This is a genomic window from Streptomyces sp. NPDC047043 (assembly GCF_040644055.1).
GTDB lineage: Bacteria > Actinomycetota > Actinomycetes > Streptomycetales > Streptomycetaceae > Streptomyces.
Window position 1 is genome coordinate 136194 of sequence record NZ_JBEYVO010000025.1, and the last position, 54578, is coordinate 190771.

Genomic DNA, 54578 nt, shown 5'->3' on the forward strand with positions numbered 1-54578 from the left:
CGCGGCTGCTCAGCCGAGGCGTCCTCCCTACCCCCTGCGGATACGTCCCGCCCCTCCTCCGCCACCGACTCCTGCTGCCCACCCACCGCCGAGACCGGCCGCTGCTCCTGAACCGGACCATCCCGCCGTTCCCCCGACGAGACGTCCTCCCCGCTCACCCTCGACGCATCCCCCGGCTCCTCCACCACCGCATCCTCCGCGCCCCCGACCACCGCACCCCGCTCGTCCCCCACGAGACCCCCCACCACCCGGTCCTCCCTAGCCCCCACCCGTCCCGCCGACGCCCCCCGCTGTCCCTGTCCCGCCCCGTCCCCCAGGGCGGCATCCCGTAGCTCGTCCATGGCGATCACTGTGCGTCAATACGACGACCGCATCGCGGCTTACGTCCGGTGCCGTAGACGGGGTTCACACCGATGGCCCCGGGTGCGACGCTGTGATCATGAGCCGTATCGAAGCGCCTCGCGACGAAGCGACCGGCAACCTCGTCGACCGTCTGCTGAGCGGTCTGCCCGTCGAGGCCGTCCTGACCGACCCGGACGTCACGGCCTCCTACGCCAACGACATGGCCAGCTTCTGCCCGGCCGGCGCCCCCGCCGTCGTGGCCCTTCCGCGTACCGTCGAGCAGGTCCAGCACGTCATGCGCATCGCCACCGAGCTGCGCGTCCCCGTCGTCCCGCAGGGCGCCCGCACCGGACTGTCCGGCGGCGCCAACGCCTCCGACGGCTGCATCGTGCTGTCACTGACGAAGATGGACCGGATTCTGGAGATCAATCCCGTCGACCGGGTGGCGGTGGTCGAGCCGGGTGTCATCAACGCCGTGCTCTCGCGTGCCGTCGGCGAACACGGGCTGTACTACCCTCCCGACCCCTCCAGCTGGGAGATGTGCACCATCGGCGGCAACATCGGCACCGCCTCAGGCGGCCTGTGCTGCGTGAAGTACGGGGTCACCGCCGAGTACGTCCTCGGACTGGACGTGGTGCTGGCCGACGGTCGGTTCATGTCCACCGGCCGCCGCACCGCGAAGGGCGTCGCCGGCTACGACCTCACCCGCCTCTTCGTCGGCTCCGAGGGCTCGCTCGGCATCGTCGTACGGGCGATCCTGGCCCTGCGTCCCCAGCCCCCGCAGCAGCTCGTGCTCGCCGCCGAGTTCGCCTCGGCGGCCGCCGCCTGCGACGCCGTGTGCCGGATCATGGCCGGCGGCCACGTGCCGTCGCTGCTCGAGCTCATGGACCGTACGACCGTCAAAGCCGTCAACGACCTTGCGCACATGGGGCTTCCGGAGACCACTGAAGCGCTGCTCCTCGCCGCCTTCGACACCCCCGACCCGGCCTCCGACCTCGCTGCCGTCGGTGCGCTCTGCGAGGCCGCCGGGGCCACCCAGGTCGTTCCCGCGGACGACTTCGCCGAGTCCGAGCTGCTGCTCCAGGCCCGGCGGCTCTCCCTCACCGCCCTCGAGGCGGTCAAGGGCACGACGATGATCGACGACGTGTGCGTGCCCCGGTCGCGGCTGGGCGACATGCTCGAAGGCGTCGATCGGATCGCCGAGAAGTACCAGTTGACCATCGGGGTCTGTGCGCACGCCGGGGACGGGAACACCCACCCCACCGTCTGCTTCGACGCCCAGGACCCCGACGAGTCCCGGCGCGCCCGCGAGTCCTTCGACGAGATCATGGCCCTCGGCCTGGAGCTCGGCGGCACCATCACCGGCGAGCACGGCGTCGGCGTACTGAAGAAGGAGTGGCTGGCGCGCGAGATCGGCCCGGTGGGGGTGGAGATGCAGCGGCAGATCAAGCAGGTCTTCGACCCGCTGGGCATCCTCAACCCCGGCAAGCTCTTCTGAGCCGCCGGCCGCCGAGGTCACTGGGCGAGCAGCTGGTCGAGCGCGTCGTCGATCCCCAGCTGCTCGCCCTCACTCCCCGGGGGCACCACCCGCAGTGTCCGCTCCAGCCAGGCTGACACCTGGGCGGCCGGTGCCTCCAGCAGCGCGTCGCCGTCGGGCGAACTCAGCGCCATCAGCACGACGCTGCGGCCCTCCGACTTCGTCGGCCACACCCGCACGTCCCCGTGCCCGCACGCCCGGAACACCCCCTCCACCAGCAGGTCGCGGGAGAACGTCCAGTACACGGGCTGCTCGGAGTTGATGTGGAAGGCGACGTGGACGGCGTACGGGTCGTCGGTGCGGTAGCTGAGCCGGGCCGGGACCGGGATGCTCCGCTCGGGGGACAGGATGAGCCTGAGCTCCAGCTCGCGCTCCACCACGGTGTAGTGCATGTCGTTCGGTTCCTCTCTCGGGCAGGTGTACGGGGCCCGGTGAGTGGGCCCGTACGAGTGGAGAGCGGAGAGGGGGCACGACCATTACGCGGGTTCGGGGAAGTTTTTTTCCGAAGGTGTGAAGCCGGTGCGCGAGGTTGCCCGGAAAGGGGTGGGTAGTAAGGGACTGGCGGTGGGGGTTGCGCACGTCTGATAGATGTGGAGACCCCTCTATTCACCCCCGAGCAGATACGGGACGACGGACATGAGCGCCCCAACCCCGGCCCCCGGTGACGACAGGCCCCGCGAAGGGTATTACCCGGACCCGTCCATTCCTGGATATGTCCGGTACTGGAACGGTGCCGCCTGGGTTCCGGGCACCAGCCGTCCGGCACCGACGGACGGCGAGCCGCTCGCCCCGCCGCCCGGCACGGGCCCGGCTCCGGTCGAGGAGACGGGACCGCACTTCTTCGACGAGGACCCCGAGCCGTCCCCGGCCCAGGCCCAGCACGGCAGCCGTCCCGAACCCGCCTCCGCCTGGGGCGCCGACCGCTCCCACCAGTCCGGCTTCGGCGGCGACCAGGACCGCCGTGTCTCATGGGGCTCCCCGCAGGCCGCGGACCCGAGGGTGCCGTCCGACACCCCCGCCCGCCCTGCCCAGCCGGACGGCCGCGTGGCCGGCACGGACGGTACGGCTACGATCCCGCCGGCGGACGGCGACTCGGCCGACGTGGTCTCCGGCGGCACGTTCGTCTTCCGCAGGCCCACGGCGAACCCCGGCGGAGCGCCCGCGGCGGGCGCGTCCACTCCCGGCGTCCCCGGTCCCGGCGGCCCCACCGCCGACGAGGGCACCATGACGTTCCGCGCGCTCTCCCCGCGCACGGGTCAGCAGGAGCAGCAGGGCGGGGCGCAGCCCGGGAGCACGGGGGCGCCCGGCTTCGGCGCGGGCAAGGCGGCCGCCGACCGCGCCGCCGCGGCACAGGCGCAGCCCTCCGCTGCGTCCCCGCTCTCCGGCCCCCAGCAGTCCTCCGCCTCTTCCCCCGCCCCGGCCCCGCTCGCCGGCCCCCAGCAGCCCTCGCCCACGGTCCCGCCACAGTCCGCCGGCCCCCAGGCCACGGCGGCGGGCCGGACGCCCGGAGGCCAGGTCCCCGCCGGACAGCCCCTCGCGTCCGCCACCCCCGTGACCAGCGGCCCCGGCGGCGGTCAGCCCTCCTGGGCGCAGCAGGTGCACCGGCTCGCGGGCGAGGAGCAGCCCGTCGCGCCCTGGAAGCCGCCCGTCGAGGACGTCTTCACGGCCGCCGCCCGGCGTCAGTCCGCCGCCCGCCCCGCGGGGCTCGGCAAGCGGCTGGCCGCACGGTTGCTGGACACGGTCGTTCTCGTCGGCGTCACCGGCGCGGCCGCCGTACCGCTCGGCACCAAGGCGATCGACCACGTCGACGAGAAGATCGATGCGGCCAAGCTCAGCGGCGAGACCGTCACCGTCTGGCTGCTGGACGGCACGACCTCGGTCTACCTGGGTATCGTCCTCGCCGTTCTGCTGGTCTTCGGTGTCCTCTACGAGGCGCTGCCCACCGCCAGGTGGGGCCGCACCCTCGGCAAGAAGCTGCTCGGTCTGGAGGTGCGGGACATCGAGGCCCACGAGCCCCCGACCTTCGGCGCGGCCCTGCGCCGCTGGCTCGTCTACAGCGTGCCCGGCCTGCTCGGCATCGGGGTCGTGGGTGTCCTGTGGTGCCTCTTCGACCGTCCCTGGCACCAGTGCTGGCACGACAAGGCGGCCCGTACGTTCGTCGCGGGATGACCGTGTACGTCGTGTGCACCAGCTGATTCGGTACTCCGGACGGCCGTTCGCCGGATGCGGAGTCCGGGGGTTCGCGGTCCACTCGGGCCATGAGCACCGAACCGCCCCCCGGCTCCGGCCGACCGCCGGAAGACGATCCGTTCAGGAAGCAGCCCCCGCCCGGAGAGCCAGGAGCGGGCTCGGGCTCCCCGTACGACACCCCGCCCCAGGGCGGTCAACAGCCGCCGTACGGTCAGCAACCGCCGCCCTACGGCGGCGGTGATCCCTACGGCGGGGGACCCGGCGACCCCCTCGCCGGCATGCCCCCGCTCGCCGACAGCGGCAGGCGCACGCTGGCCCGGATCATCGACATGATCCTCGTCGGCATCGTCGTATGGCTGCTCACGTGGGCCTTCAACGTGCACGAGTACGACGTGAACGCCGACAAGGTCTCCTACGGCAAGTCCTTCGGGCAGTCGCTGATCGCGGCCGTGCTCTACATCGGCTACGACACCTTCATGATCAGCAGGTCGGGACAGACGCTCGGCAAGAAGTGGCTGCACATGCGCGTGGCCAACCTCGACAACGGCGCCACGCCCTCCGTGCAGACGACGCTGGCGCGCTCGGCGGTGCTCTGGCTGCCGTTCGCGTTCTGCTGCGCCTGCATCTGGACCGCGATCTCGGGCGGCTGGAGCTTCTTCGACCGGCCCTACAAGCAGGGCCTGCACGACAAGGCGGCCAAGACGGTGGTGGTCAGCACCAACTGACGTACGCCACCGGCCGACTTGCGTCAGGCGGCCTTCGACGAGCCCGTGGCCGCGACCGGCACGGGCTCTTCGGCTTTCTCCGCCGCCGGCTGCTGCATCGCGACGACCCGTGCCTTCGGCAGCGGGACCGTCATGGCGACCAGGAGCCCGAGGGCGAGCGCCGCGACGGCGATGACCGCGATCCCCACGCCCGAACTCGTCTGTGACAGCAGCAGCATGGCGAGCGTTGAGAAGATCACGGTGCAGGAACCGTAAAGGAGCTGTGCGGCAGTCGGACGAGGCATGGCAATCGTGTCCTCGGAAGTGGGGGTCCACGGGGGTGTCGGCCTGGCTTTCCGCCGCTTTTCGGGCGTGCCGCCAACCGACTCTATTCGCGTGCATGCCCGAGTGGAACGAACGGTAAGCGTGACCTAACCAACAGTGCCGGTGCACAGGGGGCGCACGGAGTCATGGCGTCCATCACGTGGACGTTCGAACGCGCCGGTCAGAGCGTCCGCAATGCGAACTCCGTCTCCGCATAGTGCACTTGATGTGCTCAAGTCAAGATCTGTTTTTTCTTACCGACCTCTAGTCAAATTGCGTCACTTGACTTACCACCTTGACCAAGAGGAACTCAAGTGACCCCAAAACCCTGGACGTTCAGAGCGACCGCGATCGGTGTCGCGCTCGCGGCGGCCACCGCCTCGTTCTCGACGTTCGCAGTGGCGCAGGCCGCCGACAGCGCCAAGTCCGCCACAGTGCACCGCCACGACCCGGCGGCGGTCAAGAGCAATCAGGAGCACGACCTCGACGGTCCGCTCTCCAAGACCCAGGAGGCCCAGCGCCAGGAGGCGTTGAACCAGGTCATATCCGGCAAGGCCCAGGTCAAGGACCGTAACGGTTCGCAGGTCGTCCAGCTCAAGAGCAAGAAGGGCGACAGCAAGTACGTAGAACTGGGCCGGGAGAAGACCGACAAGATCTTCACGATCCTGGTCGAGTTCGGCGACAAGACAGACAGCACGTACGGCGGCACGGCCGGCCCCGCGCACAACCAGATAGCCAAGCCGGACCGCACGAAGGACAACTCGACGGCCTGGCAGGCGGACTACAACCAGAAGCACTTCCAGGACCTCTACTTCGGCACCGGCAAGAACGTCGAGTCGATGAAGAAGTTCTACGAGAAGCAGTCCTCGGGCCGTTACTCGGTGGACGGCGAGGTCGCCGACTGGGTCAAGGTCCCCTACAACGAGGCCCGTTACGGCAACAACGCCTGCGGCTCCACCAACTGCCCGAGCGTGTGGAACGTCGTCAGCGACGGCGTCACCGCCTGGGTCGCCCAGCAGAAGGCGGCCGGCAAGTCGGACGCCGCGATCAAGGCGGACCTGGCCAACTTCGACCAGTGGGACCGCTACGACTACGACGGCGACGGGAACTTCAACGAACCCGACGGCTACATCGACCACTTCCAGATCGTGCACGCCGGCGAGGACGAGTCCGCGGGCGGCGGCGTCCAGGGCACGGACGCGATCTGGGCGCACCGCTGGTACGCGTTCGGCACCGACGCGGGCGCCACGGGCCCCACGGGCAACAAGCTGGGCGGCGCGCAGATCGGCGACACCGGCATCTGGGTCGGCGACTACACCATCCAGCCGGAGAACGGCGGACTCGGCGTCTTCGCCCACGAGTACGGCCACGACCTCGGTCTGCCGGACCACTACGACACGACCGGGGCGGGCGAGAACTCCACCGGTTTCTGGACGTTGATGTCCTCCGGCTCCTGGCTCGGCCGCGGCAAGGACACCATCGGTGATCTGCCGGGCGACTTCAACGCCTGGGACAAGCTGCAGCTGGGCTGGCTGAACTACGACACGGCGAAGGCCGGCAAGCAGTCCACGCACAAGCTGGGCGTCGCCGAGTACAACACCTGGGACAAGCAGGCCCTCGTGGTCTCGCTGCCCGACAAGGCGGTCACCACCGAGGTCGTCACCCCGGCGCAGGGCTCCTCCCAGTGGTGGAGCGGCAGCGGCAACGACCTGAAGAACACGCTGACCCGCTCGGTGGACCTCACCGGCAAGCCCAAGGCCACCCTCACCCTCGACGGCTACTACGACATCGAGGCCAACTACGACTACCTCTACACCGAGGTGTCGACCGACGGAGGCGCCAACTGGACCGCTCTGGACGGCACGGTGGACGGCCAGGCCGTCCCGCGCGACGGCAGCGACAAGCCGGCGCTGACGGGCACGGTCGACGGCTACAAGAAGCTGTCGTACTCGCTGGACGCCTACGCGGGCAAGAAGATCGACCTGCGCTTCCGCTACCAGACCGACAGCGGTGTGGCCCAGAAGGGCTTCGCGGCCGACGAGATCACGGTGACCGCGGACGGCGCGGCGGTCTTCTCCGACAACGCCGAGGCCGCTGACGCCGGTTGGACCGCGGCCGGCTTCTCCCGCATCGGTGCGTCCTTCACCAAGGACTACAAGCAGTACTACATCGCCGAGAACCGCCAGTACGTGTCGTACGACAAGACGTTGAAGGTCGGCCCGTACAACTTCGGCTTCTCGACGACCCGTCCGGACTGGGTGGAGCACTACCCGTACCAGAACGGCCTGTTGATCTGGAAGTGGGACACCTCGCAGCAGGACAACAACACCAGCCAGCACCCCGGTGTCGGTCTGGTCCTGCCGGTCGACTCGCACCCGACGGCCCTCAAGTGGTCCAACGGCACGTTCATGCGCAGCCGCATCCAGGCGTACGACTCGCCGTTCAGCCTGTACCGCACGGACGGCATCACGCTGCACAACGCGGACGTCGCGACGATGATCCCGTCGTCGAAGGGCGTGCCGGTCTTCAACGACCACACGAGCACGTACTACGACGCGAACACGCCGTTCGCGGGGGTCAAGATCACTGACACCAACACCAAGATCAAGATCGCCAAGGAGGCCAAGAACGGCTCGACGATCAAGCTCGAGGTCGGTCCCGCAGTGAAGTAGTTCTTAAAACTGCAGGTCAGAAGCGTATCGGCGGCGACCCCCTGGCGGGTCGCCGCCGATCGTGTTTAGGTGCGTCCTGTGCCCTGCTTATTGACAGTCTCATTGACGCCGACTCGCACGGGGGTGTGACCTGCATGGCCGCAGGAGGTTTCTGCAAGCTGCCGACCGGCAGCGTGGTGGTGGCTCTGAACCTGCCCAGACCCACCGCCGACGGCACGGGCTGCGTCCGTGTCCTCGTCCATGCCCGCAACCGGGCGCGCGCCCTGACCAGGCTGCGCAACCTGGGAATGCGCGCGGTCTACCTGCGGGGCAACGCGGCCCCGCCGACCCCGGACGAGATCACCGCGGTCCTGCACCACCCCGACGGCCTGATATGGCGTACGGCACCTGACAACGGTGTCGTTCCGGGGCCGGAGCTCCCCCAGGAGCTGTGGCACCCCATCAGGGCGCTCCTGCGGCGCCCGGCGGCCCCGGCGTGAGCTTAGGGGGTGTCCGGCGGATCAGGTCGGCCTCGGGAGCCGCCGGACACCCCCTAGGCGACGACGGGCTTCCCGGAGAGTTCCACGCCCGCCTCGCGCAGCTCGTCCAGCGCCCGCTCGGTGGTCGCCTCGGCGACCCCGGCGGTCAGGTCGAGCAGCACCTGCGTACGGAAGCCCTCCCGCACCGAGTCCAGGGCGGTGGCGCGCACACAGTGGTCCGTGGCGATCCCGACCACGTCCACCTCGCCGACCTCCCGGGCGCGCAGCCAGTCGCCCAGCTTCACGCCGTTCTCGTCGGCCCCCTCGAACCCGCTGTACGCCGCCGCGTACGCCCCCTTGTCGAAGACGGCGTCGATCGCCCCGGAGGCGACGGCGGGCGCGAAGTTCGGGTGGAAGCCGACGCCCTCGGTGCCCGCGACGCAGTGCGCGGGCCAGGAGTGCTGGAAGTCGGGGTTGTCGGCGAAGTGGCCGCCGGGTGCGATGTGGTGGTCGCGGGTGGCCACCACGTGCTGGTAGCCGGAGCCGCCCGCCTGCCCGATCAGCTCGGTGATGGCGGCGGCCACGTCGGCACCCCCGGCCACGGCGAGGCTGCCCCCCTCGCAGAAGTCGTTCTGCACGTCTACGACGATCAAGGCGCGGCGCATGGTGGGTGTCCTTCTCGACTATGGGGTCGGGGGAGGGGTGCGGGCCCGGCCGTTGAACTTCCGAGCCTATTGACTTCGGGGGGCGCAGGGGAGGGGGCATTACAGGGCGTATCCACGAGCACGTCCGTGGGCCCCCGCTTTTGAGACGCTGACTAGCTACCCGAGCGCGCCTGTACGTACTCCGTCGGAATGACCGGTTCCCCGCGCGACAGCTGGGTGGCGGACAGCGGCAGGTTGGCCCGCGCGGCCGTGTGCCGATCGCGTACGGCGTCCAGCGGCTCGCGGGCCACGACGTCGCCGCCCTTGATCAGCTCCACGAGCAGCTGCTGGTCGGCGAGCTCGGCCGGAGCCGTACCCGTGCCGACGACCTCGGCCTCCGCGACCCCGTCCGCGTCCAGGCGCCGCGCGGCCCACTTGCGGCCGCCGATGGACGTCTTGCCGCCGCTGGACTTCTTCGCCACCGGCACCAGCGGCGCCTTCGGGTCGGCGGACTCGGCGCGGGCGACCAGCTTGTAGACCATCGAGCAGGTCGGGTGCCCGGACCCGGTCACCAGCTGCGTACCGACGCCGTACGCGTCCACGGGCGCCGCCGCCAGCGAGGCGATGGCGTACTCGTCGAGGTCCGAGGTCACGATGATCTTCGTCCTGGTCGCGCCCAGTTCGTCCAGCTGCTGCCGCACCCGGTGCGCGACCAGCAGCAGGTCACCGGAGTCGATGCGCACGGCGCCCAGCTCGGGCCCGGCCACCTCGACGGCCATCCGTACGGCCTCGGCGACGTCGTAGGTGTCCACGAGCAGGGTGGTGCCCCGGCCCAGCGAGTTCACTTGGGCCTGGAAGGCGTCCCGCTCGCGGTCGTGCAGAAGCGTGAAGGCGTGGGCGGAGGTGCCGACCGTCGGGATGTTGTAGCGGAAGCCGGCCGCCAGGTCGGAGGTGGAGGTGAAGCCGCCGACGTACGCGGCGCGGGAGGCGGCGACGGCCGCCAGCTCGTGCGTGCGGCGGGCGCCCATCTCGATCAGCGGACGCGTCCCGGCGGCGGAGGACATGCGGGAGGCGGCCGCGGCGATGGCGGAGTCGTGGTTGAGGATGGACAGGATCACGGTCTCCAGCAGCACGCACTCGGCGAAGGAGCCCTCGACCCGCATGATCGGCGAGCCCGGGAAGTACACCTCGCCCTCGGGGTAGCCCCAGACGTCGCCGCTGAAGCGGTAGGAGGAGAGCCACTCAAGGGTCGCCTCGTCGACGATGCCGCGCTCGCGCAGGAAGCCGAGGACGCCCGCGTCGAAGCGGAAGTTCTCCACGGCGTCCAGGACACGCCCGGTGCCCGCGACGACGCCGTAGCGCCGCCCCTCGGGCAGCCGCCGGGTGAAGACCTCGAAGACACTGCGCCGGTCGGCGGTACCGGCCCTGAGGGCGGCCTGCAGCATCGTGAGCTCGTACTGGTCCGTGAAGAGCGCCGTCGAGGGAACGTCCACCGGCAGCCCAAGGTCCGCTACATCCACGAAAGCTCTCCTAGCTATGACTCTCAGGGTGCCCCCAGGTCGGCCGGGGGTCCGGGGGTTGTCCCCCGGGGTATGCAGCATGGCAATGATGCTAACACCCCTTTGCGTCAGTGTGACGATTTGTGGGGCCCGTGGCAGCATGGGCTGTGTGACGTCACCCGCTCCCCTTGAGATCGAACGCACCGAATCGGCGGAGGAGGTCTTCGCCGTACCCGAGCCCGACGTCCCGTGGGTCACGATCGTGCACAACGACCCGGTCAACCTCATGAGCTATGTGACGTACGTCTTCCAGACGTACTTCGGCTACACCAAGGACAAGGCCACCAAGCTCATGCTCGACGTCCACCACAAGGGCCGGGCGGTCGTCTCCAGCGGCACTCGCGAGGAGATGGAACGCGACGTGCAGGCCATGCACGGCTACGGTCTGTGGGCCACCCTCCAGCAGGACCGGAAGTAGCTGAACTCACCTTCATGCCAGGACACTTCGAACCGCTCCCCGGCGGCGGCGCGGCCGTCGCCCTCGACGACGTCGAGATCTCCATCATCCGGTCGCTGGCCGTCCAGCTCCTGGAACTCGTCGGACCGGGCCCCGGCGAGGACGCCCCGGACGACCCACTGGCCGAGCTCTTCGCCGAGGGTCCGAGCGAGCCGCCCAAGGACCCGGTGCTCAGGCGCCTCTTCCCGGACGCCTACGTCGACCCGGAAGGGACTCCGGGACCCAAGGACGCCGAGGAACAGCAGGCCCACTCCGCCGAGTTCCGCCGCTACACGGAGAACGACCTGCGCGCCGGCAAGCGCGAGAACGCCCTCGCGGTGATCCGCTCCCTGGACGCGCTCGCGCCCGGCGGCGACGGCGGCGCGATCCTCAACCTGTCCGCCGAGGAGTCCCGCCAGTGGCTCGGCGCCCTCAACGACCTGCGCCTGGCGATCGGCTCCCGTCTGGACATCACCGACGAGGACGACACCGACCTCCTCTACCGCCTCCCCGACGAGGACCCGCGCAAGCCGATGGTGATGGCATACCTGTGGCTGGGCGGCCTCCAGGAGACGCTGGTCTCGACGCTGATGCCCTGACGGCCTCATGCCCTGACGGCCTCATGCCCTGACGGCCTCATCGCCTGACCGCCTCATGCCCTGAGCCGGGAAGCGGGCCCCGTCGACGGGTGCGACGGGGCCCGCTTCATGTCTCCGGTCGGCTCAGCTGCTGACGAGAGCCGTGATGCAGCTCGTCGCGCCCGCGCCCGCGCCCGCGCCCACGGCCTGCTTGGCGACCTTGCTCGCGAGGTCCTTGTTGATGCGGCCGACGATGAGCGAGATTGCGGCCGCAACGGAAGCGTTCACGAGGCAGTTCTTGGTCTTCTTGCTCATCTTGAGACCCCCGACGAGCAGTTCGCAGGACTCCTTGTCGCCGTAGTAGCACTTGCCGGCGGCGATGTCCTGCCAGGTGTCGATCTTCGGTGTGACGACCGTCTTCGTCGAGGACGCCACGGTCTCCTGCGTCTGTGCGACCGCCGGAGCGGCGCCCAGGGCCAGTGAACCGAGGACTGCGACGGAAACGAGCTTGAGCTTCATTGCTGGATTTCCCCTTGAGCGTTGAACTTGCTGTCGTGCTCTGTGCGAGCGCCCGCGGTGGTTGGTCGGTCCACCGCGCCGCGGCGCTCACGGGGAAGGACGCTAGGGATCTTGACCCTCCGCGGGCTATGGAATTGATCAAGATCTGAGCTTCTTCTTCGCAATAGCCAACGGCATGTTCCGTTCGATTCGCGTTCGCTCAGAGGACGCTCAAATCCGGATAACGATGAGGTCACCAGGGCCGCCTTCTATGCGCCCCTGGAGTGGTCTTTGTCCGGTTCTTCCTGTGGCGTGGGCCACATGTCGTACGGATGATCAATATTGCGGCCGTGATAAATCTTCACGACCGCCCGGCGAACACCACCCATGTTCGGCCGGGTGCGCCACCGAGCCGGCAACCGCCGGCCAGGCACGAGCGGACCCCGCTCAGCTCCATCAATCCGGGGGGATCGAGACCCGATCCGAGGCCGACAACGGCCCGGGTCGGCATGGAGAAAGGCGCACCAACATGACCTCGTCGCAGGTCGACCAGCAGCACGACAGCAGTGCGGCGCTGGATGGCGAGGCCCCAGCAGAGGGGTACCAGCGCGGGCTCAACGGCCGTCAGGTGCAGATGATCGCCATCGGCGGCGCCATCGGTACCGGCCTGTTCTACGGATCAAGCACCGGCATCGCGAACATCGGTCCCAGCCTGATCGCCTGCTACGCGATCGCGGGCGTCGTGATCTTCTTCATCATGCGGGCCCTGGGTGAACTGCTCACCTACCGCCCGACCTCGGGCAGCTTCGCCGACTACGCCCGGGAGTTCTTCGGCCCCTTCGCGGGCTTCGTCACCGGCTGGTCCTACTGGGCCCTGTGGGTCACCGCCTGCATGTCCGAGGTGACCGCGGCCGGCCACTACATCAACTACTGGTGGCCCTCCGTGCCGGTCTGGACGACCGCCGCGGTCGCCCTGATCGTCCTCTTCGCCGCGAACCTCGTCTCGGTCAAGATCTTCGGTGAGCTGGAGTTCTGGTTCTCCACGATCAAGGTCACCGCGATCATCGCGATGATCGTCATCGGAGTCGGCATCCTCACCTTCGGCTTCTCCTCCGTCGGCGACACCGCCTCCGTCACCCACCTGTGGGCCGACGGCGGCTTCGCGCCCAGCGGAGCCTGGCAGGCCATGCTGGCGATGCAGGGCGTCATCTTCGCCTATCTCGGTGTCGAGCTGGTCGGCATCACCGCGGGCGAGGCCGAGAACCCCAAGCAGACGCTGCGCAAGGCGATCAACACCCTCCCGGTCCGCATCGGCATCTTCTACGTCGGTTCGCTGATCGTGATCCTTTCCGTGTACAGCTGGACGAAGTACACCCCGGGCGTCAGCCCCTTCGTGCAGGTCTTCGCGGCCGTCGGCATCCCCGGTGCCGCCGGGATCATGAACTTCGTGGTGCTCACCGCCGCGCTGTCCTCCTGCAACTCGGGCATCTACTCCACCGGCCGGATGATGCGCGGCCTGGCCGTCAACGGCGAGGCCCCCAAGGCGGCCGCCAAGCTCAGCGGCCGTCAGCTCCCGCTGCCCGCGCTCATCGCGTCCGCGCTGTTCATGGGCATCGGCGTGATCGTCAACATCGTCTCGCCGGACAAGGCGTTCGTGTACATCACCTCGGTCGCCACCTGTGCCGGTCTGTGGACCTGGATCATGATCCTCGCCGCACACCTGCGCTACCGCTCCAAGGTCCGCGCCGGACTGCTGCCGGCCGCCGACTTCCGGATGCCCGGCGCCCCGGTCACCAACTGGATCGCCATCGCCGCGCTCGTCTCCGTGGTCGGCCTGATGGCCTCCGACGGCGACACCCGGCTCGGCCTGTACGTGTTCGCCGTCTGGTTCGCCGTGCTCGTCGTCGGCTTCCAGATCGCCAAGCGCACGGCCGCGGCGGACTCCGACCTGGCGCTCCAGCGCCGCTAGGCCTCGCGTCCGAGGCGTCGTACGTGAAGGGCCCGCTCCGCAACTGCCGGGGCGGGCCTTTCGTATCCTTGCGGCATGTCGCTCACCATCACCCAGGCCCTGTACGACCAGATCGTCGCGCACGCGCGCAAGGACCACCCCGACGAGGCGTGCGGCGTCGTCGCGGGCCCGGCGGGCTCGGACCGGCCCGAGCGCTTCGTCCCGATGCTGAACGCGGCCATGTCGCCGACGTTCTACGAGTTCGACTCCGGCGATCTGCTCAAGCTCTACCGCGAGATGGACGACCGCGACGAGGAGCCGGTGGTCATCTACCACTCCCACACGGCGACGGAGGGCTACCCGTCCCGCACCGACATCTCGTACGCCAACGAGCCGGGCGCGCACTACGTCCTGGTCTCCACCGCGGACACCGACGTCCTCGGCGATTTCCAGTTCCGCTCGTTCCGCATCGTGGAGGGCGAGGTCACGGAGGAAGAGGTCAAGGTCGTAGAGGCCTACTGATCTCGCAATCCGGTCAGAATCCGTCCAGCATGCGATATGCCACTCCGGGCGACCGGCCGGGAATCGATACGATGAGCCCATGGTTCTGAACGACGTGAGCGACAAGACGCCGGGCATCATGCTCGTGGCGCGGCTGCACGTCGACCTGTGCAGGCTGAACAGCGCCATCTGTTGACGCTGCCCTGCCGCCGTACGGCCGTGAGCCGCGGCGCCCCAAGCATCACCCGCTCTTTGCGCTGCCGCGCGCCCACAGACCCGACACCATCCGACAGGAGCCCGCAGACATGGCCATCGAGGTCCGCATCCCCACCATCCTCCGCACTTACACCGGCGGCCAGAAGGCGGTGGAGGGCAACGGGGACACCCTCGCCGAGCTCTTCGCCGACCTCGAGACCCGGCATGCGGGCATCCAGGCCCGCATCGTGGACGGCGGCGAGCTGCGCCGCTTCGTCAACGTCTACCTGAACGACGAGGACGTCCGCTTCCTGGAGGGCATCAACACCAAGCTCGCCGACGGCGACAACGTCACGATCCTGCCGGCCGTGGCCGGCGGTATGGCCTGATCCCGGATGCGTTACGACTCCCCGCTGGCCGCGGTGGGCAACACCCCGTTGGTGCGCCTGCCGCGGTTGTCGCCGTCCGAGGACGTCCGGATCTGGGCCAAGCTGGAGGACCGCAACCCCACCGGCTCGGTCAAGGACCGCCCGGCGCTGCACATGATCGAGCAGGCGGAGAAGGACGGCCGCCTCACCCCGGGCTGCACGATCCTGGAGCCGACCTCCGGCAACACCGGCATCTCGCTGGCCATGGCCGCGAAGCTCAAGGGCTACCGCATGGTGTGCGTGATGCCCGAGAACACCTCGCAGGAGCGCCGGGACCTGCTCGGCATGTGGGGTGCCGAGATCATCTCGTCCCCGGCCGCGGGCGGCTCCAACACCGCCGTACGGGTCGCCAAGGAGCTCTCCGCCGAGCATCCCGACTGGGTGATGCTCTACCAGTACGGCAACCCGGACAACGCGGGCGCGCACTACGCCACGACCGGCCCGGAGATCCTCGCCGACCTCCCGTCCGTCACCCACTTCGTGGCGGGCCTCGGCACCACCGGCACCCTCATGGGCGTCGGACGCTTCCTGCGCGAGAACAAGCCGGACGTCAGGATCGTCGCCGCCGAGCCGCGCTACGACGACCTGGTCTACGGCCTGCGCAACCTCGACGAGGGCTTCGTACCGGAGCTGTACGACGCCTCCGTCCTCACCACCCGTTTCTCGGTCGGCTCGGCGGACGCCGTGACCCGCACCCGCGAACTCCTCCAGCAGGAGGGCATCTTCGCGGGCGTCTCGACCGGGGCCGCCCTGCACGCGGCGATCGGCGTGGGCAACAAGGCCGTCAAGGCGGGCGAGAGCGCGGACATCGTGTTCGTCGTGGCCGACGGCGGCTGGAAATACCTCTCGACGGGCGTCTACACGGCGGCCACGACGGAGGAAGCGATCGAGACGCTGCACGGCCAGCTCTGGGCGTAAGCCCTGTCCGAAGGCTTCACGTAGCCAGGTGACGGACCTGGTCCCACAGGATCGGGTCCACCACCCCCACCCGCCGCCGGAACTCCCACACCGGCACCTCGCGCAGCTCGTCCGTCTCCAGGAAGCTCGCGCGCCCCTGAGCGTCGCCGACGGCACCCGGCGGCAGCGGGATCACCCCGGTCCGCTCGTCGTGGTACTTGCTGGTGATCTTGGCGACGGTCGCCCGCTCGCCGTGCACCACGAGCACAAGACAGGGCCGGTCCTTGGTGCCCGGCCCGTCCTCGAACGGCACGTTCGCCCACCAGATCTCCGCCGGTTTGGGCCGCCCGCCGCCGCTTCTTGCACCCGGCCGCCCCGGCGGACGCGTCCGGCGCCCCTCGGGTCGTCGTCCCCGTCCCCAGCCGTCGACGAGCGTGGCGACCAGCGCGAGCAGTACCACCGCCGCGAGCGCCAGCCACCAGGATGTGTCCATACGATGAAGTTACCGGCGCACGATCGGCGCCGCGCGCCTTTCTCCGAACCCGTGCTCCCCCTCGCGCCACACGCGCCCCGCTTCCAGCCGAACGCGTGACACCACAGGTGAGTTCGCCCACAACAGCCCCTGGTGGAGGAGCGACGGGGGGTTTTGCGCCTTACGCTCGACGAACCGCACGACCCCCGTCTCCCTTCCAGAAATGTTTTCCGCCAGCGGAGGTTTCTGCTTCATGAAGCTCACCGTCGTCGGTTGCTCGGGGTCGTTCCCGTCCGCGGAATCGGCCTGCTCGAGCTACCTCGTAGAGGCCGACGGCTTCCGGCTGCTCCTCGACATGGGCAACGGCGCCCTTGGCGAGCTGCAGCGCCACTGCGGTCTCTACGACCTCGACGCGATCTTCCTCAGCCATCTGCACGCCGACCACTGCATCGACATGTGCGCGTACTTCGTCGCGCGCTACTACCGCCACGACGGCGGCCGCTGCGACCCGATCCCCGTCTACGGACCCGAGGGCACGGAACAGCGGCTGACCACCGCCTACGCGGACACTCCCACCGCCTCCTCCATGAGCGAGGTCTTCGACTTCCACACGGTCAAGCCGTCCACGTTCGAGATCGGCCCGTTCACGGTGCACACGGAGCGCGTGGCCCATCCGGTGGAGGCGTACGGCATCCGAGTCGAGCACGGCGGGAAGTCCCTGACGTACTCCGGTGACACGGGCGTGAGCACCTCGCTGGACGAACTCGCCCAGGACACCGACCTGTTCCTGTGCGAGGCCGCGTTCACGCACGGCAAGGAGAACATCCCCGACCTGCACCTCAACGGCCGCGAGGCGGGCCAGGCCGCGGCCAGGGCGGGCGCCCGCCGCCTGGTCCTCACCCACATCCCGCCGTGGACCGACCCGCAGGTCAACCTGGCCGACGCCCGAGCGGTGTTCGACGGCCCGGTGGAGCTGGCGGCGCCGAGGGTGTCGTACGAGATCTAGCCGGTACGTACACGAAGGCCCCCGGAGCCGGTTGGCTCCGGGGGCCTTCGTGTACGGCGTCGCACTCACGCCTTGGTGAGGTCCTCCACCTCCTCCTCGGGCTCGCGGCCCGGGGTGGGGAGGTTCCACTTGGCTATGGCGAAGCGGAAGACGAAGTAGTAGATCGCGCCGAAGGCCAGGCCGATGGGGATGATCAGCCAGGGCTTGGTGGCGAGGTTCCAGTTCAGGCCGTAGTCGATCGCGCCCGCCGAGAAGGTGAAGCCCGCGTGCACACCGAGCGCCCAGGTGATCGCCATGGACAGGGCGGTGAGCACCGCGTGGATCGCGTACAGCACCGGGGCGATGAACATGAACGAGAACTCGATCGGCTCGGTCACACCGGTCACGAACGAGGTCAGCGCGAGCGAGATCATCATGCCCAGCACGGCCTTGCGGCGCTCGGGGCGGGCGGAGTGGGCGATCGCGATCGCGGCGGCCGGGAGGCCGAACATCATGATGGGGAAGAAGCCCGACATGAACTGTCCGGCGGTCGGGTCACCGGCGAAGAAGCGGGTGAGGTCACCGTGGACGACGTCACCGGCCGCGTTCTTGAAGTCGCCGATCTGGAACCAGGCCACGGAGTTGACGAACTGGTGCATGCCGACCGGGATCAGCGCGCGGTTGATCAGACCGAACAGAGCGGCGCCGAAGGCCCCGAGACCGGTGATCCACTCGCCGAAGTTCGAGATGCCCTCACCGATCGGCTTCCAGACCAGGCCGAAGAAGACACCCACGAGCGTGCCGACGAAGGCCATGATGATCGGCACCAGACGGCGGCCGTTGAAGAAGCCGAGCCAGTCCACCAGCTTGGTCCGATGGAAGCGCTGCCAGAGCACCGCCGACAGCAGACCCATGATGATGCCGCCGAGCACACCGGGGTTGTTGTAGGTCGCGGCTATGTCCGCGCCCTTCTGGATCTTCGCCTCGGTGACCGGGAACGCCTTGAGGACATTGCTGTAGACCAGGAAGCCGACGAGCGCGGCGAGGGCGGTGGAGCCGTCGGACTTCTTCGCGAAGCCGATCGCGACACCGATACAGAACAGCAGCGGCAGGTTGTCGAAGATGGCACCGCCCGCCGTGGCGAACACGGCCGTGACCTTGTCGGGCAGGTGCAGCTTGTCGTGGATGTCCTGCTGGCCGAAACGCAGCAGGATGCCGGCCGCCGGAAGCACGGCGATCGGGAGCTGCAGGCTGCGGCCAACCTTCTGCAGGCCCTGGAACAGGCCTGATCCCCACTTCTTCGTGGGGGCCGCCGTGGGCGCGGTGGCGGTGCTCATAGACTTCCTCCATCGGGTGGTGGTCTACACCACTCAGTGGTGTAGACCTGTTGTAGCACGATGAAGGTGACATAAGGAACCCACGATTCCCGTGAACGTGGGACTACGCTGCGTTGGCGCCGGAGCTAGGCCTTCGTGACGTCTTCCCGCTCCTCCTCGGGCTCCCTGCCCGGGGTCTTCAGGTCGAACCTCGTGATCGCGAAACGGAAGATCGCGTAGTAAACGGCGGCGAAGCACAAGCCGATCGGGATCATCGCCCACGGCTTGGTCGCGAGGTTCCAGTTGATGATGTAGTCGATCAGACCGGCCGAGAAGCTGAAGCCGTCGTGCACCCCGAGCCCCCAGGTCACCGCCATCGACACACCCGTCAGCAGCGCGTGGACCGCGTACAGCAGCGGAGCGACGAAGAGGAACGAGTACTCGATCGGCTCGGTGATGCCCGTGACGAACGACGTCAGGGCGACCGAGAGCATCAGGCCGCCGATCTCCTTCCTGCGGTCGGGCCTGGCGCAGTGCGTGATCGCGAGCGCCGCGGCCGGCAGCGCGAACATCATGATCGGGAAGAACCCCGAGGTGAACTGGCCCGCGTTCGGATCGCCCGCCAGGAACATGTTGATGTCACCGTGCACCACCGTGCCGTCCGGCTTGGTGTAGCTGCCGAACTGGAACCAGATGGGCACGTTCAGGAACTGGTGCAGCCCGACCACGAGCAGCGCCCGGTTCGCGACACCGAAGACCCCCGCGCCCCACGAGCCCAGATCGCTCAGCCAGTCGCTGAAGTTCTCCAGCGCATCACCGATCGGCGGCCAGATCCACAGGCACAGCACGGCGAACGCGATCGCAACGAACGCCATGATGATCGGCACCAGCCGCCGCCCGTTGAAGAAGCCGAGCCAGTCCACCAGCTTCGTACGGTGGTAGCGCGCCCAGAAGAACGCGGCGAGCAGGCCCATGACGATGCCGCCGAAGACGCCGGGATTCTGGTACTCGAACACGGTCACCGTGCCGTCGGACACCTGGCAGCCGACCCCGGACACCGCCTTCGACCCGCCCGGGCAGTCCTTCGGGAACTGGCGCAGCACGTTGTAGTAGACGAGGAAACCCGCGACCGCCGCCAGCGCCGTCGAGCCGTCCGACTTCTTCGCCATGCCGATCGCGACGCCGATGCAGAAGAGGAGGGGGAGGCCGAGAGAGCCGTCGAGGAGGGCGCCGCCCGCGCCGGCCATCACCTTCGAGACGTCCGTCCACCCAAGGCCGTCGTCCCCGAACACGTCGGGCTGGCCGAGACGGTTGAGGATGCCCGCAGCCGGCAGTACCGCGATGGGGAGTTGGAGGCTGCGACCCATCTTCTGCAGACTCTGGAACAGGCTGTTCCAACGGCGCCGCGCGGGGGAGATCTCGGTCTCGGTGCTCATGGGTTGGCGACCGCCTGTCAGGTGGTGTAGACCAGTTACGGGCGATATGGCTGCTGTGACGTCATCCTTCGGTACGCACGACGCAATCGCTCGGGAAATTGAGCCAACCGTGCGTGAGGAGAATGCAATGGCCACCAAGGCTGAGAAGATCGTTGCCGGGCTCGGCGGCATCGACAACATCGAAGAGGTCGAGGGCTGTATCACCCGCCTGCGGACCGAGGTCGCCGACGCGAGCCTCGTCGATGAAGCCGCCCTGAAGGCCGCCGGCGCCCACGGCGTCGTCAAGATGGGCACCGCGATCCAGGTCGTCATCGGCACCGACGCCGACCCCATCGCCGCGGAGATCGAAGACATGATGTGAGCCACCGCGCTCGCTCACTGGAGGGTCCTTCCCACCGCGGGAGGGGCCCTTTCCGCTGGTGCCGATAGGCTCGGCGGCATGTCTCGAATCGACGGCCGCACCCCCGACCAGCTCCGCCCGATCACCATCGAACGCGGGTGGAGCAAGCACGCAGAGGGCTCCGTCCTCATCTCCTTCGGTGACACCAGGGTCTTCTGCACGGCCTCCGTCACCGAGGGCGTCCCCCGCTGGCGCAAGGGCAGCGGCGAGGGCTGGGTCACCGCCGAGTACTCCATGCTGCCCCGCGCCACCAACACCCGCGGCGACCGCGAGTCCGTCCGCGGCAAGATCGGCGGCCGCACCCACGAGATCAGCCGCCTCATCGGCCGCTCCCTGCGCGCGGTCATCGACTACAAGGCGCTCGGCGAGAACACCATCGTCCTCGACTGCGACGTCCTCCAGGCCGACGGCGGCACGCGTACCGCGGCCATCACCGGCGCGTACGTGGCACTCGCCGACGCCGTCGCCTGGGCCCAGGGCAAGAAGCTGATCAAGGCCGGCCGCCAGCCGCTCACGGGCACCGTCTCGGCGGTCTCGGTCGGCATCGTCGGCGGTGTCCCCCTTCTCGACCTCTGCTACGAGGAGGACGTGAAGGCCGACACCGACATGAACGTCGTCTGCACCGGCGACGGCCGCTTCGTCGAGGTCCAGGGCACCGCCGAGGCCGAGCCCTTCGCCCGCGAGGAGCTCAACTCCCTGCTGGACCTGGCGGTTTCCGGCTGTGAAGAACTCGCTGTCCTTCAGCGCAAGGCACTTGATACGGTCCTCGAAAAGTAAAGGGCGCACCAAGAAAGGGCGGCCGCCGGGGCAACCTCCGGTACCCGCCCGGGCGTCACTATGAGTGCGGGCGCACGGCACAACACCGTGCGCCCGACCAGTTACGGGGGGCCTCGGCACGGGGCCTGGACATGGGAGGAACCACAGTCATGGCCGTGAGCCGAGGCCGCCGCAGTCGTAGTCGCCGTATCGCCATAGCTCTCACCGCAGTGGCGGCAGTCGGGCTGACGGCCGGACTGACCACCGGCTGCGACGCCGTCGACAAGGCCCTGGACTGCGTCCAGACCGCCGACACCATCGCCGACAGCGTCACAGATCTCCAGCAGGCCGTGGAGAACGCGTCGAACGACCCGACCCAGCTCGACGAGTCGCTTGCCTCCATCGACAAGAACCTCGACAAGATCGGCGACAAGACCGACAACGCCGACGTCAACAAGGCGGTCGACGACCTCAACAAGGCCGTGGACAACGTCCGTACGTCCATCAAGAACGGCGACGACACCCCGGACGTCAGCCCGGTGACGGACGCGGCGGGCGAACTGACGAAGGTCTGCACCTCGTAACCCGGTGGGGGACGGGCCCGGAATACTGTTGGCCCATGACCCGCTTGATCCTCGCCACCCGCAACGCCGGAAAGATCACCGAACTGAGGTCGATCCTCGCCGACGCAGGTCTCCCGCACGACCTCGTCGGCGCGGACGCCTACCCGGAGATCCCCGACGTCAAGGAAACCGGCGTGACCTTCGCCGAGAACGCACTCCTCAAGGCCCACGCCCTCGCCCGGGCGACCGGCCTGCCCGCCGTCGCCGACGACTCGGGCCTGTGCGTCGACGTCCTGAACGGCGCGCCGGGCATCTTCTCCGCCCGCTGGGCCGGCAAGCACGGCGACGACAGGGCCAACCTGGAGCTGCTGCTGGCGCAGCTGTCGGACATCGCGGATGACCACCGGGGTGCGCACTTCGCCTGCGCGGCGGCACTGGCACTGCCGGACGGCCGGGAACGCGTGGTCGAGGGGCAGCTGCGGGGCGTGCTGCGGCACGCTCCGGTGGGCACGAACGGCTTCGGCTACGACCCGATCCTGCAGCCGGAGGGGGACTCACGGACCTGCGCGGAACTCAGCCCCGAGGAGAAGAACGCGATCAGCCACCGGGGGAAGGCGTTCCGGGCGTTGGTGCCGGTGGTGCGGGAGCTGTTGGGCTGAGCGCTGGTGCGGCCGGAGGGACTCGAACCCTCACGGGAGTTACCCCACTGGGACCTAAACCCAGCGTGACTGCCAATTCCACCACGGCCGCCTGACACTGCCAGGCCATGCTACTGGCCGGGCAGCCTCCGGTGATCCTCAGATGCCCAGGTCCTTGATGATCTTGGCCACGTGCCCCGTCGCGCGGACGTTGTACAGGGCCCGTTCGACCTTGCCCTGCTCGTCCACGATCACCGTGGAGCGGATGACGCCCATGTACGTCTTGCCGTAGTTCTTCTTCTCGCCGTAGGCGCCGTACGCCTCGATGACCGACTTCTCGGGGTCGCCGGCGAGGGTGATCTTCAGGGATTCCTTGTCGCGGAACTTCGCCAGCTTCTCGGGGGCGTCCGGGGAGATGCCGATGACGTCGTAGCCGGCGCCGGTCAGCAGCTCCAGGTTGTCCGTGAAGTCGCAGGCCTGCTTGGTGCAGCCGGGCGTCAGGGCCGCGGGGTAGAAGTAGACGATGACCTTGCGGCCCTTGTGGGCGGACAGGGACACGTCGTTGCCGTCGGCGTCGGGGAGGGTGAAGTCGGGGGCCACGTCCCCGGGCTGGAGTCGCTCGCTCATTGGGCCAGCGTAACCGGGGGTCCTGACGGTGCAGGGACGGGCGGAGCTGACAGACTGTCCGGAACAAGCAGCAGCAAGCAGCAACCAGCAGTGACAGGCATCGGCTGACTTCGGAGGCCCTACCGTGGCGGACACGTCGGACACCAGAACCCCGGCGCAGATCGAGGCGGACATCAGGCGCCGCCGTGAAATGCTGGCCGAGACGCTCGACGAGATCGGGGTGCGGGTGCACCCGAAGACGATCGTCGGGGACGCCAAGGCCAGGGTTGTGTCCAATATCGATCACACGTTGGGGCGGGCCTACGTCGGTGTCAACAAGGTCGTGACCGATGTGAAGGCCCAGTTCGTCGACGAGGAGGGCGCGCCCCGGCTGGAGCGGGTCGTGCCCGTCGCCCTAGTGTTCGTCGGGGTCGTGGGGCTGCTCGCCCTCGGCACCCGGCGGCGCAAAGGCTGAGCGAGAGCTGTAGGTTCAGGTCGTGAGCGCCAACAGAAACAGCACCCAGCACGACAAGCTGCCCATCCGGATGCTGCACGACCGAGTCCTCGTGCGGCAGGAGACCGGTGAGGGTGAGCGTCGGTCGGGCGGGGGGATCCTGATTCCCGCCACCGCGGCGGTCGGGCGACGGCTGGCCTGGGCCGAGGTCGTCGCCGTCGGGCAGAACGTGCGGACGGTGGAGCCCGGCGACCGCGTCCTGTTCGACCCGGAGGACCGTGCCGAGGTCGAGGTGCGGGGCGTGGCGTACGTGCTCATGCGTGAGCGCGATCTGCACGCCGTGGCCGCCGACCGTTTCGAGGGGTCCGAGGACACGACGGGCCTCTACCTGTAATTCGACGGTTCGAGCAGCTCCATGGGGCTGGTGACCCTTGTCACCAGCCCCTTTTGCCGTGCCTTTGCTAGCTTTGAAGGGGCCCGACGAGACGCGCCGTACCGGGAGAGCAGGACCAGAAAAGACGACGCACCCCTGTAACGCCTGTTTCCGGAGGTGCCGTCATGGCCTGGGTTCTGCTGCTCGTCGCCGGTCTGCTCGAGGTCGGCTGGTCGATCGGCATGAAGTACACGGAGGGGTTCACCCGCCTCGTCCCGAGTGTGCTCACCGGTGCGGGCATCGTCGCCAGCATGCTGCTGCTGTCGTATGCCGCCAAGTCCCTTCCCATCGGTACGGCCTACGGCGTGTGGGTCGGGATCGGGGCCGCCGGTGCGGCGGTGCTCGGCATGGTGGTGCTGGGGGAGCCGGTCACCGCCGCGCGGATCTTCTTCGTGTGTCTGCTGCTGGTCGCCGTGGTGGGGCTGAAGGCGACCTCCGGTCACTAGGTTTGCGGGCCTCCTGTGCCCGCGGACACTCCTCCGGTGTCGGTGCCTGTCGTGCCGCCGGTCGTGCCCCCGGTGTCCGTACCGCCTGTGGTGCCGCCGGATGTCGTGTCGCCGGTCGTGCCGCCTGTGGAGGTCGTCCCGCCGTTGCTGGTCGTGCCGCCCGTCGTCGTGTCGCCCGTGGTGCCGCCGGTCGTGGTCGTGCCGCCGTTCGTGGTGGTTCCACCGTCGGTCGCGCCGCCGTTGTCCTGGCCCTGGGTCTGGCCCTGGTCCTCCTGGCCGCCCGTGGTCGTGGCGCCGCCGTTGTCCTGGCCGCCGGTGCCCGGCTGCTCGGTGGTGGGCGGGACGGGGGGCTGCTGGGTCTGCTCGGCGCCCGGCTGGAGTTCGAGGTCGAAGTCCGTGGCCGGCTTCCCCTTCAGGGCGGCCTTGGTGTACTGCGCCCAGATCTCGGCGGGCGGGCCGCCGCCGTTGACGCGCTGCAGGCCCATCGCGCCGTACAGCGACTTGTGCGCGGCGGTCACCGGGTCCTGGCCCATCACGGAGACGACGGTGGCGAGGTCGGGGGTGTAGCCCGCGAACCAGGCGGCGGTGTCCTCCTCGGCCGTACCGGTCTTGCCGGCGGCGGGGCGGTCGGCTGCCTGGGCGGCGGTCGCCGTGCCGTTCTCGACGACGCTCTGCAGGATCGAGGTCGTGGTGTCGGCGGCCTCGCGGCTGACGGCCTGTGTGCCGGTGTCCTTGGGCAGCTCGACGACGTCCTTGCCGTCCTTGGTGATCGAATCGATCATCGAGTATGCGCCGTGCTTGCCGTGGTTGGCGAGCGTCGCGTAGGCCTCCGCCATGTCGAGGACGCTGGCGGTGTTCACGCCGAGCGCGATGGAGGGGGTGCCGGTCAGGTCGGGGGTGTCGGACGGGACGCCGAGGGAGATCGCCGTCTGCTTCACCTTCTCCGGGCCGACGTCCACGGCCATCTGCGCGTACACCGAGTTGACGGACTTGTCGGTGGCGGTGCGCACGGTGATGTTGCCGTACGACGCCTCGTCCTCGTTCTCCGGTGCGTAGCTGCCGCCGCTCCAGCCCTGTACGGGGCGCTTGTTGGTGCCGTCGTAGTAGGTGTTGGGCGTGATGGTCTGGCCGTCCTGCGTCTCGGAGTGGTTCTGGACGGCCGAGGCGAACACGATGGGCTTGAAGATGGAGCCGACCTGGAAGTCGCCGCGGGTCGCGCCGTTCGTGTACTGCTTGACGTAGTCGATGCCGCCGTACATGGCGACGACCTTGCCGGTCTTGGGGTCGACGGAGGCGCCCCCCGCGCGGACGTAGTTGTCGACCTTGTTGTTCTTCTTGTCGAGCTTGGCCATCACCTGGTCGTTGACCGCCTTCACGAAGGCGTCCTGCTTGCTCTTCTGCAGGGTGGTGGTGATGCGGTAGCCGCCGGCCTCCAGCTCGTCGGAAGTGACGATCTTGTTCTTGGTGAGGTAGTCCTTGATGGCCTGGACGATGTAGCCGCGCTGTCCGGACATGCCGGTGGAGACGGTCTGTTCCTTCGGCATCGGGAACTTCAGGCCGGCCCGCTTGGACTCGGTCAGCCAGCCCTTCTTGACCATGCCGTCCAGGACGTAGTTCCAACGCGCCACGGCCGCCGCCTTGTTCTCGGGGTGCGCGATGACGTCGTACTCGCTGGGGGCGTTGACCAGTGCGGCCAGGTAGGCGGCGTGGGCCGGGTCGAGGTCGGTGGCGTCCTGGCCGTAGTAGGCCTGGGCGGCGGCCTGGATGCCGTAGGCGTTGCGGCCGAAGTAGCTGGTGTTGAGGTAGCCCTCGAGGATCTGGTCCTTGGACTCCGTGCGGTCCAGCTTGATCGAGATGAAGAACTCCTTCACCTTGCGGGTGACGGTCTGCTCCTGGGCCAGGTAGTAGTTCTTCACGTACTGCTGGGTGATCGTCGAGCCGGACTGGGTGCCCTTGCCGGTCGCGGTGTTCCAGGCGGCGCGGACCATCGCCTTGGGGTCGATCGCGGACTCGGTGTAGAAGTCGCGGTCCTCGGCGGCCAGTACGGCGTGCTGGGCGTCCTTGGAGACCTGGGCTAGCGAGACGTTCTCCCGGTTGACCTCGCCGTCGCGGGCGAGTTGGGAGCCGTCGGCGTACAGGTAGACGTTCGACTGCTTGGTGGCGAGGGCGTTGGCCGGCGGGATCTTGACCATGGAGTAGCCGAGGAAGAACAGGCCGATCAGCAGGAGTATGCCGATCACGAAGGTGCCGAGCACCATGCGCCAGGTCGGGATCAGCCGACGCCAGCCCGTGCGCCTGGGCCGCCCCGGCTTCTTGCCCCCGGAAGCCGTCGGGCCACCGGGGACCTCGGCCGCCTGCGGCTCTCTCGGTGCCCAGCCCTGGGCCGCCTGTTGCGGCTGCGGCTCGTCGCTCATCTCGTGCACGGACTCCTGGTTTCGCGTCGTACGTTCCCGTACGCCCTCGTACGCCTTCTGTGCCCCTCTTGAAGACTCTCGCACCAAGCGTTCCGTTCCCGGATCACGGCACGCGCCGGGCCCGAAATTGCGTGGCGTGCGTCACTGCCTGGGCAGTAGGCTCCTGCGCTTCGGTGTCGGCGGGCCGAGGAGGGCTGTGGTGTGGGCGCGGGACGGTTGTACGTCGCCGTCGCGGCGGGCGGTTTCAGACGATACGCGACGTATCGGGCGGCCACGGTGGCGGGGGTGTTCACCAATACGGCCTTCGGGTTGATCCTTGTCTACACCTACACCGCCCTGTGGAACGAGCGACCGCACCTGGGTGGTTACGACCTCCCCCAGGCGATCACCTATGTGTGGATCGGACAGTCCCTGTTCAAGACGCTCGCCAACGGCGGCGGGGGCGTCGAGACCGAGCTGATGGAGCGCATCCGGACGGGCGATGTCGCGGTCGACCTGTACCGGCCGGCGGACCTGCAACTGTGGTGGCTGGCCACGGACTTGGGGCGCTCCGCCTTCGAGCTGCTGGGGCGCGGGGTGCCGCCCTTCGTGCTCGGCGCGCTGCTCTTCGACATGGCGCTGCCCGACGACGTGACGACCTGGCTGGCGTTCCTGGTCTCCGTGCTGCTGGCGATGCTCGTCAGCTTCGGGATGCGCTATCTGGTCGCGCTGACCGCGTTCTGGCTGATGGACGGCAGCGGCATGATCCAGATCGCCTGGCTGACGGGCTGGTTCTGCTCGGGGATGGTGCTGCCGCTGAACGTCTTCCCGGGCACGCTCGGCGAGGTCGTACGGGCCCTGCCGTGGTCGTCGCTGCTGCAGGCGCCGGCGGACGTGTTCCTCGGGCAGGCCGATCCGCTGCCCACATACGCCTTCCAGGGCATGTGGGCGGTGGTGCTGCTGGCGGCCGGGCGGCTGGTGCAGGCGGCGGCGACGCGGCGGGTGGTGGTGCAGGGTGGCTGAGACGGTGCAGGCGGTCCGGGTCTCGAAGGTCCGGGACGGGGTGCGGGCGTACTTCATGATCGCCGGGATGTGGATCCGCTCCACGATGGCCTACCGCGCCTCCTTCGCGCTGATGACCTTCACGAACTTCGCCGCGACCGCGCTGGACTTCGTCGCGATCCTGCTGATGTTCTCCCGCGTCCACGCGCTCGGCGGCTGGTCGCTGCAGCAGGTCGCCTTCCTCTACGGCGTCTCCAGTACCACCTTCGGGCTCGCCGACATGGTGATCGGCTCGATGGAGCGGCTGGGCCGGCGGGTGCGCGACGGCACGCTGGACACGCTGCTGGTGCGCCCGGCGCCGGTGCTCGCGCAGATGGCGGCCGACCAGTTCGCGCTGCGGCGGCTCGGGCGGACCACGCAGGGCGTGCTGGTGCTCACCTACGCGGTGCTGCACCTCGACATCGACTGGACGCCGCTGAAGGTGCTGCTGATGCCGGTGATGCTGGTGAGCGGCTGCGCGATCTTCTGCGCGGTGTTCATCGCGGGCGCGGCCTTCCAGTTCGCGGCGCAGGACGCCTCCGAGGTGCAGAACGCGTTCACGTACGGCGGCACGACGCTGCTGCAGTACCCGCCGACGGTGTTCGCGACGGAGCTGGTGCGCGGGGTGACCTTCGTGCTGCCGCTGGCCTTCGTCAACTGGGTGCCGGCGACATACGTGTTGGGGCTGCCGTATCCGCTGGGGCTGCCGCAGTGGACGGCGTTCGCGACGCCGTTGGTGGCGGCGGCGTGCTGTGCGCTGTCCGGGCTGGCGTGGCGGGCCGGGCTCAGGTCGTATCGGAGTACAGGGAGTTAGCGGGCAGTGGACAGTCACTTCATCGAACTCGACCGTGTCGAGAAGGTCTTCGACGTGCGTCGGAAGGCCGGCTTCCTCAAGCGTGAGCGGCGGGAGGTGCGGGCCGTCGACGGGATCTCCTTCACCGTGCCGCGCGGCGAGATGGTCGGGTACATCGGGCCGAACGGCGCCGGCAAGTCGACGACCATCAAGATGCTGACGGGGATCCTGACGCCGAGCGGCGGCCGGCTGCGGGTCGCGGGCATCGACCCGTCCCGCGAGCGCATGCGGCTCGCGCATCGCATCGGGGTGGTGTTCGGGCAGCGTACGACGCTGTGGTGGGACCTGCCGCTGATCGACTCGTACAAGCTGATGCACCGCATGTACCGGATCCCGGACGCCCGTTACCGCGAGAACCTCGACCGCTGTGTCGAACTCCTCGAACTGGGCGAGCTGTTGGAGGTCCCGGTACGGCAGCTGTCGCTCGGGCAGCGGATGCGCGGCGACATCGCGGCGGCGCTGCTGCACGACCCCGAGGTGCTGTACCTGGACGAGCCGACGATCGGGCTGGACGTGATCTCGAAGGCCAAGGTGCGCGGGTTTCTGCGGGAGTTGAACGTCGAGCGGGGGACCACGGTCCTGCTGACCACCCATGACCTGCAGGACATCGAGCAGTTGTGCTCGCGGGTGATGGTCATCGACCACGGGCGGCTCATGTACGACGGTCCGCTCGCCGGGCTGCACGAGGTGGGGGAGAGCGAACGGACCCTGGTGGTGGACCTGGAGCGGGAGACGGCGCCGATCGACGCGGCGCCCGCGCGGGTGGTGAAGGTGGAGGGGCCGCGGCAGTGGCTGGCGTTCCCGGCGGCCGAGTCGGCGGCGGCGCTGGTGGCGCGGATCGCGGCGGAGTATCCGCTGGTGGATCTGTCGGTGCGGGAGCCGGACATCGAGGCCGTGATCGCGAAAATGTACGCGGGGTCGGCGGCAGGAGAGACGGAGAAAGCGGTCTCGTAGCCTCCGGACGGGTGAACTCGTAGGCTGCTGTACATGACCGACGACGCCGCAGTCCCGGAACTTCGCGCATCCGACGCCGATCGTGAACGAGTCGCCGAGGTCCTGCGGGACGCCCTCGCGGAGGGCCGTCTCGACATGGAGGAGTTCGAGGAGCGGCTGGAGGCCACCTACAAGGCGCGGACGTACGGCGAGCTGACGCCGATCACCCGTGACCTGCCGGTCGCCGGGATCACTCCGCCGCCTCTCGTGTCGCTGGTCAAGGAGCCCGTGCCGAGCGGGAGTTGGGCGGGGCGGATCGTCGGCGGCGAAGGGTCGTCCTCGTGGGCCGTCGCCATCATGTCGGGGTTCCAGCGCAAGGGGCGCTGGACCGTGCCGAGGGTGTTCAACTGCTTCGCCTTCTGGGGCGGCGGGGAGATCGACCTGCGCGAGGCGAACTTCGCCGCCGGTGAGGTCGAGATCAACTGCGTCGCGATCATGGGCGGGATGAACATCATCGTGCCGCCGGGGGTCGAGGTCGTGGTGCGCGGCATCGGGATCATGGGCGGCTTCGACCACCGTGAGGAGGGCGTGCCGGGTGAGCCGGGTGCGCCGCGGGTGATCGTGAACGGGTTCGCCTTCTGGGGCGGTGTCGGCGTCGAGCGCAAGCTCACCAAGGAGGAGCGGCGCCGGCTGAAGGAGGAGCGGCGGCAGGAGAAGCTGGACCGCCGGTCGTCCGTGCGGGAGTTGCAGGAGTCGTTCCGGGACGATGTGCACGATGCGCATCGGCGGATGCTCGAGGGGCACCGGGACCTCGTGCGCGAGCGGCAGGAAGAGCGCCGGGAACGGCATGAGGAGCGGCGGGAACGGCACCGGGAGCGCAGGCAGGAGCGGGACCGGCGCCGTTACGGCGACTACTGAGCTGCCGAGCTGCGACTACAGCTGCGCCGGTGCCGAGCCCTTCAGCTCGTTCAGGTCGAAGACCTCCGCCATCCGCGCGTACCCCTTGTCGCTCGGGTGCAGATGGTCCCCGGAGTCGTAGTCCGAGCGGAGCTTGCGCGGGTTGTACGGGTCCCTGAGCGCCTTGTCGAAGTCGACCACCGCGTCGTAGACCCGGCCCGAGCGGATCTCGGCGTTCACGGTCTGGCGTACCGCCTCGCGCGCCGGTGTGTAGCCCCGGTGGCCCTGGAAGGGCATGAGCGTCGCGCCGATGACCTTGATGCCGCGGGCGTGCGCCTGGCCGACCAGCGTGTGCAGGCCGGTGAGGATCTTGTTCGGGTCGGCGAGCTTCGGGTTGCGCAGGATGTCGTTGACGCCGAGGTCGATGACGATGACCTTGACGTTCGTACGGGAGAGGACGTCGCGGGAGAAGCGCCCGAGGCCGCTCTGGTTGTCGGCGGGGCGGCCCAGGCCGTTGGCGAGGATCTGGTTGCCGCTGATGCCCTGGTTGACGACGCTGTAGCGCGGCACGTCCTGCCCGGACTCGACCGCCGTGCGCAGCCGGTCCGAAAGCACGTCCGTCCAGCGGTGGTTGGCACCCTGTGTGGAGGTGATGCCGTCGGTGAGCGAGTCGCCGAAGGCGACGACCGTGCCGTCGGCGTCGTTGCTCAGCACGTCCAGCGCGGTGAGGTAACGCCAGTACGGCGTCTGCTCGGTGTAGCCGGTGCCGGTCACCTCCTCGGTGAGGTCGCCCTGGGCGACGTAGGAGATCTGACGGGCGTGCGGGTGGAAGGTGACCGGGCCGGAGGCGGTGGGGGAGTACGTGGTGACCAGGACGTCGCTGCCCTGCGGGATGACGATGCGGACCGCGTCGCTCAGGATCTGCCGACCGGCCGGGATGACGACCGCGGTGTTCCCGCCGAACGTCAGCCGCCGCATGGTCTCCGCGGTCGCCGCCGCGCTGTCGGAAGTGACGGCCACGGCGATCGTGGCGTGTGTGATGGTCAGCGCCGACTGGCCGTAGAGATTGGACAGCGTGATACGGGCACTCGTACCGCCGATGCTCGTGTGCACGACGTTGCGGACCGAGCGGCCCGCCATCCCCGACGTCTCGGTGCCGGGCTCGGCACCTGCCGGGGAGGCCGACCAGGCGCCGACCCAGATGCCGGTGGAGGCGGGGGCGGCGGAGTTGCGCGGGGCGCCGCCCCTGGCGAGGGCGTTCGTGCTGGTGCTGCCGTCGTCGGCGGCGACGCCGACGTATATGGCAGCGGAAAGGCCCACGATCAGGGCGATGATCGCGGACAGCAGGGCATAACCGTGACGCCTGGTCATGCGGTGCAGGTCTCCTCGGGCAGTGGGAGCCCGAGGCTCCGATGTGATCATCCCAATGATGCGGCATGGGATGAGGGGTGGTTGAACAGGACCCCCCATTGGGCCACCGGAGTTCACGATGAGCTCCCCCCTCCCGACAGACGCCGGGAACTCTTGTTCCGTTCCAGTAGTCGGTCAGGAAGGGACAATGTGTGCAGGGGATCACGAACGGGTGGAGTGGATGGAACGCACTAATCCGGATGAAACGGGAGCGAGCGACGTAGTTCAGCATGCCCGGGCGGCCTCGGCGGGTAACCGCCCGGCTCCGTCCGGTGACCGGGCCGTGCCCGCCGCGGCCGTGCGTGCGATGACGACGTTCAGCGCCGCCGACGAGGAGAAGCAGCGCGGGGTGCGCCGGATGAAGCTCACGGCGGCCGGGCTGCTGCTGTTCGTGGCGCTGGTGTACGTCCTCGCCAAGTGGGCCGACAACTCCGGCGCGGGTGCCTGGGCGGGCTATGTCGCCGCGGCCGCCGAGGCCGGCATGGTCGGCGCGCTCGCCGACTGGTTCGCGGTCACGGCCCTCTTCCGCCACCCGCTGGGCCTGCCCATCCCGCACACCGCGATCATCCCGACCAAGAAGGACCAGTTGGGCATCTCCCTGGGCGAGTTCGTCGGGGAGAACTTCCTCTCGCAGGATGTCGTACGACAGCGGCTGCGCGCCGTCGGCATCGGCAGCCGGCTCGGCGCATGGCTCGCCGAGCCCGAGCACGCGGACCGGGTGACGGCCGAGCTGTCGGCCGCGCTCAGGGGCGCGCTGACGGTGCTGCGGGACTCCGACGTCCAGGCGGTGGTCGGCGAGGCGATCACCCGGCGGGCCGACGCCCAGGAGATCGCGCCCGGCATAGGCAAGATGCTGGAGAAGATCGTCGCGGACGGCGGCCACAAGCGGGTCGTCGACCTGATCGTCACGCGCGCGCACGACTGGCTGGTCTGGCACGACACCGAGATCATGGACGCCGTCCAGGGCGGCGCCCCCGGCTGGACCCCCCGTTTCGTCGACAAGCGGGTCGGCGAGCGCGTCTACAAGGAACTGCTGCGCTTCGTCACCGAGATGCGCGACATGCCCTCCCACCCGGCCCGCGGCGCCCTCGACCGCTTCCTCACGGACTTCGCCTCCGACCTCCAGTCCGACACGGACACGCGCACGCGTGTCGAGCGGCTCAAGGGCGAGGTCCTGGGCCGCGGCGAGGTCCAGGACCTGATCGCCTCGGCCTGGACCGCCGTACGATCCATGATCGTCTCGGCCGCGGAGGACGAGCGCAGCGAGCTGCGGCTGCGCGTGCGGGCCTCGCTGCTGTCGCTGGGGGCACGGATGGCCGTCGACCCGAAGGTGCAGGCCAAGGTGGACGGCTGGGTGGAGGGCGCGGCCGTGTACGTCGTCACCACCTACCGCAAGGAGATCACCTCCCTGATCACGGACACGGTGGCCGGCTGGGACGCCGAGCACACCACCCGCAAGATCGAGGCCCACATCGGCCGCGACCTGCAGTTCATCCGCATCAACGGCACGGTGGTGGGCTCGCTGGCGGGGCTGTTGATCTACACGGTGTCGCGGGCGCTGGGGGCGTAGGGCGGTCACATTTCGGCACCTGGGTTCGCTGTACCCAGCCCGTCCGGCGTTTGAGGACGAGGCCCTTTGGGGGCCGAAGCGGGGGTCTGGGGACGGCAGCCTCCAGCGAGGGCCACCCCACCGCCGGGTGACTCAGCAACCGCCGGGCGTAGTGCCGCCGGTCCGGGATACCCGCCACCGGTTCGCTCAATGAGGAGGGAGCCCATGTCCACCGCCCAGCCCAGCGGCAGCGTCACCGCCACGACCGGCCCCACCGTGACCACCGACATCCCCGCCCGCCTGGACCGCCTCCCATGGTCGCGCTGGCACTGGACCATCGTCATCGGACTCGGCACCGTCTGGATCCTCGACGGCCTGGAGGTCACGGTCGTCGGCAACATCGCCGGCCGGCTGTCCGAGTCGGGCAGCGGCCTGCCGATCTCCTCGGGCCAGGTCACCGGCATCGCGGCCGCGCTGTATGTCGCGGGTGCGTGTGCCGGTGCCCTGTTCTGGGGTCGGCTGACCGACAAGTGGGGCCGTAAGAGGCTCTTCATGATCACCCTGGCCGTGTATCTCGCGGCCACCGCGTTGACCGCCGTGTCCTTCTCCTCCTGGTGGTTCTTCGCCTTCCGCTTCCTGACCGGCTTCGGCATCGGCGGTGAGTACGCGGCCATCAACTCGGCCATCGACGAACTCATCCCGGCCTTCTACCGCGGCCGCGTCGACCTGATCATCAACGGCAGCTTCTGGCTGGGCGCGGTGGGCGGTTCGCTGCTGTCGATCGTCGCGCTGAACACCGACGTCCTGCCGGCGAACGTGGGCTGGCGTCTGACGTTCGCACTGGGCGCGCTCCTCGCGTTCGTGATCCTTCTCGTACGACGACACGTCCCGGAGAGCCCACGGTGGCTGCTGATCCACGGCAGGGACCAGGAGGCGGAACGGATCGTGACGTCGATCGAGGAACAGGTGGAGGCGGAGAAGGGCCGGCCGCTGGAGCGCCCCGAGGGCGAACTGACGATCCACCAGCGGCGGAGCATCAGCTTCATCGAGATCGCCCGCACGCTGTTCTCCGACTACCGCCGGCGGTCCGTTCTGGGCTTTTCGTTGTTCATAGGCCAGGCGTTCCTCTACAACGCGATCACCTTCGGGTTCGGCGCGATCCTGACGAAGTTCTTCGACGTGCCGACGGGCGACACCGGCTACTACTTCGCGGTGATCGCGATCGGCAACTTCTGCGGTCCGCTGCTGCTGGGCAGGCTCTTCGACACCGTCGGCCGCCGGGTGATGATCTCGTCGACGTATCTGCTCTCGGGTCTGCTGCTGTTCGGCACGGCCTGGCTGTTCGACCGCGGCTCGCTGAGCGCGGGCACGCTGACGGCATGCTGGTGCGCGGTCCTGTTCTTCGCGTCTGCGGGTGCCTCCAGCGCCTACCTGACGGTCTCCGAGATCTTCCCGATGGAGACCCGCGCGATGTCCATCGCCTTCTTCTACGCCCTCGGAACGGCGGCCGGCGGCATCAGCGGCCCGCTGCTGTTCGCCGACCTCACGGCCACGGGCAAGGTCGGCGACACGGTCCTGGCCTTCCAGATCGGCGCGGCCCTGATGTGCGCGGCGGGCCTGGTGGCGGCGTTCCTGGCGGTACGAGCGGAACGCCGCTCCCTGGAGGACATCGCGAAGCCGCTCACGGCGGCGGCATCGGCGGTGCGGCGGTCGCCGGCACGGAGCGGGTCGGGGTCGCGGCCGGCCACGGCGTAGGGCCAGGGGCCGGGGAAGCCCCGGCTCCCGAGGGGGAAGTGGGAGACACCCGGGAGCCGGGGCGTACATGGGGCCGCCGCCGATGGGGCGCCGCCCGGGCCACGCCGCCCCACTGGCTGCTACTGGACCTCGCGCCTCGCGCGGTCCCGGCGGCGCAGCAGGAGCAACCCGCCGGCCAGGGTCGTGATCCCCGCGGCGGCGGCCCAGCCGACGGTGTCGTTGGAACCCGTGGCGGCGAGGTCACCGCCGGCGGGCGAGGCGGACGCAGATGCCGCTGCGGTGGCCGCGCTCTGAGGCCGAGGGCCCGACGCACCGCCGGAGGCCGAAGCGGCCGGCGTCGGCGTGCCTGCCGTGACCGTCGCCTTGTCGCGCGTGAACGCCAGGGTCCCGAAGCCGAGTTGGTCGTACCCGCCGCTGTTGGGCCCGTAGTCCCCGCCGCCACCTTCGGGCGCGGTCCTGGCCGCGATCCGGGTGAGGTATGTCGCGGACAGTCCGCGCCGCCTGGTGTAGTGGTTGGCGATCATCGCCCAGATCGGCCGCTGCATGTTCGGGTCCACACCGGCGGCCTGTGTGGCCGTCTCACTGCCGGACCAGCCCCCGATCGCCCCCTTCCGGCGGGTGTTGGCGGTGTACGGCACATCCCCGCCCATGCTCCACCTGGCCACGTACTGCGCCCCCTTGAGGAAGCGGTTGTCGTCGTAGCCGTACAGGTCGATGCCCTGGTTCCACGCCATCTCGCAGAACGTGCCCATCAGCCCGACCCCGAGCAGCGCGTGCCCCTGGTCGCGTCCCGCCTCCAGCCACTCGGCGAGCCCGTCGTCGTGCACGACGGGAATGGCGTGCTTGATCGATCCGAGCCCCTCGCCGTGCTTGAAGTAGTCGACGGCGCGCGCGACTTGGGCCTTGTCGTCGCAGAAGATGCCGGTGGCCAGGACGCAGGCCATGGCGCACAGGTCCCAGTTGGTCCAGTAGTTGGTGACGACGGCGCCGTTGTGGTGGACCAGGAAGTCGTCGCTGAGCGGGGCGAAGACCTTGCTGAGCATCTCCTGGAAGCGGCCGAGCTCGAAGTCGCCGTGGTCCCGGACGAGTTCGGCGGCGTTGGCGGCCTGGTAGCCGTACAGCCCGGCCGCGAGGAACCGGTCCGCGCTGCCGGCCAGCGACGTCAGCTTGGCCGACCAGGCGTTGAGGATCGCGACCGCGGTGTCGGCGTGGGCGCTGTCGCCGCCGACGTGGTAGCGCAGGGCGTTCTGGTAGGCGGCGTGGATGTCGTTGTAGAGGGTCGCGTAGTTCTGCGGCGACCCCGCGCCGCGGTACACGGTGGCCTGCGGATTGGCCGCCCAGCCGCTCTGCGCATGCCGGTTGGCGGTCAGCTTCGCGTACCCCGCGGTGTACGGGGCGGCGCCGGCCTTCACCTTGGCGGCCATGCGGGCGAGATCGGTACGGGTGTGAAGGAGCCCGGGATGCGCGAAGCCGCCGCCCGCCGCCACCGAGGGGGTGGCGAGGGAGGCGATCCCGACGGCTCCGGCTGCGGCGCCCGAGGCCTTGAGCATGGTGCGGCGGCTGATCTGTCGTGTCGCATGCATGCCACGGAGACGGGCCGGGCGGCGAACGATAACGAAAACTGGCTCGGCGACGTCCGATGCGGTTCGTCGGCGCTCCAAAGGGGCGCGGGGAACTGCGCGACCAGCCCCAAAGGCGCCGCAGACGAAACACGGCCCATCACGGCACAACCGGCGGAGCCTACGCGTGCCGGTCGGCCACCGCCCAGGACGCCAGCGCCACGGCACCGGCCACCCCGAACACCGCGGGCCAGGCGCCCACCTTCTTGGCCAGCGGATGGGACGCCCCGAAGGCGGCGACATACGCGGCCGTCAACGCGCCCGCGGCCTTCCCGCCGGCCTGCTGCCGCCACTGCTGCGCGGCCGCGGCCCCCGCGACGGCCATTACGGCCCCGCCCAGCTGCCGCTTCTTCGTCCAGCGGGCCACGCCGTACCCACCGACGAGCCCGCCCGCGGCGACCACCGCGCTGGGAACCTTGGCCATGCCTGCCTCCTACCGCTTTGACTGATGTGCCCCGAGGCTAACTCGCGGCTCGGCGCATGAACCGCACGGGGGTCAGCCCGGCCGTGACGACCGCTGCCGGGCCCCCGGCGGCCGGCTCAACTCAGCTGCCGCAGCTGGGAGTCGATGAGCGCGAGGGTGGCCTCGGGCTGTTCGATCTGTGGAAGATGCCCGGCCTTGGGAACGACCTCCAGCCGCCCGTCGCCGAAGGCGGCGGCGTACGCGGCGCCATACGCAGGCGTCACGATGCGGTCGCTCTCTCCCCAGAGCAGCAGGGCAGGCTGACGCACCCGCCCCAGCCGGCGCAGCAGCTTCGGGTCGTGCATGTAGGGGTCGCCCGCGAGGACCCGCATGGTGGCCATGTTGCCCTGGCGGAGGGCGAGTTGGTCGGCGGGCAGGGCGGCCGGGTCGATGAAGTAGCGGTCCGGTTCGTGCCAGGAGAGCTCGGCGGCGGCGCGCGGGTCGAGGGCGAAGTAGTCCGCGATCGGCTCGGACTCGACGTACACCCCGACGGCATCGATCAGTACGAGCCCGCCGATACGGCGCCCGCCGTCCCGTACGGCCATCTCGGCCGCGATCCAGCCGCCGAGCGAGGAGCCCACCACCAGCACGTCCCGCAGGTCGCGGTCCTCGAGGAGGTGCAGATAGGCGAGGGCGAGATCGTCGACGCCGGTGCACCAGTCGGGGCGGGGGGTGCCGTCCCAGCCGGGGTGGACGGGGGTGAGGGTGCGGGCGGCTCCGCTCCCGGAGAGGTGCTGGGCAATCCCGGCGACGGTGGCGGGCCCTCCGCCGCCGTGCAGGACGAGGACGGGGCGGCCGGTCTCGGGCCCGGCTTCGGAGACGGTGATGGACAGGTCGGCGTACACCTGCGAGGTGTGATCTGTAGGCATGCCACCCACCCTAACTAAACATCCTTATATAAGCTAGCTTAGTTTTTGTTAGACTCCCCCCATGCAAGCTGACCTGCAACTCCTCGGCCGGGCGGTCAAACAGGCCCAGTACCGTCAACACCGCGCGCTGGACAGCGCGTTGGCGGCGGTCGGCACGACGCTCGCCCAGTGGGACGCACTGCGCGCGATCAGCCGCACGCCCGGAGCGTCGGCACGCGAACTGGCGGGAGACACCTTCCAGACCGAGCAGGCCTTCGGCACACTGGTCGGCCGCCTGGCCGCCCAGCACCTGGTCGACCGCCGCCCGGGCCACGGCCGCCGCATCGAACACCACCTGACGCCGGCGGGGGAGCGGGTGCTGGAGGCCGGGCACAGGGTGGCCGACGAGGTGCTGGCGGAGTGCTTCGGGGGGTTGCCGGAGGTGGACCGGGTGATGTTGCTGGAGCTGCTCCGGCGCCTCAACGGTGCTGGTTGAAACGTGGGAATGGAACGAGCGGTTCCCTGAGTTGAGCCAGTTGCTCGGAGCCTACTTTCACCAGGATTCCTCGTCCTTCTACGATTCTCGTGACGAGGCACTCGACGAGTACGTCAGCGCAACCACACCGGAAGAGCGTGTCCAGGCGGGGCAAGAACTCGGTGAGCTCCTGACCGTGGTGTCCTCGGACCAGGAACTCGAAACTGCGGCAAGGGCGCTGGGACTCGACATCCTGCCGCCGCAAGCCATGTCGCTACGGCAATGGCTGGAGCTGGTCCGCAACAGAGTGGGTACGGCGTAGCAACGCAGCCATGAGGCGGCTCGGCTGCCCGACGGTCTCACACACGACCGCTTCCCCCCGGCCTACGACCGCCTCCGCATCGCCACCACCACACCCGTCCCGATCCCCGCGGCCACCAGCCCGAGCCCGCCGAAGACCAGCGGCAGCAGCCACAGCGAGGCGAACCCGTTGATCTGCGCGTCCTCGGGGGAGTCCGCGCGGTAGAGCACTTCGACCCGCTCACCCACGTCGTACGACGGCGGATTGGAACCCGAGGAGGATGTGAACGTCCTCGACTTGCCGTCCGCCGCCGTGAACTCGACGACCGGGTGCGCCACGGGCCCGTTGTGCGTCCGCGTCTTGCGTGAGACACCGCTGCCACCGCTGCTGCTCTGCTGCCAGTCCAAGCTCACGACCTTGCCCTGGGCACGCTCCCCGTTCGCCAGCAACGAGATCGACATCCCGGCAGTGATCAGCCCGATGACAAAGAACAGGGTCCCGAACGCGATCACCCCGAACGCGATCCACCGACCGGCACCCCGCCCACGCACCTGAAACCGCACAACGTTCCTCTCACTTGTCCGGAACGAGAGGGCAGTCATCCCGGACATCCCCCTCGCCCCGCTCCCGCCCCGGGCGCTCCGGCACCGGCCGCTATTCAGGAAGCGCCCAACCCCGCCCGCAGACCGACCGACTATGACGCTCAGTCTGACCAACCACCAAGCTCATCGGCCAATCGAAGCGATCAGCAACACGAGGGCCATACGCCTTCCCGACGAACGTGGCCGAAGTGTGCGCACGGGCGATCGGGGCCGGAAGGCAGGGAGGCTTGCAGAAGAGCCAAGGGGACAGCCGCCGGTCAGGAGCCGCGGAGGCTCTGGTGCGGGAACGCACCGGAAAGACCCCCGCGGCCGGGGTCCTGCTCGCCCAGAGGGTCGCTGGGTGTGGCGCCCCGTGTGGATGATCGGCATGCCCGAGGGCTCCACGACACCGGACATGTTCGTCGACGCGGTGACCGGCCGAAAGGTGACTCCACAGATGTCGTGACCGGTCCGGATTCGGCGTCGGCGGGCCATGGCACGGCCCTGAACAACCGGCAAGTCGGGCGGGGCATTGTCTGGAATCAGGATCACGTCGTACTCAGAGCCGAGGCAGCTCGACCCGGCCGGTCATGAGGACGTCGTGGTTCGCGAAGAGCGCGTCGAGGGCGAAGCGTCGGCGGATGTATGCCGTCCACGTAGCGCGCGGCAGGTCGGTGTATGCGGCGACGATCCGGGCGCGGCTCGCCTGGGTGAGGATCCAACGTGCTTGCTCTTCACCGGAGTTACGGCCACCGAGGTCCCGCGCCAGACGCCACAACTCGTCGCCGTCACTGTGTTCGTCGACGACGGTGACGAGCCCGATGTCCCCCAGACCACGCGCGTCGGTGGACCGAGTGGTGTAGGCGATGGTGAGGCCTTCGAGGGGGAACACGGTCACTCGGCTGGTCGCGGTCAGCTCGGTCAGGGCCACGGGAGTAAGTCCGTTCTGGCGCAGGGGAGGAGAGCGGGCCGACCCGAAGAAGGGCCGACCCGCAGTGATGGGGAAGTGGGCGCTGCTCAGCAGCAGGGACCGTCGCCGCAGCAGGCAGGCGGGTTGCAGTCGGCGGCCGTACCCCACAGCCGCTCGTCGACCTCGAAGCCGGCCTCGCGGATCTTCCCGACGACGTCCGTCATCAGTCCGCGCGTACGGGTCTTGCTGTTCGGCTGGTGATGCAGGAAGTAACCGAACTGCTCCTGGCACCAGTTGGCGTACCAGTCGGTGTGCAGGATGAGCGTGTGCCATCCGGGATCGACCTGCTGGGAGGGGGCCATGGCGGCGCCCTCGCCGGTCGAGCCCATCACGTGGACCAGGGCGAGCGCCTGATCGACGATGCGGTCGGCGGCCTGGGGTTCCAGGCCGTACTCGTCGGCGCAGAAGGCGGCGAGCATGTCGAAGTCGGCGTCGCTGACGAGGGAGCGGCCGGTACGCGATTCGGTGGCTACGGCGGTGGTCATCGCGTCGCTCCCTTCGTGATCGGTCGCGGCGCTGACGGGGTTGTGTGGAGCACTGATTCACCTCGTGGTTGGAGGACCTTCGGGTAGCCCTCTCCCTGACTGCCGATATGCCTGTCGGGTGCTCGGGGAGAGGGAACTTGCGAGCCGCTGAGCGACGAGCGAGGGCGCGTCCGCAGCGGTAGTCAGCGACACCAGCTCAAGCCGACGCGTGCCGGATGAGCTGCTGATGGCCGGCGTCGATCAGCTGGCGCACGGCCTGCGGCCTGCACAGGTCGCCTTCGTAGCGCGGCGCAACAACCCAGTAGGTTCCGGGTGGTTGTCGACGATCGATGCGCGGGACGCCCAGATACGTGTCGCCGTGCAGGCATGGCGCGGTTGCGCCGTAGTCCCAGACCAAACCGGCATGCCACTGGATGAGGGCGTAATACGTCGGGCCGGCGGCGCGGTGGTCGTGGATGACGGGACCCTGCAGCCGTTCGCCCAGGACGGCGGCCACCTGTCCGGGGGCCTCACTGCCGACAGCTGCATGCACGAGTTCACCGCGAATCCGAACCGAGGCGAACTTTTCGCCGAGCGGCAGCAATGCCACGCCGTGGTTCGACCACTCGGCTCGTGCCTGCTGGGGCACAGGGTGCGCCCGAGCAAGCCAATCGGAGATCAGCCTGTCCATGTCGGTCGGCGTCAGCACGGAAACTCCCACGGCCCTGTGAATAGTTCCCGCTCAGGCTTCCAGGCCTGAAATCCGAATCCGTTCTCCCTGCTCATGATGCGTGCATCTCTGCTTGGTGGCGTCGCAGCTCCACATTCGCATCAGATGCTGCGCTGTAATCCCCTCTGGAGCGAGCATCATTCCTGCGAAAACAAATACCGAGACATGCGGCACACTCCGGCACAGCTCCTGGTTCAGCAGGAAGTTCCGTAAGTCCGTATCCCTGCGGCTTCTGGGGACCTGCCATCAATCCTCCCCGGCTCTATGGCGAATCTATGATCCATCAGGAGTGCTGGAGATTCGAGCGTTATTCCCGTTGCGGAATAAAGATCACCGGCAGGTGTTTGCCCACTCCTGCAGCAAAGCTCTTGCCTCGTCGCCGAAGCGGGCATGCTGTTCGAAAGAGGTGAAAACGGCAAGATATTCTGAGACGTCACGGGAGTCTCGAAATACCATCCGTCCGGTGAAGTTCTCCACTGTGGCCAGCCGGTTGTCGTAGACCGTGAAGGTGTTCATCGGTCCACGTGTCATGACGGTGCCCATCGGAATGACGCCGATGCGGAGATTCGGCAGGTGGGAAAGCGATGCCAGCCGGTCTATCTGCACCGCCATGGCTGGCAATGGGACGATCGCCCACCGCACCGCCTGTTCCGTTAGGACAAAGGTGAAGGCCTTTGATGTGTTGTACAGAACGGCCTGGCGCTCCAGCTTGCGTGCGACAGTCTTCGACGAGTCACCCGGTGTGTGACTCAGGCTGGCGCGGACATATTCGGGGGTCGCCAGCAGGCCTGTAATCATGGACGGGAGGAAGTATCGCAGCTCGGAGGATTCCCGCTCCAGGGAGGCCAGCTCTGTCTGCCGCTTCTCCATTCCGCGGCGCCAGGATGAGCGTTTGTCCTGCCACTCGGTATTCGCGATGCGCGCGAGAGCTGTAACTTCCGCCACTATTTCGGCAGGAGCGTCGAGAGCTCGCAGGATACGCTCGACGTCGACGAGCTTCGGGGTTTTCTTTCCGGTCTCGAACTTGCTGATCTGACTCTGAGACATGTTGCAACGCCGAGCGAGCCGGTCCCCAGTGAGGCCGGCTCGCTTGCGCAACTCGCGCAGCGTTTGTGCGAGATCGGTCCTCGACTGCCCGAGTTGATCAGGTTCGAAGGTCACCGAGTTCTTTCACATACACGGAGAACGGGACCGAGTGAGCCAGCGCAATGCGCTTCCACTCCAAGTACGGGGCCATGTCACCCGTGAACTTCTCTCGGTTGATCTGTGTCCCGTCGGGTCGAAAGTTCAGATGCACTATTTGCGCCTCGTCGAACATCCACCAGTCGGTTCCCGATAGAGGAAGCCCGTAGTCCTCCTCCGTGACATCCAGGATTCGGATGTCCTCACCGGCCGCTATGTTTCCGGGAATCCCCCAAGCAAACTGGTATCGCTGATAGTCCGTCAACGGCTGCCGCACAACCCGTACTCGCCCAATGGTGCGGCCTGATGCCACGTATCCGCGCACCCGCTCGTGCCAGCGTGCATTGTGGTCAGTAGGTTTTGGCTCGCCGCGAAGGAAGCGGGCGACGTTCTCGGCTTCCCTGGGCATGGTGTAGACGGGTTGCGCCTCGAACCGCCACGCGTCGCGTTCGTACGCGTCAAACGTCCCTCGCCACTCGTCACCATCCAAGAGCACGTGCGGCCTCCTTGAGCACCGACTCAGGGATCTCCACCAGGGCCTCACCCGCGGGAGCTCGGAAGGCGTCCGACACATTCCCCTGGACCACGATGGACCCGGTTGCCGTGCGGTAGACGTTCGGGCAGTCGTCGTCATCGCAGTTGGGCCCGTTGACAGTTCCAGTGAGTCGAGTCAGGTCCTCGCGTGCCATGAAGTCCCCTTCTTGTGCCGCCCCGTCTGGGCGGCCTCCCGGATGACGCTACGGAGTGCGTCGTTCCTCGTCCACGCAGACGTTGGAATATTCCCGACCTGGCATAAATGATCTCGCGGACGGAGGTCAAAGCCCCGGTCAGATTGAAGCGAGTTGCATGAGGCTCTCGCCCCCCAGTCCGCCTCAGTCGCGACCTCCGGGTCGGCCCAGAAGCGGCCGGAGCGGCTTGGGCAACGTCCAGCACGCGTCTGAAGAACGCCGGCTTCGGCTTGACCACGCCCCGCTTCTCCGAACGTCTCAGCCAGTCCTGAGGCAGCACGCTTCTCGCGTTCCTCGTACAGATCGAACCTTGGCCGGAACTCCTGGAAAGTCTCGCGGTAGTCCCGCCCCCGAGCGATGGCTGCGTCGAACATCGCGTGAAATGTCTGCCGCGGGATTCAAAGGCAGTCAGCCCAAGTCCCGTACTCACGTGTCTCGTCCACGAGGCACTCGCCGACGTCCAAGACCACTGCGCGGATCACGGGGCGCAGACTAGTCGGGAGCGCACGCGGCAACGCTCTACCGCCGTCGGTGCTCGCCCGATGCACACTCGCCCAAAGCGCCGACGAAGTTTCGCCAAGTCGCCGCTGAGAGCGCCAAGACAGGCCCACCGTCACACTTTGAGTCGCGTACGCGGATGCCACCGTCGGCAAGCGCGCACTCCACACACTCGGTCCCACTTCCACCGCTGTGGGAGGACTTGAACCACTGGTGCGTCGAGGGCGCCGTCATCAGAGCTCCTTGCTTATGCGGTGGATGATCTCCACCGAGGACTCGAGGTCGAGTGCCTGTGCGCTGAGGTACTCGAACGCCAACCTATAACGCTCCAGTTCTGGCCGCTTCTCCATGAACAGCCCGCCGCCGAGCAAGTCCACGTACGCCACGTCCAGTTCGGGTGCGGGGCCGCGAAGGACCGCAAAGCTGCCAACTGCGGCTGCGTGAGCTCCCGTTGAGAAGGGCAGCACTTGGACGGTGATGTGTCGCCGCTGCGACATCGTGAGCAGGTGCTCGAGTTGGTTCTGCATGACCTCTCGTCCACCGACCCGGCGCCGGAGCGCGGCTTCATCGATCACGCACCAGATGTGTGGCGGCTCATCGCGTTCGAGGAGCTCTTGCCGCTTCATACGGATGTCGACCATGTGCTGCACTTCGCGCTCAGGGCATTGCACCTCCGACGCGCGGTGGACAGCCTCGGCGTAGGACCGCGTCTGCAGAAGTCCGGGCACGTACATGCATGCATAGTGGTCCTCGCGTACGACCTCGTCCTCAAGGGTGAGCATGAGGTTCATGGACTCGGGGATCGGGTCGGCGAGTGATCGCCACCAGCCCTGGATCTTGGCGCCCTTCGCGAGCTCCACGAGGGCTCCGCGCTCCTCGTTCGAGGCGTCGTATTCGCGGCAAAGGGCGTCAACCGTAGGCCACTTGACCGTGCCTTCTTTCGTCTCGTAGCGGCTGAGCGTCGCTTTCGAGATGCCGACGAGCGCGCCTGCCTCCTCGAGGGTCAAGCCCTTGGCCTCGCGGAGGCGGCGCAGGTCAGCGCCCAGCTGGCGCCGACGTGTCGTGGGTCCAACTGGCATGTGTGCAGCCCTTCATGTTGATCTGTCAGATCGTCTCGGTTGTTTGATCCTGACGGCAAGGCAGCGCGCGCCGGGGGCGCGTGAGATGTCGGTGCGCTCCTCTCTCTTCGCTATGAGAGTTCCATTTTGAGAGTTCCAATGCAACTCTCGGTGTGTGCCAGGTTGCTCACCGCAACTTGACGGACTGCTGGAGGAGTTGGGCCGTGGACTGCACCACATGCATGCCGAGGAAATCGTGGGACCTTCCGTTCCTGGCGGAGCTTGAGGAAGTGGCTGCACTCCGGCGTGTCTTACGGACTCACTTGAGGCTCTGGGGGCTGCACGACTCGATCGACGCTGCCGAGCTCTGCGTCAGCGAGTTCGTTGCCAACGTGATCAACCATGTTGGTCCCGGCACCCCTACCACGCTCGTCGTCTCCATGAATGGCACGCATCTGCGTATCGAGGTCCATGATCCTGATATGCGGGCGCTCCCGATCCTCCAGCAGGCGGACGCCGACTCCGAAACTGGACGGGGTATGACCCTCGTCAATGCAGTCGCCGACCGCTGGGGCGTCCTACTTCGCCCAGACCGGAAAGTGACCTGGTGCGAGCTCGCGACGGGCCTCACTTCGTCTAACGGGCACGCGGGCGGTGCCAGTGTCACACGGGCCCAAGCACTCCTCGGTAACTACGTTGTGGGTAGACAGCCTCGCGAGTCTGGCGCGAGCCGGTGGGGCAAGAGGAGGGCCGTAATGACGGTGATCAACGTCATCACTGACCTCCTGCACTGGCTCAGAGCCCATGGCTGCGATGCCGATGAGGCCCTGGACCGTGCCCAGACGGACTTCGAGGTACAGATCGAGGCAGCCGGAAGCCGGCCATGCCGGGCTACTTGGTGATGCAGGACGAATTCTGGGCTTCGCTACCCAGCAGCGATCGTCGAGTACGTCCAAACGTCAGCCGGTAGCTCGTGCTGAAGGTCCCACGTGATCGCCATCGGCTTGCTGCCCGTGTGCTTCGCATAGGTTGCCGGGCCGAGGAACATCCAGGGCTCGGACTTGCCGATGGCGTTGGACTTGTAGCGGCGCAGGAACAGGAGGACGTGGCTGCCCTGTTCGGCGTGGTGTCGGTAGCGCAGGCCGGTCTTGGAAGTCTCGGGGGTGGTGCTCTGCGACTCCCAATGGAAGCGGCTGGGACTGATCGCGTAGTCCTTGTAGCGGACGCTGGGGGAAAAGTCCCGTTCGTTCTTTTCCAGGGTGATCAGCAATGCGTCGGTCTTGATCTCTTCAACCCAGGTCACCCCCTGCGCAAACACCCCCGGCATCTGTCCGCCCAACCGCGCCACCCCGAGCGCTGACAAGACCTCGGAGCGGTTGTACGCGCTGTGGATCTTCAGCGGGAGGTGGTCGAGCGGCCCCTCCAGGGGGACGGGGTAGTGGTCGGTGCGGTCGAGGACGTACGACAGGACCTGCTGAAGTTCTTCGCGGACCAGGTGCTGCGCGCGGAGGGATTCGAGGCCCTCGCGGTAGCTGGAGAAGCCGCCCGCCTTGTCCCACAGGTTGAAGAAGAGCATGCGGGCGTATGACTGCTCGGTCGGGGAGAGGGAGCCGTAGTCAGGAGCGTCGTCCGCGAGGAGGCGGAGGTACGCGTCGGCTCGGGCCCGGTCGTCCACGTGGAGGAAGGCGTGGACGCGCTTGAGGAGGTCCTCCTCGCCCGGCAGCGGGGCCTCCTTGATGACCCCCGCCTTGCGCAGGACCTTGGTCCAGGAGTTGTCGCTCTTGTAGAGCTCCTTGATGTCCCGCCGGCTCTCGCGCAGGTACGCGTCCAACCTCGGCGTGCTGTAGTCCCGGACCTCCTTCGCCAACGTGTTGATGGTGGCGTTGAGTTGGGTGCGGATGTTCTCCAGGACGAGGTCCTTCGACTTGCCCTCCAAGATGATCTGGCAGCCGGAAGGCAGTTGCGGGAAGTCGCGTTCGATGCCGTCGACCAGACGGTTGCGGGTCAGGTTCGTCAGTGCGCGGAACTGCTCCTCGAAGCGGAATTCCGCCCGGTGCTGACCAATGAAGTCCAGCACTGTCAGTACCGGCTTGTTCGGCGTACGGCGCAGACCGCGCCCTAGCTGCTGGAGGAAGACGGTCGCGCTGTTCGTGGGGCGAAGGAGGAGCAGGGTATCGACGTCAGGGATGTCCAGGCCCTCGTTGAACAGGTCGACGGAGAAGATGACTTGGACCCTGCCGTTCTTCAGGTCGTCCAGCGTCTGCTCCCGCACCGCGGGGGACGAGTCGCTGTCCAGAGCCGCGGCGCGAAGCCCCACCCTGTTGAATTGCTTGGCCATGAAGTGGGCGTGCTTCTTGTTCACGCAGAAGCCCAGGGCGCGCATGGCGGCGGGGTTGGAGATCTTGTCCCTGACCTGCTTGAGGACGATGAGGGCCTGTCCGTCGTCGGCCGTATAGACGTTGCCGAGTTCATCTCGATCGTAGGTGCCCGATCGCCACTTGAGCCGTGTCAGATCCGTACCGTCGGGGATTCCGAAGTAGTGGAACGGGCACAGCAGATCGGCTTCCAGGGCTTCCCACAGCCGCATTTCGGCGGCGATCCGGCCCTTGAAGAACTCGTCCTGCACATTGAGCCCGTCCATCCTCTCCGGTGTCGCGGTGAGGCCGAGCAGTTCGGTCGGCTTGAAGTGCTGGAGCACGCGGCGGTAGGTGCTCGCCGTGGCGTGGTGGAACTCGTCGATGACGATGACGTTGAAGTGGCCGGGATCGAGCTGCTCCAGCCGCTGGAGATTGAGGGACTGGACGCTCGCGAAGACGTGGGTCCAGTTGCGAGGCTCCTGTCCGTTGTGGAGCAATTCACCGAACGACGCGTCGGCGAGCACCTCCTGGTAGGTACGCAGGGACTGCTTCAGGATCTCCTTGCGGTGAGCGACGAACAGCAGCCGAGGGAGCTCTCCGCCGCGCTGGTCGCGCATGGTGCGGTAGTCCAGGGCGGCCATGACGGTCTTGCCCGTGCCGGTGGCGGCGACCAGGAGGTTCTCGTGGTGCCCGCGGATCTCACGCTCGACCCGGAGACGTTCCAGCATGTCCCGCTGGTGCGGGAAGGGCTGCACTTCGAGGCCGGAGAGGTTGATCTTTAGGTCGTCGCCCGAACCCTTGCCGCCTGCTCGGGCTAGTGCCTCGGAGAGGCGTTCCCCGTCCGCATCGGGGTCGTACGACTCGAAGGCAGGGTCATCCCAGTACGCGTCGAAGGTCGCCTCGAACTTGTCGAGCACCCTGGGCGTGGCGACCGATGACAGTCGTACGTTCCACTCCAAGCCGTCGAGGAGCGCGGCCTTGGATAGGTTGGAGCTGCCCACGTAGGCCGTGTTGAAGCCGGTCTCGCGGCGGAACAGCCACGCCTTGGCATGCAGACGCGTGGACCGGATCTCGTAGTTGACCTTCACGTCGGCGCCGAACTCGCGGACCAGGCGGTCCAAGGCGTGTCTGTCGGTGGCCCCGATGTACGTGGTCGTGATGATCCGGATCGGGACTCCCCGCTTCTTTGCCGCGCGGAGCGAGTCCTCGAGCACCCGTATCCCGTGCCATTTCACGAACGCGCACAGCAGGTCGATGTGATCGGCCGTGGCCAGTTCCGCCCGCAGCTCGGCTCCCAGGTTGGGGTCGTCCGGGGCGTTGGTGATCAGCGCGGTTTCGGAGAGGGGGGTCAGGGGGCGGATTGCGTAGACGCCAGGGGCCTCCTGCTCGGCGAGGGCGAGCAACTGGCGGGGGCCGTCGGCGATGGCAGCGTCAGCGTCCTCATCCGGGTCGGGCGCGCTGGCGGCCAGCGACTCCATGATCTGGTTGGCGACGGCGACCTGCTTCTTGTGGGGCAGTTGAGCCAGTCGACGCCCTACGGCCTCGCCGATGTGCCGAGCCAGAACGTGCGGTGTGGATTCCTCGCTGACCTCCGCGTCGATGGCCTTCCAGCCAGCGGCTTCGAATCCCTCTATCTGGTCGAGCAGGTCCTGGGTGACGAGTTTTTCGTAGACGCCCGCGACCGGTTGCGTCAGGTCCCCCGATTCGGCCACGGCCGCTCCTTCGATCCCTCGTGGTTCTGCTGCACGATCTCTCGATCCAGTGGATCTGTTTTAACAGCAGGCACTGACAAACGAAGCGTCTGCGGTGAAATGTGATCGTTTTCAGACGGTGGTCCGAGGGGGACCTTGGAGTCGTCGCTCTCTGATTGGTTGCCGTAGGGGCCGCCCGCTTCTTTGGCAGTGTCGTGCTTCCGCGGCCCGCCTCAAGGGCGCTTCGCGTCGCCTTCGGCGATGGCCCTGCGGGCCACCCTTGACCCGGGCCGCTCCAGCACGGGTTGGAAGCGAGCGAGCGGCCCGGGGAAGCGGGGGTCCAGGGCGGGTGGGTGCGCTGTGGGCTGGGCAGTCGGCCGGGGGTAGGGGCGCGTCAGCGGTTCAGGGCACGCCGGGCTGGTTCAGCGGCTTCCACTGGGTGGGTGGGCGTTCAGTCGAGGACTGCCGTCGCTTCGATTTCGACCAGGTGGTCCGGGACGTCCAGCGCCGCTACGCCCAGCAGCGTCGTCGGCGTTTCCGCCGCGGGTCGAGTACACCTTTACCGAGGCGGGGCAGGGGCTGCGTGACCGTTTGCCGCCCGTCGCCGCTTCAGCGAGGGCGAAGGTGGCTGACGAGCGGCCGGGTGGCCGATACCGCTACGCGCCGTGGCATCCCTCGTAGACCCGCCCCGACCCGCACCAGCACACCGCCCCCCTCTGCGGCGGCCACTCCACAGCCCGCCCGCGCGCCGCCAGCGTCGTCGCATACTGCGGCAGCAGTTCCGCCTCACCCGGCGAAGCCATCTCCGACGCCGCGAACGCCTCGTACGACGGGACCGTGCCCGTCACGATCCCAAGGTTCGGCGTGCCGGAGGCGGCCAGCTCCCGCAGCGATCCTTCTATCGTCGCCAGGTGCTCCTCATGGGACGGGTACTCCACCGCCAGCGTCGGGTACGCCTCCACCAGTTCCGCAAGTTCGCCTGCCGGCCAGTGGAGGACCGCCACCGGGAAGGGGCGGGACAGTGCCTCGCGGTAGGTCCCCAACTCCGCCCGGAGGCGCGAGATTTCCGCTGCCAGTTCTGCCGGGTTGTCCGAGCCCAGGGACCATACGCGCTTCGGGTCGTGGAGCTCGTCCAGGGGGACCGGGGAGGAGTGCAGGAGGTCCGCAATGGTGTCCCACTCGTCATGGGGCACGCCCAGCATCCGCCGAACCCTGTGACGGCCGAACAACAGCGGATGCGTCGAGTACGGGGGCTCCTCCACGTCCGTCAGGAGCACACGCGCGCCCTCCGTGAACGTCTCCTCGGCCGCCTCCAGCTCGTCGTGGGACTCCAGCGCCTCCGCCACGATCACCCAGGGGGCCGGGTCGCGCGGGGACGCCGCCCTGACGCCGTCGATGATCGCTCGGGCCTCGGCCTCGTGGCCGTACTCCCACAGGTTCGAGGCCTTCAGGGCCCGTACGAGATAGGGGTTCTCGAGGCCGGCCTGGGACGACAGGAGGCTGTCGTAGAGCGCGGTCGCGGCGGGGCGGTCGCCGGCCAGTTCGAGGTGGGCCGCGGCCTGCAGGAGCAGGGCTTCGGCGTCCTCGGGATAGAGGCCGGCGGTTCGCTCCAGGCGGGCCGCTTCGGCGGTGTGGTCGACGTTCTCGGCAGGCGTGTCGGGGCGCATGAGGGAAACCGTACTGCCCATCACTGACGAAGAAGAGGTATGTGCTGGTCAAAGGGCGGGATCGGGAGACGGACCATCATTGCCCTTCCTGCCCTGCCGCCCCGTGCGCCGTGAGCAGCATCGTCAGCAGGCCTGCCAGGACGATGGCGGATCCCACGTACAGGGGGGCCGTGTAGCCGAGGCCCGCGCTGATGGCCAGGCCGCCCAGCCAGGCGCCCAGCGCGTTGCCGACGTTCGACGCCGATACGTTCGCGCTCGCGGCCAGCGGCAGTCCGTGGGCGGCGTCCGTGACTCGGGTGATCAGGCCAGGGACGGGGGCGAAGCCGAACAGGCCCAGGAGGAAGGTCAGGATCACCGAGGCGGCGGGGCTGCCTGCCAGCAGGCCGAACGCGGCGAGTGTGGCGGTGAGGGCGGTCAGGGATGCGATCAGGGCGCGGTCGCGGTTGCGGTCCGCGGCTCGGCCGCCGACCAGGTTGCCGGCCACGAGACCGCTGCCGTACACCACCAGGAGCCAGGCGACGTCCGTGTCGGAGAAGCCCGTGACCTCGGTGAACGTGTAGGCGAGGTAGCTGAACGCGCCGAACATTCCGCCGTAGCTGAGGGCGGTCGCGGTGAGGGTCAGCCAGACCTGGCGGGAGCGCATGGCCCGGATCTGGGCGGACAGTGCGCCTGCCGTGCCGGTCTCCGCCTCGGGTTTTCCCGCCCACTCCGGTACCAGTGCCGCGATGGCCAGCACCGCGACCACGCCGATCCCGGTGATCGCCCAGAACGTGGCGCGCCAGCCCCAGCGTTCGCCGACGAGGGCGCCGAAGGGGACGCCGAGCACGTTCGCGACCGTCAGGCCCGCGAACATCACCGCCACCGCTCTCGACGCCCGTTCCGGGGCGACCATGCGGCGGGCGACGAGGGAGCCGATGCCGAAGAACGAGCCGTGGCAGAGGGCGGCGACGACACGGCCCAGCATCATCACCGGGTAGTTCGGCGCGAGGGCGGAGACGAGGTTGCCGAGGACGAACAGCACCACCAGACCCGTGAGGACGGGCTTGCGGGGCAGTCCGGCGGTCGCGGCGGTCACCGCGATCGCGCCGACCGCGACGGTGAGGGCGTATCCGGAGATCAACCATCCCGCCGCGGCCTCGGACACCGCGAGGCTCCGGCCCACCTGCGGCAGGAGCCCCGCAATCACGAACTCGGTCAGACCGATCCCGAAACCGCCGAGCGCCAGCGCGACCAGCCCGGCCGGTATTGGTCCGGACGGCGTGGCGGACGGGGCGGTCGCGCCCCGCCCCTCCGCCTCGATGTCGGATCGCTCCGGCGTCAGATCGTCACCCCGTCGATCTGCAGGGTCTGCACCGCCTTCCCCGCGAGCGACACCGCCACGCTCTTCCCGCTCAAGTACGTGTCCGAGTACGACTTGTAGAGGTCGCCGCCCGTCGTCACCGTGTTCCAGCGCGGGACCAGGCCGCCCGAACCGCCCGTCACGGTCGTGAAGTTGGAGAGGTTGAAGGTGAAGGTCTGGGCGGACGACGACGTGTTGAGCGCCACGATCACCAGGCGCTTCGCGCTCGAGTCGTAGGCCGCGACCGCGTTGCTCACGCCCGTGTCGAGGATCTTCATGCCCGGGCGGATGTGCCGGCTGAACTGCGCCATCGTGTAGTACTTCGTCTGCACCGCGCCCGCCTGCAGCGTGCTCTCGTCGTACGCGATCATCGCCCAGTTCGTGGACGGGTCCATGACCTGCCAGTAGACCCAGGCGGTGGGGTGCAGCCAGCGGAAGTCGTAGAGGAGGTTGAAGGCGAGGGTGTAGCCGGTGCCGTCGTTGTCGCCGGTCTCCGAGTTCCACAGGGCCTTGCCCGCCGTGGTCACGACATCCGTGTAGAGCAGGTCGCGGCGGCCGCCGGAGCCCTGGTAGCCGTGGACGTTGACCCGGTTCACGTACCCCTTCGTCGTGGAGCTGAAGGAGTTCCAGGTGGTGCGCGCGAGGTCGTAGCTCGTCTCGTCGGACGCGGAGATCTTCGTGCTCGTCAGGCCGCGCTTGTCCAACTCGCTGCGCACATACGGCAGTACGGCCGACTGGACCGTCGAGTCCATGTGGCAGCCCTCCTGCGTGCCGGTCGCCGTCCACCAGCTGGAGCTCGGCTCGTTGAAGGCCTCGACCGTCGCGAAGTTCACGCCCCAGTTGTTCTTGGCGTAGAGGGCGACCGCGGCGAGGTGGGAGGCGTGCTGGCGGTAGTTCCAGGACTGGAGGTTGTTGCCGCCGCCGGAGGCGCCGGAGGGGTTGTGGTTCAGACACATCCACCACATGGGGGAGTTGGCGAACAGCTCGGTCGTCGCGCCGCGTGCCGTCGCCTTCACCAGCATCGCGCGCTGGGTGGCGTCGGCCGTCCACTTCCAGGCCGAGGAGGTCGGGTCCTCGTTGTTCCAGTCCTGCCAGTAGCCCTCGATCTGCTTGAAGGCGGGGATGTTGGCGGAGGCGACCATGCTCTCGCCGTTCACGCTGTTCGAGCTGCACGCGCCCAGGTTGTAGCGGGCGATGTTCAGGCCGAGGCCGGGGAGCGAAGTGCCGTTGTACGCCGTCGACTTGGTGGTGAAGAAGATGTCGGCGAAGTCGTCCCGGGCGCCGAACACATTGGCCCACCAGGCCAGGGAGGTGCCCCAGCCCTCCCAAGTGCCGTACGACGTCCCGGGGTTGACGGCGATCGTGGCATCCGCGCGTGCGGTGCCGGTCGCGAGAGCGCTGCCGAGGAGGGTGCCGCCGGCTGCGGTCAGCAGGGTTCTGCGTCGGATCATGGCTTCTCCGCCTTCGCTGGGTGGCCTGGCCCGTCAGGTCACTGGAGGGAAGCATCGGGTGTGACGGGTGGGGTTGTCGAGGGTTGTGCCAGCCCTTTCTAAAACCTATGTACGAAGTCCCGAACAGCCCGGGTCGTACGGCTGTCGCGGCACTGTCCCACGGCCCGAGGAGTGCAGGTCCGGTGAGTTGTGCGGGGGCGGGGAGGTGCGGGTCTGGTGACTTCGACGTCCGGCCCTTATCGTGCGGGCGGCCCGGTGAAGGAGGCGGACGGATGCGCGTTCCGGTCGTGCAGCACAGCAGCCGGCGACGGTCGGCACGGCGGCGGCGCGCGCTGTGGACCGGGGGCGAACTCCTCGTCACCACGGGGCTCGTGCTCCTGCTGCTCGTCGTCCACCAGCTGTGGTGGACCAACCGGGAGGCCAGGCGCGGGGCCGAACGCAAGGTGGAGGCGCTGGAGCAGGAGTGGGGCGACGGGGCCGCCGACAAAGGCGACGACGACTCCGATACGTCCGTCCCCGCCGCATCCCAGCCGCGCACCGGCACCAGCACCGGCAGCCGCCGTCAGACCACCACCGCCGGGCAGTCCCGCCCCTCCTGGTCCCAGGCCTACGCCATTCTCACCATCCCCCGGCTGGGCCTCCGCGTCCCGGTGGCCGAGGGTGTCAGCAAGCAGAACGTCCTCAACAAGGGGTACGTCGGCCACTACCGCGGCACCCAACAGCCGGGCCAGGCAGGCAACTTCGCCCTCGCGGGCCACCGGAACACACACGGCGAGCCGTTCCGGTACATCAACCGGCTGCGGGCCAAGGACCTCGTCGAGGTCGAGACGAAGACCGCGACCTACACATACGCCGTCGACAAGACACTCCCGCAGACCTCGGCTCGCGACTCGGGTGTCGTACGCCCGA

General features: G+C 68.5%; 58 protein-coding genes, 1 tRNA gene, 2 pseudogenes and 1 riboswitch (1 of these 62 only partly in view). Of the genes and pseudogenes, 30 read left to right on the forward strand and 31 right to left on the reverse strand.

Features of this window, described 5'->3' with window-relative positions; genetic code table 11:
* The coding region (locus ABZ880_RS34640; protein WP_361271188.1) for a hypothetical protein at positions 1–341 on the reverse strand (341 nt) is incomplete at its 3' end.
* Positions 342–433: 92 nt separating this feature from the next.
* Between ABZ880_RS34640 and ABZ880_RS34645 the strand changes: the two genes are divergently transcribed.
* Entirely contained in the window at positions 434–1840 is a 1407-nt protein-coding gene (locus ABZ880_RS34645; protein ID WP_361271191.1) for an FAD-linked oxidase C-terminal domain-containing protein, read from the forward strand.
* Between the two features lie 17 nt (positions 1841–1857).
* On the opposite strand, the gene ABZ880_RS34650 is transcribed toward ABZ880_RS34645, so the two are convergent.
* On the reverse strand, positions 1858–2271 hold the full coding sequence (locus ABZ880_RS34650) for an SsgA family sporulation/cell division regulator (RefSeq protein WP_361271194.1): 414 nt from the start codon (positions 2269–2271) through the stop codon (positions 1858–1860).
* A 244-nt stretch (positions 2272–2515) separates the two neighbouring features.
* Between ABZ880_RS34650 and ABZ880_RS34655 the strand changes: the two genes are divergently transcribed.
* Together ABZ880_RS34655 and ABZ880_RS34660 are read left to right on the forward strand one after the other, a co-directional pair.
* On the forward strand, positions 2516–4048 hold the full coding sequence (locus ABZ880_RS34655; RefSeq protein ID WP_361271197.1) for an RDD family protein: 1533 nt from the start codon (positions 2516–2518) through the stop codon (positions 4046–4048).
* Between the two features lie 89 nt (positions 4049–4137).
* Positions 4138–4794: an RDD family protein gene (locus ABZ880_RS34660; RefSeq protein ID WP_361271200.1), complete on the forward strand. Its 657-nt coding sequence runs from the start codon at positions 4138–4140 to the stop codon at positions 4792–4794.
* Between the two features lie 23 nt (positions 4795–4817).
* Here the strand turns inward: ABZ880_RS34660 and ABZ880_RS34665 are convergent, their stop codons facing one another.
* The gene (locus tag ABZ880_RS34665; RefSeq protein ID WP_361271202.1) at positions 4818–5078 is read right to left on the reverse strand and encodes a hypothetical protein; all 261 of its coding nucleotides are present in this window, start codon (positions 5076–5078) and stop codon (positions 4818–4820) included.
* 333 nt (positions 5079–5411) lie between these two features.
* Between ABZ880_RS34665 and ABZ880_RS34670 the strand changes: the two genes are divergently transcribed.
* Both ABZ880_RS34670 and ABZ880_RS34675 read left to right on the forward strand, forming a co-directional pair.
* On the forward strand, positions 5412–7769 hold the full coding sequence (locus ABZ880_RS34670; RefSeq protein ID WP_361271204.1) for an immune inhibitor A domain-containing protein: 2358 nt from the start codon (positions 5412–5414) through the stop codon (positions 7767–7769).
* Positions 7770–7903: 134 nt separating this feature from the next.
* Positions 7904–8248 (forward strand): hypothetical protein, encoded by a 345-nt coding sequence (locus ABZ880_RS34675; RefSeq protein WP_361271206.1) that lies wholly within the window; start codon positions 7904–7906, stop codon positions 8246–8248.
* A 53-nt stretch (positions 8249–8301) separates the two neighbouring features.
* Here the strand turns inward: ABZ880_RS34675 and ABZ880_RS34680 are convergent, their stop codons facing one another.
* Together ABZ880_RS34680 and ABZ880_RS34685 are read right to left on the reverse strand one after the other, a co-directional pair.
* Positions 8302–8892 carry an isochorismatase family protein gene (locus ABZ880_RS34680; RefSeq protein WP_361271208.1) on the reverse strand — a complete coding sequence of 197 codons (591 nt, stop codon included), beginning with the start codon at positions 8890–8892 and terminating at the stop codon, positions 8302–8304.
* Positions 8893–9044: 152 nt separating this feature from the next.
* Complete coding sequence (locus ABZ880_RS34685; RefSeq protein ID WP_361271211.1) at positions 9045–10391, reverse strand: nicotinate phosphoribosyltransferase; 1347 nt, start codon at positions 10389–10391, stop codon at positions 9045–9047.
* A 139-nt stretch (positions 10392–10530) separates the two neighbouring features.
* Here ABZ880_RS34685 and clpS point away from each other — a divergent pair, with 139 nt between their 5' ends.
* Complete coding sequence (gene clpS, locus ABZ880_RS34690) at positions 10531–10848, forward strand: ATP-dependent Clp protease adapter ClpS (RefSeq protein ID WP_030943626.1); 318 nt, start codon at positions 10531–10533, stop codon at positions 10846–10848.
* Between the two features lie 14 nt (positions 10849–10862).
* Positions 10863–11465, forward strand: a complete 603-nt coding sequence (locus ABZ880_RS34695) for a DUF2017 domain-containing protein (RefSeq protein ID WP_361271214.1) — start codon at positions 10863–10865, stop codon at positions 11463–11465.
* Between the two features lie 123 nt (positions 11466–11588).
* Here the strand turns inward: ABZ880_RS34695 and ABZ880_RS34700 are convergent, their stop codons facing one another.
* Positions 11589–11963 (reverse strand): hypothetical protein, encoded by a 375-nt coding sequence (locus tag ABZ880_RS34700; RefSeq protein WP_361271217.1) that lies wholly within the window; start codon positions 11961–11963, stop codon positions 11589–11591.
* Between the two features lie 508 nt (positions 11964–12471).
* On the opposite strand from ABZ880_RS34700, the gene ABZ880_RS34705 reads away from it, so the two are divergent.
* From ABZ880_RS34705 to ABZ880_RS34725, 5 genes are all read left to right on the forward strand, one after another.
* On the forward strand, positions 12472–13911 hold the full coding sequence (locus ABZ880_RS34705; RefSeq protein ID WP_361271219.1) for an amino acid permease: 1440 nt from the start codon (positions 12472–12474) through the stop codon (positions 13909–13911).
* 75 nt (positions 13912–13986) lie between these two features.
* A complete protein-coding gene (locus ABZ880_RS34710; protein WP_361271221.1) occupies positions 13987–14412 on the forward strand; it encodes a M67 family metallopeptidase in 426 nt (141 codons plus the stop codon).
* Positions 14413–14491: 79 nt separating this feature from the next.
* Positions 14492–14587: a putative leader peptide gene (locus tag ABZ880_RS34715; protein ID WP_361271224.1), complete on the forward strand. Its 96-nt coding sequence runs from the start codon at positions 14492–14494 to the stop codon at positions 14585–14587.
* 109 nt (positions 14588–14696) lie between these two features.
* A complete protein-coding gene (locus tag ABZ880_RS34720; protein WP_361271227.1) occupies positions 14697–14975 on the forward strand; it encodes a MoaD/ThiS family protein in 279 nt (92 codons plus the stop codon).
* Positions 14976–14981: 6 nt separating this feature from the next.
* A complete protein-coding gene (locus tag ABZ880_RS34725; RefSeq protein ID WP_361271230.1) occupies positions 14982–15932 on the forward strand; it encodes a cysteine synthase in 951 nt (316 codons plus the stop codon).
* 16 nt (positions 15933–15948) lie between these two features.
* Here ABZ880_RS34725 and ABZ880_RS34730 read toward each other — a convergent pair whose 3' ends face one another.
* Positions 15949–16404 (reverse strand): type II toxin-antitoxin system PemK/MazF family toxin, encoded by a 456-nt coding sequence (locus tag ABZ880_RS34730; protein ID WP_361271233.1) that lies wholly within the window; start codon positions 16402–16404, stop codon positions 15949–15951.
* A 232-nt stretch (positions 16405–16636) separates the two neighbouring features.
* Between ABZ880_RS34730 and ABZ880_RS34735 the strand changes: the two genes are divergently transcribed.
* Positions 16637–17389, forward strand: a complete 753-nt coding sequence (locus ABZ880_RS34735; RefSeq protein WP_361271236.1) for an MBL fold metallo-hydrolase — start codon at positions 16637–16639, stop codon at positions 17387–17389.
* A 65-nt stretch (positions 17390–17454) separates the two neighbouring features.
* Here the strand turns inward: ABZ880_RS34735 and ABZ880_RS34740 are convergent, their stop codons facing one another.
* Positions 17455–18705, reverse strand: coding sequence for a PTS transporter subunit EIIC (locus ABZ880_RS34740; protein ID WP_361271239.1), 1251 nt, complete (start codon positions 18703–18705; stop codon positions 17455–17457).
* A 125-nt stretch (positions 18706–18830) separates the two neighbouring features.
* Complete coding sequence (locus tag ABZ880_RS34745) at positions 18831–20120, reverse strand: PTS transporter subunit EIIC (protein ID WP_361271242.1); 1290 nt, start codon at positions 20118–20120, stop codon at positions 18831–18833.
* Positions 20121–20247: 127 nt separating this feature from the next.
* Here ABZ880_RS34745 and ABZ880_RS34750 point away from each other — a divergent pair, with 127 nt between their 5' ends.
* The 4 genes from ABZ880_RS34750 to rdgB all read left to right on the forward strand — a co-directional run bounded on the left by ABZ880_RS34750 (position 20248) and on the right by rdgB (position 22498).
* The gene (locus ABZ880_RS34750) at positions 20248–20481 is read left to right on the forward strand and encodes a PTS glucose/sucrose transporter subunit IIB (protein WP_361271244.1); all 234 of its coding nucleotides are present in this window, start codon (positions 20248–20250) and stop codon (positions 20479–20481) included.
* Positions 20482–20559: 78 nt separating this feature from the next.
* Positions 20560–21297: a ribonuclease PH gene (gene rph / locus ABZ880_RS34755; protein ID WP_361271247.1), complete on the forward strand. Its 738-nt coding sequence runs from the start codon at positions 20560–20562 to the stop codon at positions 21295–21297.
* Between the two features lie 149 nt (positions 21298–21446).
* Positions 21447–21860 (forward strand): hypothetical protein, encoded by a 414-nt coding sequence (locus ABZ880_RS34760; RefSeq protein ID WP_361271249.1) that lies wholly within the window; start codon positions 21447–21449, stop codon positions 21858–21860.
* A 35-nt stretch (positions 21861–21895) separates the two neighbouring features.
* Complete coding sequence (rdgB, locus tag ABZ880_RS34765) at positions 21896–22498, forward strand: RdgB/HAM1 family non-canonical purine NTP pyrophosphatase (RefSeq protein ID WP_361271251.1); 603 nt, start codon at positions 21896–21898, stop codon at positions 22496–22498.
* 4 nt (positions 22499–22502) lie between these two features.
* On the opposite strand, the gene ABZ880_RS34770 is transcribed toward rdgB, so the two are convergent.
* Together ABZ880_RS34770 and bcp are read right to left on the reverse strand one after the other, a co-directional pair.
* A tRNA-Leu gene (locus tag ABZ880_RS34770) sits at positions 22503–22589 on the reverse strand.
* Positions 22590–22636: 47 nt separating this feature from the next.
* Complete coding sequence (gene bcp, locus ABZ880_RS34775; protein ID WP_361271253.1) at positions 22637–23104, reverse strand: thioredoxin-dependent thiol peroxidase; 468 nt, start codon at positions 23102–23104, stop codon at positions 22637–22639.
* Between the two features lie 124 nt (positions 23105–23228).
* On the opposite strand from bcp, the gene ABZ880_RS34780 reads away from it, so the two are divergent.
* The 3 genes from ABZ880_RS34780 to ABZ880_RS34790 all read left to right on the forward strand — a co-directional run bounded on the left by ABZ880_RS34780 (position 23229) and on the right by ABZ880_RS34790 (position 24416).
* Entirely contained in the window at positions 23229–23558 is a 330-nt protein-coding gene (locus ABZ880_RS34780) for a DUF3618 domain-containing protein (protein ID WP_361271256.1), read from the forward strand.
* 22 nt (positions 23559–23580) lie between these two features.
* Positions 23581–23931, forward strand: a complete 351-nt coding sequence (locus ABZ880_RS34785; RefSeq protein ID WP_361271258.1) for a co-chaperone GroES — start codon at positions 23581–23583, stop codon at positions 23929–23931.
* 56 nt (positions 23932–23987) lie between these two features.
* Positions 23988–24065: riboswitch (guanidine-III (ykkC-III) riboswitch) on the forward strand.
* Positions 24066–24095: 30 nt separating this feature from the next.
* Entirely contained in the window at positions 24096–24416 is a 321-nt protein-coding gene (locus ABZ880_RS34790; protein ID WP_361271260.1) for an SMR family transporter, read from the forward strand.
* On the opposite strand, the gene ABZ880_RS34795 is transcribed toward ABZ880_RS34790, so the two are convergent.
* The gene (locus ABZ880_RS34795) at positions 24413–26830 is read right to left on the reverse strand and encodes a transglycosylase domain-containing protein (RefSeq protein ID WP_361271263.1); all 2418 of its coding nucleotides are present in this window, start codon (positions 26828–26830) and stop codon (positions 24413–24415) included. The genes ABZ880_RS34790 and ABZ880_RS34795 overlap by 4 nt on opposite strands.
* A 201-nt stretch (positions 26831–27031) precedes the next feature.
* Between ABZ880_RS34795 and ABZ880_RS34800 the strand changes: the two genes are divergently transcribed.
* Genes ABZ880_RS34800 through ABZ880_RS34815 form a run of 4 tightly spaced genes read left to right on the forward strand, consistent with a single transcriptional unit; the run spans position 27032 to position 30554 of the window.
* On the forward strand, positions 27032–27832 hold the full coding sequence (locus tag ABZ880_RS34800; RefSeq protein WP_361271266.1) for an ABC-2 family transporter protein: 801 nt from the start codon (positions 27032–27034) through the stop codon (positions 27830–27832).
* Positions 27825–28664, forward strand: coding sequence for an ABC transporter permease (locus ABZ880_RS34805; protein WP_361271268.1), 840 nt, complete (start codon positions 27825–27827; stop codon positions 28662–28664). Before ABZ880_RS34800 ends, ABZ880_RS34805 begins: the two co-directional genes overlap by 8 nt.
* A 6-nt stretch (positions 28665–28670) precedes the next feature.
* Positions 28671–29657 (forward strand): ATP-binding cassette domain-containing protein, encoded by a 987-nt coding sequence (locus ABZ880_RS34810; RefSeq protein ID WP_361271271.1) that lies wholly within the window; start codon positions 28671–28673, stop codon positions 29655–29657.
* 33 nt (positions 29658–29690) lie between these two features.
* Positions 29691–30554 (forward strand): DUF1707 domain-containing protein, encoded by an 864-nt coding sequence (locus tag ABZ880_RS34815; RefSeq protein ID WP_361271273.1) that lies wholly within the window; start codon positions 29691–29693, stop codon positions 30552–30554.
* 15 nt (positions 30555–30569) lie between these two features.
* Here ABZ880_RS34815 and ABZ880_RS34820 read toward each other — a convergent pair whose 3' ends face one another.
* Complete coding sequence (locus ABZ880_RS34820; protein ID WP_361271276.1) at positions 30570–31904, reverse strand: SGNH/GDSL hydrolase family protein; 1335 nt, start codon at positions 31902–31904, stop codon at positions 30570–30572.
* 187 nt (positions 31905–32091) lie between these two features.
* Here ABZ880_RS34820 and ABZ880_RS34825 point away from each other — a divergent pair, with 187 nt between their 5' ends.
* Positions 32092–33513: a DUF445 domain-containing protein gene (locus ABZ880_RS34825; protein WP_361271278.1), complete on the forward strand. Its 1422-nt coding sequence runs from the start codon at positions 32092–32094 to the stop codon at positions 33511–33513.
* Positions 33514–33717: 204 nt separating this feature from the next.
* Entirely contained in the window at positions 33718–35247 is a 1530-nt protein-coding gene (locus tag ABZ880_RS34830) for an MFS transporter (protein ID WP_361271281.1), read from the forward strand.
* A gap of 119 nt (positions 35248–35366) precedes the next feature.
* On the opposite strand, the gene ABZ880_RS34835 is transcribed toward ABZ880_RS34830, so the two are convergent.
* From ABZ880_RS34835 to ABZ880_RS34845, 3 genes are all read right to left on the reverse strand, one after another.
* The gene (locus ABZ880_RS34835) at positions 35367–36797 is read right to left on the reverse strand and encodes an alginate lyase family protein (protein WP_361271340.1); all 1431 of its coding nucleotides are present in this window, start codon (positions 36795–36797) and stop codon (positions 35367–35369) included.
* Between the two features lie 190 nt (positions 36798–36987).
* Positions 36988–37290, reverse strand: a complete 303-nt coding sequence (locus ABZ880_RS34840) for a hypothetical protein (RefSeq protein ID WP_361271283.1) — start codon at positions 37288–37290, stop codon at positions 36988–36990.
* A 116-nt stretch (positions 37291–37406) separates the two neighbouring features.
* Positions 37407–38198: an alpha/beta hydrolase gene (locus ABZ880_RS34845; RefSeq protein ID WP_361271286.1), complete on the reverse strand. Its 792-nt coding sequence runs from the start codon at positions 38196–38198 to the stop codon at positions 37407–37409.
* 61 nt (positions 38199–38259) lie between these two features.
* Here ABZ880_RS34845 and ABZ880_RS34850 point away from each other — a divergent pair, with 61 nt between their 5' ends.
* Positions 38260–38673 (forward strand): MarR family winged helix-turn-helix transcriptional regulator, encoded by a 414-nt coding sequence (locus ABZ880_RS34850; RefSeq protein WP_361271290.1) that lies wholly within the window; start codon positions 38260–38262, stop codon positions 38671–38673.
* A gap of 31 nt (positions 38674–38704) precedes the next feature.
* Entirely contained in the window at positions 38705–38974 is a 270-nt protein-coding gene (locus tag ABZ880_RS34855; protein ID WP_361271292.1) for a contact-dependent growth inhibition system immunity protein, read from the forward strand.
* Positions 38975–39036: 62 nt separating this feature from the next.
* Here ABZ880_RS34855 and ABZ880_RS34860 read toward each other — a convergent pair whose 3' ends face one another.
* The 10 genes and pseudogenes from ABZ880_RS34860 to ABZ880_RS34905 all read right to left on the reverse strand — a co-directional run bounded on the left by ABZ880_RS34860 (position 39037) and on the right by ABZ880_RS34905 (position 45185).
* Positions 39037–39465, reverse strand: a complete 429-nt coding sequence (locus ABZ880_RS34860; RefSeq protein WP_361271294.1) for a DUF3592 domain-containing protein — start codon at positions 39463–39465, stop codon at positions 39037–39039.
* Between the two features lie 628 nt (positions 39466–40093).
* Positions 40094–40465, reverse strand: coding sequence for a hypothetical protein (locus ABZ880_RS34865; protein ID WP_361271298.1), 372 nt, complete (start codon positions 40463–40465; stop codon positions 40094–40096).
* Positions 40466–40551: 86 nt separating this feature from the next.
* A complete protein-coding gene (locus tag ABZ880_RS34870) occupies positions 40552–40989 on the reverse strand; it encodes a hypothetical protein (RefSeq protein ID WP_361271300.1) in 438 nt (145 codons plus the stop codon).
* A 196-nt stretch (positions 40990–41185) separates the two neighbouring features.
* Positions 41186–41677 carry a hypothetical protein gene (locus tag ABZ880_RS34875; protein ID WP_361271304.1) on the reverse strand — a complete coding sequence of 164 codons (492 nt, stop codon included), beginning with the start codon at positions 41675–41677 and terminating at the stop codon, positions 41186–41188.
* 351 nt (positions 41678–42028) lie between these two features.
* Positions 42029–42859 (reverse strand): helix-turn-helix transcriptional regulator, encoded by an 831-nt coding sequence (locus ABZ880_RS34880; RefSeq protein WP_361271307.1) that lies wholly within the window; start codon positions 42857–42859, stop codon positions 42029–42031.
* The gene (locus ABZ880_RS34885; protein ID WP_361271310.1) at positions 42843–43376 is read right to left on the reverse strand and encodes a DUF6879 family protein; all 534 of its coding nucleotides are present in this window, start codon (positions 43374–43376) and stop codon (positions 42843–42845) included. The genes ABZ880_RS34880 and ABZ880_RS34885 overlap by 17 nt, the downstream gene beginning before the upstream one ends.
* On the reverse strand, positions 43360–43569 hold the full coding sequence (locus ABZ880_RS34890; protein ID WP_361271312.1) for a hypothetical protein: 210 nt from the start codon (positions 43567–43569) through the stop codon (positions 43360–43362). Before ABZ880_RS34890 ends, ABZ880_RS34885 begins: the two co-directional genes overlap by 17 nt.
* Before the next feature lie 284 nt (positions 43570–43853).
* Positions 43854–44090 (reverse strand): annotated as a pseudogene (locus ABZ880_RS34895) (haloacid dehalogenase); the annotation flags it as partial.
* Positions 44091–44127: 37 nt separating this feature from the next.
* A complete protein-coding gene (locus ABZ880_RS34900; RefSeq protein WP_361271314.1) occupies positions 44128–44340 on the reverse strand; it encodes a DUF397 domain-containing protein in 213 nt (70 codons plus the stop codon).
* Complete coding sequence (locus ABZ880_RS34905; RefSeq protein WP_361271317.1) at positions 44340–45185, reverse strand: helix-turn-helix transcriptional regulator; 846 nt, start codon at positions 45183–45185, stop codon at positions 44340–44342. The genes ABZ880_RS34900 and ABZ880_RS34905 overlap by 1 nt, the downstream gene beginning before the upstream one ends.
* A gap of 221 nt (positions 45186–45406) precedes the next feature.
* Here ABZ880_RS34905 and ABZ880_RS34910 point away from each other — a divergent pair, with 221 nt between their 5' ends.
* The gene (locus ABZ880_RS34910; RefSeq protein ID WP_361271343.1) at positions 45407–46066 is read left to right on the forward strand and encodes an ATP-binding protein; all 660 of its coding nucleotides are present in this window, start codon (positions 45407–45409) and stop codon (positions 46064–46066) included.
* A 23-nt stretch (positions 46067–46089) separates the two neighbouring features.
* On the opposite strand, the gene ABZ880_RS34915 is transcribed toward ABZ880_RS34910, so the two are convergent.
* The 5 genes and pseudogenes from ABZ880_RS34915 to ABZ880_RS34935 form a co-directional block, all read right to left on the reverse strand.
* Positions 46090–49233: a DUF3427 domain-containing protein gene (locus ABZ880_RS34915; protein ID WP_361271320.1), complete on the reverse strand. Its 3144-nt coding sequence runs from the start codon at positions 49231–49233 to the stop codon at positions 46090–46092.
* A 430-nt stretch (positions 49234–49663) separates the two neighbouring features.
* Positions 49664–49744, reverse strand: a pseudogene (locus tag ABZ880_RS34920) (RidA family protein); the annotation flags it as partial.
* Positions 49745–49868: 124 nt separating this feature from the next.
* Positions 49869–50879, reverse strand: a complete 1011-nt coding sequence (locus ABZ880_RS34925) for an SEC-C domain-containing protein (RefSeq protein WP_361271322.1) — start codon at positions 50877–50879, stop codon at positions 49869–49871.
* 76 nt (positions 50880–50955) lie between these two features.
* Positions 50956–52125: an MFS transporter gene (locus ABZ880_RS34930; protein ID WP_361271346.1), complete on the reverse strand. Its 1170-nt coding sequence runs from the start codon at positions 52123–52125 to the stop codon at positions 50956–50958.
* Between the two features lie 71 nt (positions 52126–52196).
* Positions 52197–53669 (reverse strand): beta-1,6-galactanase, encoded by a 1473-nt coding sequence (locus ABZ880_RS34935; RefSeq protein WP_361271325.1) that lies wholly within the window; start codon positions 53667–53669, stop codon positions 52197–52199.
* Between the two features lie 272 nt (positions 53670–53941).
* On the opposite strand from ABZ880_RS34935, the gene ABZ880_RS34940 reads away from it, so the two are divergent.
* Positions 53942–54578, forward strand: the 5' portion of a protein-coding gene (locus ABZ880_RS34940; RefSeq protein ID WP_361271327.1) for a class E sortase. 143 nt of this gene lie beyond the right edge of the window; 637 of the gene's 780 nt are visible here — the first part of the coding sequence; its start codon is at positions 53942–53944; the stop codon falls past the right edge of the window.

Excerpts from the sequence above, each read along its gene's own strand:
- ABZ880_RS34650 (WP_361271194.1), bottom strand. The coding sequence starts at position 2,271 with ATGCACTACACCGTGGTGGAGCGCGAGCTGGAGCTCAGGCTCATCCTG.
- ABZ880_RS34655 (WP_361271197.1), top strand. The coding sequence starts at position 2,516 with ATGAGCGCCCCAACCCCGGCCCCCGGTGACGACAGGCCCCGCGAAGGG.
- ABZ880_RS34660 (WP_361271200.1), top strand. The coding sequence starts at position 4,138 with ATGAGCACCGAACCGCCCCCCGGCTCCGGCCGACCGCCGGAAGACGAT.
- ABZ880_RS34665 (WP_361271202.1), bottom strand. The coding sequence starts at position 5,078 with ATGCCTCGTCCGACTGCCGCACAGCTCCTTTACGGTTCCTGCACCGTG.
- ABZ880_RS34675 (WP_361271206.1), top strand. The coding sequence starts at position 7,904 with ATGGCCGCAGGAGGTTTCTGCAAGCTGCCGACCGGCAGCGTGGTGGTG.
- ABZ880_RS34680 (WP_361271208.1), bottom strand. The coding sequence starts at position 8,892 with ATGCGCCGCGCCTTGATCGTCGTAGACGTGCAGAACGACTTCTGCGAG.
- clpS (WP_030943626.1), top strand. The coding sequence starts at position 10,531 with ATGGGCTGTGTGACGTCACCCGCTCCCCTTGAGATCGAACGCACCGAA.
- ABZ880_RS34695 (WP_361271214.1), top strand. The coding sequence starts at position 10,863 with ATGCCAGGACACTTCGAACCGCTCCCCGGCGGCGGCGCGGCCGTCGCC.
- ABZ880_RS34700 (WP_361271217.1), bottom strand. The coding sequence starts at position 11,963 with ATGAAGCTCAAGCTCGTTTCCGTCGCAGTCCTCGGTTCACTGGCCCTG.
- ABZ880_RS34705 (WP_361271219.1), top strand. The coding sequence starts at position 12,472 with ATGACCTCGTCGCAGGTCGACCAGCAGCACGACAGCAGTGCGGCGCTG.
- ABZ880_RS34710 (WP_361271221.1), top strand. The coding sequence starts at position 13,987 with ATGTCGCTCACCATCACCCAGGCCCTGTACGACCAGATCGTCGCGCAC.
- ABZ880_RS34715 (WP_361271224.1), top strand. The coding sequence starts at position 14,492 with ATGGTTCTGAACGACGTGAGCGACAAGACGCCGGGCATCATGCTCGTG.
- ABZ880_RS34720 (WP_361271227.1), top strand. The coding sequence starts at position 14,697 with ATGGCCATCGAGGTCCGCATCCCCACCATCCTCCGCACTTACACCGGC.
- ABZ880_RS34725 (WP_361271230.1), top strand. The coding sequence starts at position 14,982 with ATGCGTTACGACTCCCCGCTGGCCGCGGTGGGCAACACCCCGTTGGTG.
- ABZ880_RS34730 (WP_361271233.1), bottom strand. The coding sequence starts at position 16,404 with ATGGACACATCCTGGTGGCTGGCGCTCGCGGCGGTGGTACTGCTCGCG.
- ABZ880_RS34735 (WP_361271236.1), top strand. The coding sequence starts at position 16,637 with ATGAAGCTCACCGTCGTCGGTTGCTCGGGGTCGTTCCCGTCCGCGGAA.
- ABZ880_RS34740 (WP_361271239.1), bottom strand. The coding sequence starts at position 18,705 with ATGAGCACCGCCACCGCGCCCACGGCGGCCCCCACGAAGAAGTGGGGA.
- ABZ880_RS34745 (WP_361271242.1), bottom strand. The coding sequence starts at position 20,120 with ATGAGCACCGAGACCGAGATCTCCCCCGCGCGGCGCCGTTGGAACAGC.
- ABZ880_RS34750 (WP_361271244.1), top strand. The coding sequence starts at position 20,248 with ATGGCCACCAAGGCTGAGAAGATCGTTGCCGGGCTCGGCGGCATCGAC.
- rph (WP_361271247.1), top strand. The coding sequence starts at position 20,560 with ATGTCTCGAATCGACGGCCGCACCCCCGACCAGCTCCGCCCGATCACC.
- ABZ880_RS34760 (WP_361271249.1), top strand. The coding sequence starts at position 21,447 with ATGGCCGTGAGCCGAGGCCGCCGCAGTCGTAGTCGCCGTATCGCCATA.
- rdgB (WP_361271251.1), top strand. The coding sequence starts at position 21,896 with ATGACCCGCTTGATCCTCGCCACCCGCAACGCCGGAAAGATCACCGAA.
- bcp (WP_361271253.1), bottom strand. The coding sequence starts at position 23,104 with ATGAGCGAGCGACTCCAGCCCGGGGACGTGGCCCCCGACTTCACCCTC.
- ABZ880_RS34790 (WP_361271260.1), top strand. The coding sequence starts at position 24,096 with ATGGCCTGGGTTCTGCTGCTCGTCGCCGGTCTGCTCGAGGTCGGCTGG.
- ABZ880_RS34795 (WP_361271263.1), bottom strand. The coding sequence starts at position 26,830 with ATGAGCGACGAGCCGCAGCCGCAACAGGCGGCCCAGGGCTGGGCACCG.
- ABZ880_RS34815 (WP_361271273.1), top strand. The coding sequence starts at position 29,691 with ATGACCGACGACGCCGCAGTCCCGGAACTTCGCGCATCCGACGCCGAT.
- ABZ880_RS34820 (WP_361271276.1), bottom strand. The coding sequence starts at position 31,904 with ATGACCAGGCGTCACGGTTATGCCCTGCTGTCCGCGATCATCGCCCTG.
- ABZ880_RS34825 (WP_361271278.1), top strand. The coding sequence starts at position 32,092 with ATGTGTGCAGGGGATCACGAACGGGTGGAGTGGATGGAACGCACTAAT.
- ABZ880_RS34830 (WP_361271281.1), top strand. The coding sequence starts at position 33,718 with ATGTCCACCGCCCAGCCCAGCGGCAGCGTCACCGCCACGACCGGCCCC.
- ABZ880_RS34835 (WP_361271340.1), bottom strand. The coding sequence starts at position 36,797 with ATGCTCAAGGCCTCGGGCGCCGCAGCCGGAGCCGTCGGGATCGCCTCC.
- ABZ880_RS34840 (WP_361271283.1), bottom strand. The coding sequence starts at position 37,290 with ATGGCCAAGGTTCCCAGCGCGGTGGTCGCCGCGGGCGGGCTCGTCGGT.
- ABZ880_RS34845 (WP_361271286.1), bottom strand. The coding sequence starts at position 38,198 with ATGCCTACAGATCACACCTCGCAGGTGTACGCCGACCTGTCCATCACC.
- ABZ880_RS34850 (WP_361271290.1), top strand. The coding sequence starts at position 38,260 with ATGCAAGCTGACCTGCAACTCCTCGGCCGGGCGGTCAAACAGGCCCAG.
- ABZ880_RS34870 (WP_361271300.1), bottom strand. The coding sequence starts at position 40,989 with ATGACCACCGCCGTAGCCACCGAATCGCGTACCGGCCGCTCCCTCGTC.
- ABZ880_RS34890 (WP_361271312.1), bottom strand. The coding sequence starts at position 43,569 with ATGGCACGCGAGGACCTGACTCGACTCACTGGAACTGTCAACGGGCCC.
- ABZ880_RS34900 (WP_361271314.1), bottom strand. The coding sequence starts at position 44,340 with ATGACGGCGCCCTCGACGCACCAGTGGTTCAAGTCCTCCCACAGCGGT.
- ABZ880_RS34905 (WP_361271317.1), bottom strand. The coding sequence starts at position 45,185 with ATGCCAGTTGGACCCACGACACGTCGGCGCCAGCTGGGCGCTGACCTG.
- ABZ880_RS34910 (WP_361271343.1), top strand. The coding sequence starts at position 45,407 with ATGCCGAGGAAATCGTGGGACCTTCCGTTCCTGGCGGAGCTTGAGGAA.
- ABZ880_RS34925 (WP_361271322.1), bottom strand. The coding sequence starts at position 50,879 with ATGCGCCCCGACACGCCTGCCGAGAACGTCGACCACACCGCCGAAGCG.
- ABZ880_RS34935 (WP_361271325.1), bottom strand. The coding sequence starts at position 53,669 with ATGATCCGACGCAGAACCCTGCTGACCGCAGCCGGCGGCACCCTCCTC.